Annotated in this window: 49 protein-coding genes, 1 tRNA gene, 1 pseudogene and 1 riboswitch (1 of these 52 running past the window's edge); of the genes and pseudogenes, 36 read left to right on the top strand and 15 right to left on the bottom strand. The window is 69.0% G+C overall.

Annotated features, from left to right (window positions below):
- Positions 1-166: 166 nt before the first annotated feature.
- Positions 167-1,447, bottom strand: coding sequence for an aminodeoxychorismate synthase component I (locus ACWCO2_RS02985; protein WP_450126019.1), 1,281 nt, complete (start codon positions 1,445-1,447; stop codon positions 167-169).
- 92 nt (positions 1,448-1,539) lie between these two features.
- On the opposite strand from ACWCO2_RS02985, the gene ACWCO2_RS02990 reads away from it, so the two are divergent.
- The 10 genes and pseudogenes from ACWCO2_RS02990 to ACWCO2_RS03035 all read left to right on the top strand — a co-directional run bounded on the left by ACWCO2_RS02990 (position 1,540) and on the right by ACWCO2_RS03035 (position 12,525).
- A complete protein-coding gene (locus ACWCO2_RS02990) occupies positions 1,540-2,562 on the top strand; it encodes a DUF4185 domain-containing protein (RefSeq protein WP_450126020.1) in 1,023 nt (340 codons plus the stop codon).
- A 227-nt stretch (positions 2,563-2,789) separates the two neighbouring features.
- Positions 2,790-4,583, top strand: a complete 1,794-nt coding sequence (metG, locus tag ACWCO2_RS02995; RefSeq protein ID WP_450126021.1) for a methionine--tRNA ligase — start codon at positions 2,790-2,792, stop codon at positions 4,581-4,583.
- 82 nt (positions 4,584-4,665) lie between these two features.
- Positions 4,666-5,505 carry a TatD family hydrolase gene (locus ACWCO2_RS03000; protein ID WP_450126022.1) on the top strand — a complete coding sequence of 280 codons (840 nt, stop codon included), beginning with the start codon at positions 4,666-4,668 and terminating at the stop codon, positions 5,503-5,505.
- Between the two features lie 282 nt (positions 5,506-5,787).
- A pseudogene (locus tag ACWCO2_RS03005) lies at positions 5,788-6,036 on the top strand (transglycosylase family protein); the annotation flags it as partial.
- A gap of 589 nt (positions 6,037-6,625) precedes the next feature.
- Positions 6,626-8,131 (top strand): transglycosylase family protein, encoded by a 1,506-nt coding sequence (locus ACWCO2_RS03010; RefSeq protein ID WP_450126023.1) that lies wholly within the window; start codon positions 6,626-6,628, stop codon positions 8,129-8,131.
- Positions 8,132-8,544: 413 nt separating this feature from the next.
- The gene (rsmA, locus tag ACWCO2_RS03015; protein WP_450126024.1) at positions 8,545-9,414 is read left to right on the top strand and encodes a 16S rRNA (adenine(1518)-N(6)/adenine(1519)-N(6))-dimethyltransferase RsmA; all 870 of its coding nucleotides are present in this window, start codon (positions 8,545-8,547) and stop codon (positions 9,412-9,414) included.
- Positions 9,415-9,587: 173 nt separating this feature from the next.
- Positions 9,588-9,675, top strand: a riboswitch (SAM riboswitch).
- A 4-nt stretch (positions 9,676-9,679) separates the two neighbouring features.
- The gene (locus ACWCO2_RS03020) at positions 9,680-9,835 is read left to right on the top strand and encodes a hypothetical protein (protein ID WP_450126025.1); all 156 of its coding nucleotides are present in this window, start codon (positions 9,680-9,682) and stop codon (positions 9,833-9,835) included.
- 87 nt (positions 9,836-9,922) lie between these two features.
- Positions 9,923-10,942: a methionine ABC transporter ATP-binding protein gene (locus tag ACWCO2_RS03025; protein ID WP_450126026.1), complete on the top strand. Its 1,020-nt coding sequence runs from the start codon at positions 9,923-9,925 to the stop codon at positions 10,940-10,942.
- Entirely contained in the window at positions 10,939-11,622 is a 684-nt protein-coding gene (locus ACWCO2_RS03030; protein ID WP_450126027.1) for an ABC transporter permease subunit, read from the top strand. Before ACWCO2_RS03025 ends, ACWCO2_RS03030 begins: the two co-directional genes overlap by 4 nt.
- 96 nt (positions 11,623-11,718) lie before the next feature.
- Positions 11,719-12,525: a MetQ/NlpA family ABC transporter substrate-binding protein gene (locus ACWCO2_RS03035; protein ID WP_450126028.1), complete on the top strand. Its 807-nt coding sequence runs from the start codon at positions 11,719-11,721 to the stop codon at positions 12,523-12,525.
- Here ACWCO2_RS03035 and ACWCO2_RS03040 read toward each other — a convergent pair.
- Positions 12,509-12,664, bottom strand: a complete 156-nt coding sequence (locus ACWCO2_RS03040; protein ID WP_450126029.1) for a hypothetical protein — start codon at positions 12,662-12,664, stop codon at positions 12,509-12,511. The genes ACWCO2_RS03035 and ACWCO2_RS03040 overlap by 17 nt on opposite strands.
- Positions 12,665-12,690: 26 nt before the next feature.
- Here ACWCO2_RS03040 and ACWCO2_RS03045 point away from each other — a divergent pair, with 26 nt between their 5' ends.
- The 3 genes from ACWCO2_RS03045 to ACWCO2_RS03055 all read left to right on the top strand — a co-directional run bounded on the left by ACWCO2_RS03045 (position 12,691) and on the right by ACWCO2_RS03055 (position 17,286).
- Positions 12,691-13,647 carry a 4-(cytidine 5'-diphospho)-2-C-methyl-D-erythritol kinase gene (locus ACWCO2_RS03045; protein WP_450126239.1) on the top strand — a complete coding sequence of 319 codons (957 nt, stop codon included), beginning with the start codon at positions 12,691-12,693 and terminating at the stop codon, positions 13,645-13,647.
- Positions 13,648-13,793: 146 nt separating this feature from the next.
- A complete protein-coding gene (locus ACWCO2_RS03050) occupies positions 13,794-15,575 on the top strand; it encodes an ABC-F family ATP-binding cassette domain-containing protein (protein WP_450126030.1) in 1,782 nt (593 codons plus the stop codon).
- Between the two features lie 52 nt (positions 15,576-15,627).
- Complete coding sequence (locus tag ACWCO2_RS03055; protein ID WP_450126031.1) at positions 15,628-17,286, top strand: fatty acyl-AMP ligase; 1,659 nt, start codon at positions 15,628-15,630, stop codon at positions 17,284-17,286.
- Between the two features lie 76 nt (positions 17,287-17,362).
- On the opposite strand, the gene pth is transcribed toward ACWCO2_RS03055, so the two are convergent.
- Both pth and ACWCO2_RS03065 read right to left on the bottom strand, forming a co-directional pair.
- A complete protein-coding gene (gene pth / locus ACWCO2_RS03060; RefSeq protein WP_450126032.1) occupies positions 17,363-17,938 on the bottom strand; it encodes an aminoacyl-tRNA hydrolase in 576 nt (191 codons plus the stop codon).
- A 325-nt stretch (positions 17,939-18,263) separates the two neighbouring features.
- On the bottom strand, positions 18,264-18,869 hold the full coding sequence (locus ACWCO2_RS03065; protein ID WP_450126033.1) for a 50S ribosomal protein L25/general stress protein Ctc: 606 nt from the start codon (positions 18,867-18,869) through the stop codon (positions 18,264-18,266).
- Positions 18,870-19,359: 490 nt separating this feature from the next.
- Here ACWCO2_RS03065 and ACWCO2_RS03070 point away from each other — a divergent pair, with 490 nt between their 5' ends.
- Positions 19,360-20,652, top strand: a complete 1,293-nt coding sequence (locus ACWCO2_RS03070; RefSeq protein WP_450126034.1) for an Nramp family divalent metal transporter — start codon at positions 19,360-19,362, stop codon at positions 20,650-20,652.
- A gap of 89 nt (positions 20,653-20,741) precedes the next feature.
- Positions 20,742-21,350 (top strand): malonic semialdehyde reductase, encoded by a 609-nt coding sequence (locus ACWCO2_RS03075; RefSeq protein ID WP_450126035.1) that lies wholly within the window; start codon positions 20,742-20,744, stop codon positions 21,348-21,350.
- Between the two features lie 57 nt (positions 21,351-21,407).
- Here the strand turns inward: ACWCO2_RS03075 and ACWCO2_RS03080 are convergent, their stop codons facing one another.
- The 4 genes from ACWCO2_RS03080 to ACWCO2_RS03095 form a co-directional block, all read right to left on the bottom strand.
- A complete protein-coding gene (locus ACWCO2_RS03080) occupies positions 21,408-22,379 on the bottom strand; it encodes a ribose-phosphate diphosphokinase (RefSeq protein ID WP_450126240.1) in 972 nt (323 codons plus the stop codon).
- An 11-nt stretch (positions 22,380-22,390) separates the two neighbouring features.
- Positions 22,391-23,935, bottom strand: a complete 1,545-nt coding sequence (glmU, locus tag ACWCO2_RS03085) for a bifunctional UDP-N-acetylglucosamine diphosphorylase/glucosamine-1-phosphate N-acetyltransferase GlmU (protein ID WP_450126036.1) — start codon at positions 23,933-23,935, stop codon at positions 22,391-22,393.
- Between the two features lie 311 nt (positions 23,936-24,246).
- Positions 24,247-25,950, bottom strand: a complete 1,704-nt coding sequence (locus ACWCO2_RS03090; protein WP_450126241.1) for a diguanylate cyclase — start codon at positions 25,948-25,950, stop codon at positions 24,247-24,249.
- A gap of 116 nt (positions 25,951-26,066) precedes the next feature.
- A tRNA-Gln gene (locus tag ACWCO2_RS03095) sits at positions 26,067-26,137 on the bottom strand.
- A gap of 417 nt (positions 26,138-26,554) precedes the next feature.
- On the opposite strand from ACWCO2_RS03095, the gene ACWCO2_RS03100 reads away from it, so the two are divergent.
- Both ACWCO2_RS03100 and ACWCO2_RS03105 read left to right on the top strand, forming a co-directional pair.
- On the top strand, positions 26,555-27,517 hold the full coding sequence (locus ACWCO2_RS03100; RefSeq protein WP_450126037.1) for an acyl-CoA desaturase: 963 nt from the start codon (positions 26,555-26,557) through the stop codon (positions 27,515-27,517).
- 174 nt (positions 27,518-27,691) lie between these two features.
- The gene (locus tag ACWCO2_RS03105) at positions 27,692-28,285 is read left to right on the top strand and encodes a TetR family transcriptional regulator (RefSeq protein ID WP_450126038.1); all 594 of its coding nucleotides are present in this window, start codon (positions 27,692-27,694) and stop codon (positions 28,283-28,285) included.
- A gap of 135 nt (positions 28,286-28,420) precedes the next feature.
- Here ACWCO2_RS03105 and ACWCO2_RS03110 read toward each other — a convergent pair whose 3' ends face one another.
- Positions 28,421-29,599, bottom strand: coding sequence for a PQQ-dependent sugar dehydrogenase (locus ACWCO2_RS03110; protein ID WP_450126242.1), 1,179 nt, complete (start codon positions 29,597-29,599; stop codon positions 28,421-28,423).
- A 177-nt stretch (positions 29,600-29,776) separates the two neighbouring features.
- Between ACWCO2_RS03110 and mfd the strand changes: the two genes are divergently transcribed.
- The gene (mfd, locus tag ACWCO2_RS03115; protein WP_450126039.1) at positions 29,777-33,385 is read left to right on the top strand and encodes a transcription-repair coupling factor; all 3,609 of its coding nucleotides are present in this window, start codon (positions 29,777-29,779) and stop codon (positions 33,383-33,385) included.
- Positions 33,386-33,555: 170 nt separating this feature from the next.
- The gene (locus ACWCO2_RS03120) at positions 33,556-35,241 is read left to right on the top strand and encodes a BCCT family transporter (RefSeq protein ID WP_450126040.1); all 1,686 of its coding nucleotides are present in this window, start codon (positions 33,556-33,558) and stop codon (positions 35,239-35,241) included.
- Positions 35,242-35,337: 96 nt separating this feature from the next.
- Here the strand turns inward: ACWCO2_RS03120 and ACWCO2_RS03125 are convergent, their stop codons facing one another.
- On the bottom strand, positions 35,338-35,532 hold the full coding sequence (locus ACWCO2_RS03125) for a ferredoxin (RefSeq protein ID WP_450126041.1): 195 nt from the start codon (positions 35,530-35,532) through the stop codon (positions 35,338-35,340).
- A gap of 23 nt (positions 35,533-35,555) precedes the next feature.
- On the bottom strand, positions 35,556-36,761 hold the full coding sequence (locus ACWCO2_RS03130) for a cytochrome P450 (protein ID WP_450126042.1): 1,206 nt from the start codon (positions 36,759-36,761) through the stop codon (positions 35,556-35,558).
- Between the two features lie 92 nt (positions 36,762-36,853).
- Between ACWCO2_RS03130 and ACWCO2_RS03135 the strand changes: the two genes are divergently transcribed.
- The 6 genes from ACWCO2_RS03135 to ACWCO2_RS03160 all read left to right on the top strand — a co-directional run bounded on the left by ACWCO2_RS03135 (position 36,854) and on the right by ACWCO2_RS03160 (position 42,253).
- A complete protein-coding gene (locus tag ACWCO2_RS03135) occupies positions 36,854-37,501 on the top strand; it encodes a TetR/AcrR family transcriptional regulator (RefSeq protein ID WP_450126043.1) in 648 nt (215 codons plus the stop codon).
- A 116-nt stretch (positions 37,502-37,617) separates the two neighbouring features.
- Complete coding sequence (locus ACWCO2_RS03140; RefSeq protein ID WP_450126044.1) at positions 37,618-38,199, top strand: AMIN-like domain-containing (lipo)protein; 582 nt, start codon at positions 37,618-37,620, stop codon at positions 38,197-38,199.
- Between the two features lie 155 nt (positions 38,200-38,354).
- Entirely contained in the window at positions 38,355-39,257 is a 903-nt protein-coding gene (locus ACWCO2_RS03145; protein ID WP_450126045.1) for a SurA N-terminal domain-containing protein, read from the top strand.
- A 115-nt stretch (positions 39,258-39,372) separates the two neighbouring features.
- Positions 39,373-40,383, top strand: coding sequence for a MazG family protein (locus tag ACWCO2_RS03150; protein ID WP_450126046.1), 1,011 nt, complete (start codon positions 39,373-39,375; stop codon positions 40,381-40,383).
- A gap of 118 nt (positions 40,384-40,501) precedes the next feature.
- Positions 40,502-41,290, top strand: a complete 789-nt coding sequence (locus tag ACWCO2_RS03155; RefSeq protein ID WP_450126047.1) for a lytic transglycosylase domain-containing protein — start codon at positions 40,502-40,504, stop codon at positions 41,288-41,290.
- A gap of 135 nt (positions 41,291-41,425) precedes the next feature.
- Positions 41,426-42,253: a lytic murein transglycosylase gene (locus ACWCO2_RS03160; protein ID WP_450126048.1), complete on the top strand. Its 828-nt coding sequence runs from the start codon at positions 41,426-41,428 to the stop codon at positions 42,251-42,253.
- Positions 42,254-42,258: 5 nt separating this feature from the next.
- On the opposite strand, the gene ACWCO2_RS03165 is transcribed toward ACWCO2_RS03160, so the two are convergent.
- The gene (locus ACWCO2_RS03165) at positions 42,259-42,636 is read right to left on the bottom strand and encodes a tetratricopeptide repeat protein (RefSeq protein ID WP_450126049.1); all 378 of its coding nucleotides are present in this window, start codon (positions 42,634-42,636) and stop codon (positions 42,259-42,261) included.
- Between the two features lie 283 nt (positions 42,637-42,919).
- Here ACWCO2_RS03165 and eno point away from each other — a divergent pair, with 283 nt between their 5' ends.
- From eno to ACWCO2_RS03180, 3 genes are read left to right on the top strand one after another with little or no spacing between them, the layout of a single operon-like run.
- Entirely contained in the window at positions 42,920-44,206 is a 1,287-nt protein-coding gene (eno, locus tag ACWCO2_RS03170; protein ID WP_450126050.1) for a phosphopyruvate hydratase, read from the top strand.
- A gap of 3 nt (positions 44,207-44,209) precedes the next feature.
- A complete protein-coding gene (locus ACWCO2_RS03175; RefSeq protein WP_450126051.1) occupies positions 44,210-44,749 on the top strand; it encodes an FtsB family cell division protein in 540 nt (179 codons plus the stop codon).
- Between the two features lie 2 nt (positions 44,750-44,751).
- Positions 44,752-45,252: a DUF501 domain-containing protein gene (locus tag ACWCO2_RS03180; protein WP_450126243.1), complete on the top strand. Its 501-nt coding sequence runs from the start codon at positions 44,752-44,754 to the stop codon at positions 45,250-45,252.
- Positions 45,253-45,400: 148 nt separating this feature from the next.
- On the opposite strand, the gene ACWCO2_RS03185 is transcribed toward ACWCO2_RS03180, so the two are convergent.
- Positions 45,401-47,014, bottom strand: a complete 1,614-nt coding sequence (locus ACWCO2_RS03185) for an acyl-CoA dehydrogenase family protein (RefSeq protein ID WP_450126052.1) — start codon at positions 47,012-47,014, stop codon at positions 45,401-45,403.
- A gap of 322 nt (positions 47,015-47,336) precedes the next feature.
- Here ACWCO2_RS03185 and ACWCO2_RS03190 point away from each other — a divergent pair, with 322 nt between their 5' ends.
- From ACWCO2_RS03190 to ACWCO2_RS03220, 7 genes are all read left to right on the top strand, one after another.
- Entirely contained in the window at positions 47,337-49,049 is a 1,713-nt protein-coding gene (locus ACWCO2_RS03190; RefSeq protein ID WP_450126053.1) for a lytic murein transglycosylase, read from the top strand.
- A 90-nt stretch (positions 49,050-49,139) separates the two neighbouring features.
- Positions 49,140-50,093, top strand: a complete 954-nt coding sequence (locus ACWCO2_RS03195) for a Ppx/GppA phosphatase family protein (protein ID WP_450126054.1) — start codon at positions 49,140-49,142, stop codon at positions 50,091-50,093.
- Between the two features lie 205 nt (positions 50,094-50,298).
- Positions 50,299-51,924 carry a peptide ABC transporter substrate-binding protein gene (locus tag ACWCO2_RS03200; RefSeq protein ID WP_450126055.1) on the top strand — a complete coding sequence of 542 codons (1,626 nt, stop codon included), beginning with the start codon at positions 50,299-50,301 and terminating at the stop codon, positions 51,922-51,924.
- A 68-nt stretch (positions 51,925-51,992) separates the two neighbouring features.
- Entirely contained in the window at positions 51,993-52,919 is a 927-nt protein-coding gene (locus ACWCO2_RS03205; RefSeq protein ID WP_450126056.1) for an ABC transporter permease, read from the top strand.
- Positions 52,912-53,871, top strand: coding sequence for an ABC transporter permease (locus ACWCO2_RS03210; protein ID WP_450126057.1), 960 nt, complete (start codon positions 52,912-52,914; stop codon positions 53,869-53,871). The genes ACWCO2_RS03205 and ACWCO2_RS03210 overlap by 8 nt, the downstream gene beginning before the upstream one ends.
- 11 nt (positions 53,872-53,882) lie before the next feature.
- On the top strand, positions 53,883-54,893 hold the full coding sequence (locus tag ACWCO2_RS03215; RefSeq protein ID WP_450126058.1) for an ABC transporter ATP-binding protein: 1,011 nt from the start codon (positions 53,883-53,885) through the stop codon (positions 54,891-54,893).
- Positions 54,886-55,887, top strand: a complete 1,002-nt coding sequence (locus tag ACWCO2_RS03220; protein ID WP_450126059.1) for an ABC transporter ATP-binding protein — start codon at positions 54,886-54,888, stop codon at positions 55,885-55,887. Before ACWCO2_RS03215 ends, ACWCO2_RS03220 begins: the two co-directional genes overlap by 8 nt.
- 61 nt (positions 55,888-55,948) lie before the next feature.
- Here the strand turns inward: ACWCO2_RS03220 and ACWCO2_RS03225 are convergent, their stop codons facing one another.
- Positions 55,949-56,182 (bottom strand): DUF397 domain-containing protein, encoded by a 234-nt coding sequence (locus tag ACWCO2_RS03225; protein ID WP_450126060.1) that lies wholly within the window; start codon positions 56,180-56,182, stop codon positions 55,949-55,951.
- Positions 56,183-56,199: 17 nt separating this feature from the next.
- Positions 56,200-57,186 (bottom strand): helix-turn-helix domain-containing protein, encoded by a 987-nt coding sequence (locus ACWCO2_RS03230; RefSeq protein WP_450126061.1) that lies wholly within the window; start codon positions 57,184-57,186, stop codon positions 56,200-56,202.
- 343 nt (positions 57,187-57,529) lie between these two features.
- Between ACWCO2_RS03230 and ACWCO2_RS03235 the strand changes: the two genes are divergently transcribed.
- Positions 57,530-57,671, top strand: the 5' portion of a protein-coding gene (locus tag ACWCO2_RS03235; protein WP_450126062.1) for a hypothetical protein. It continues 44 nt past the right edge of the window; only the first 142 of its 186 coding nucleotides appear in the window; the start codon lies at positions 57,530-57,532; the stop codon falls past the right edge of the window.

Raw genomic sequence — 57,671 nt, forward strand, 5'->3', positions numbered from 1 at the left:
GCCGCGGGTTCTCAGACGTCGCCTGGCGAGGACAGCCCGTTTGCCGTGTATTGGACATACATAAAAACGGGATCCCGCAGCCAGGCGGCGTCTGAGGTTCCGCCACCCGCACCGCCACGCAAAACGAGCCTGAAAAAACCTCATTGAAATCGCGGGGCCCGGACGTCTAGGGGTGGTCTTCCTGGGTGAGGAGAGCCAGGGCCGGGGCGGCCTTGGCGAGGACTTCTCGCCATTCGAGGTTCGGGTCCGAGTCCGCGGTGATTCCGCCTCCGACGCCCAGGTGGAACACCCCGTCGGCGTGTTCCAGGGTTCGGATGGCCACGTTGAGCTCCAGGCCCGCGACCGGCGAGAACATGCCGACCGCGCCGCAGTAGACGTCGCGCGGCTGCGACTCCAGTTCGGCGATGATCTCCAGCGCGCGCACCTTCGGCGCGCCGGTCACCGAGGCGGGCGGGAACGCCGCCTCCAGCAGCTCCGAGTTCGGCAGGTCTTCGGGGACTTCTGCCCGCACGTCCGAGACCAGGTGCCACACGCCCGGATGCGGTTGCACGTCCAGCAGCCGCGGCACGGTGACCCGTCCGACTTCGGCGACGCGGCCCAGGTCGTTGCGCGCCATGTCCACGATCATCACGTTCTCCGCGATGTCCTTCGCGGACGAACGCAGCAGGTCGGCGTTGCCGTCGTCCTGCGGGCCGCGGCGCGGCAGCGTGCCCTTGATCGGGCTGGAGTGCACCACGCGCCCGCGCCGGGTCAGGAACAGTTCGGGGGACAACGACGCGATCGCGCCCCACTGCCCGGCCACGTAGGCCGCCCGCGCCGGTTGGAAACGCGAGCTGCCCTCGGCGAACACCTCCAGCGGATCGCCCTCGAACGGCACCTCGAAGCGGCTGCAGATGTTGGCCTGGAAGATCTCGCCCGCGCCGATCTCCTCGACGCAGCCCAGAACCGCCTTGCTGTGCTCATCGGGGTCCGGACGCCGCACCGGCCCGGCCGTCCACTCGGCCCGCGGCGGGTCCTCCGTGCAGATCAGGTCGGCGAGCTCGATGATCAGCTCGGGCGAAACTTCGCCCAGCGCCTCGAACCACCACTGCCCGCTCGAGTCGCGCCGGAGCAGGTGATCGGCCCAACCCCACGCGGCCGTCGGCAACCGCCGAGGCCGCAGGTGCTGGCCGGGGTCGGTGAGCCCGTAACCGAGGTAGCCGATCCAGCCGCCGCCGACCGGGCCCGGCTCGGCGGACATCGCAGCGGTGTCCAACGTCGTGAAGGCGCGCTCGGGCGGGGTGGCGTCGATCCGCACCGACGGTGCGAGGACGGCGGAGCCGCCGAACCAGTCGCCGGTCAGCGCGGCGGGCGGAGGTAGTCCGCGGCGACGCGCGCGAACAGCGAGACGGCGCAGCACCTGTTCAGCGCTCGCCGTCCCGTCGATCGGCTGGGTCAGGACGGGCACGGCGCCAGTATGGCCCTGCCCGACATCCCCGCCCACCACTGCCAGCAGCCTTCTTGGCCTGCGGAAACATCGTTTCCGCGTACGGTGTCGGCATGGTGCGTGTGTTGGGTGCGACGAGGCTCACCCGGATCACCGGCGAGGATTCGGTCAACCGCACCGCCAGCCGGTTCGGGATCACCGCCACCGACCTGGGGATCTTGTGGGACGACGGGCGCGGCGGTGTGCTGGTCGCGTTCGGCGACACCTACGGCGAGGGCTGGGGCGGACACGGCGCCGGGCCCAAGCACGCCGACTGGCGGTTCAACGTCATCGCCCGGTCCACCAACACCGATCTCGACGCCGGGCTGAAGTTCGACCGGGTCTTCCCGCGCGACGACGGATCCGCTGGTCAGTGCCTGCCCGCCGACCGCAGCTGTCGCGAGCACACCGTCATCCCGACCTCCGGCATCGCCATCGGCGGCCGCAACTACCTGCACTACATGTCCGTGCGCCGCTGGGGGATGCCGGGCGTGTGGCACACCAACTACGGCGCGCTGGCCTACTCCGACGACGGCGGGCTGACCTGGACCAAGTCGACGACGGCGGTGTGGCCGAACCGCGGCCAGCGCTGGTGGAGCCGCTTGCGACGGCGGAACCCGGGCGGCCACCCGTTCCAGATGATCGGCTTCGCCGGGGTCGTGGACGGCCGGGTGCACCTCCTCGGGACGCCGAGCGGGCGGTTCGGCGCCGGGCACCTGGCCCGCGTCGATGCCGACGACCTGCTGGAACCGGCGGCGTACGAGTACTGGACCGGCACCGGCTGGAGCAGCGACGCGTACGCCGCAGAACCCGTGCTCAGCGCTCCGGTGGCGGAGCTGTCGGTGCAGTTCAACAGCCACTTCGGACAGTGGTTCGCGGTGCACCTGGATGAGCACCGCGCGGCGATCGTGCTGCGCACCGCCCCGGAGCTGACCGGCCCGTGGACCGACGGCGAGGTCCTCATCTCGGGCGCCCAGTACCCCGCCCTCTACGGCGGCTACCAGCACCCGTGGTCGGCGAACGGCCCGGCGATCCACTTCACCCTGACCCAATGGGGCCCCTACAACGTCGACTTCTTCCGAGCCGACCTCGCCTGACAGGGGCGCGTCCAGGTGAACTGATCGGTGTCGCGTCACCTCTGCTTTCCGAGTCCGTTGTGCCTTTCCGAACACCTCGCGGTCGCCTTCAACCCCCACGTCGCCCGCCTCGTCCTGAAAGCCCTCGATCCGGCCAACGCCCAACCGGTCCGCTGCAGACCTGATCGTGCGCGCCGAACCAGGAACCCGTTCGAGGTCACACCTGCTCGAACCGTAGGCTGGTCGCTATGAGTGCCTCTGTGTTGACCGCTGTGGCTTGGCCCTACGCCAACGGTCCGCGGCACATCGGCCACGTCTCCGGCTTCGGTGTGCCCTCGGACGTCTTCTCGCGCTACCAGCGAATGGCGGGCAACCAGGTCCTCATGGTGTCCGGCACGGATGAGCACGGCACCCCGATCTCGGTGCAGGCCGAGAACGAGGGCATGACCACCCGTCAGCTCGCGGACAAGTACAACCGGGTCATCGCCGAGGACCTGCAGGGCCTCGGGCTCTCCTACGACCTGTTCACCCGCACCACCACGGGCAACCACTACGAGGTCGTCCAGCAGATCTTCCTCGCGCTGCACCGCAACGGCTACGTGCTGCCCAAGACCACGACCGGCGCGATCAGCCCGTCCACCGGCCGCACTCTGCCCGACCGCTACATCGAGGGCACCTGCCCGATCTGCGGTTACGACGGCGCGCGCGGTGACCAGTGCGACAACTGCGGCAACCAGCTCGACCCGGCCGACCTGATCAACCCGGTGTCGCGGATCAACGGCGAGAAGCCGGAGTTCGTCGAGACCGAGCACCTGTTCCTGGACCTGCCCGCCTTCACCGAGTCGCTGGGAAAGTGGCTGTCGACCCGCACCGGCTGGCGGCCCAACGTGCTCAAGTTCGCGCAGAACCTGGTCGAGGACATGCGGCCGCGCGCGATCAGCCGCGACCTGGACTGGGGTGTGCCGATCCCGCTGGACGGCTGGCGCGACCAGCCGATGAAGCGGTTCTACGTGTGGTTCGACGCGGTGATCGGCTACTTGTCGGCCAGCGTCGAGTGGGCTCGCCGGACCGGTGACGCCGACGCCTGGAAGCAGTGGTGGACCGACCCGTCGGCCAAGGGCTACTACTTCATGGGCAAGGACAACATCACCTTCCACGCCCAGATCTGGCCGACGCTGCTGATGGGCCACAACGGTCAGGGCGACAAGGGTGGTTCGGCCGGCCCGTTCGGCGAGCTGAACCTGCCGGACGAGATCGTCTCCAGCGAGTTCCTCACCATGAGCGGGTCGAAGTTCTCCACCTCCCGCGGCACGGTGATCTACGTGCGGGACTTCCTGCGCGAGTTCGGCCCGGACACCCTGCGCTACTTCATCTCGGTGGCGGGTCCGGAGAACCAGGACACCGACTTCACCTGGGACGAGTTCGTCCGCCGCACCAACTTCGAGCTGGCCAACGAGTGGGGCAACCTGGTCAACCGCTCCGTCTCGATGGCCGCGAAGAACAACGGCGCGGTGCCGGCCCCGACCGCCCCGCAGGCGGCCGACCAGGAGCTGAAGACGTTGTCCCGCAACGCTTTCGAGACCGTCGGTCGGCACCTGGAGCAGTCCCGGTTCAAGGCCGCTTCGCAGGAAGCGATGCGCGTGGTCTCGGCCGCGAACAAGTACCTGTCCGACCAGGAGCCGTGGAAGCTCAAGGAGGACCCGGACCGGCGCGACGCCGTCCTGCACACTGCGCTGCAGGTGGTCTCCGACGCCAACACGCTGCTCACCCCGTTCCTGCCGCACTCGGCGCAGAAGGTGCACGAGCTGCTGGGCGGCACCGGGGTCTGGGCGGCGCAGCCGGAGATCCGCGAGGTGCAGGACCTCGACGACGCGAGCATCGAATACCCGGTGCTGATGGGCGAGTACGCGGCCGAGCAGGCGAAGTGGGAGTCCACCGACATCGAGGTGGGCCGACCGCTGAACAAGCCGACGCCGCTGTTCGCCAAGCTCGACCCGAAGCTCGGCGAGACCGGCCCCGAGTGGGCCCCGATCGAGAGCTGATCCGTCGTACCGAGGGGCATCCGCGGCCGGTTGGTCGCGGGTGCCCCTCACCCGTGTTGAACCCGAGTGCTGGAGGGGTGCGATGAGCAAGCGGGACCGGAAGCGGGAGCTGCCGCCGGTGCCGGAGGCGCTGCCGGCGCTTGCGGTGGACGCGCACACCCACCTGGACGCCTGCGGCGCGAAAACGCCTGACGAGGTGCGGGCCATCGTGGACCGCGCGGAGTCCGGGGGCGTCGGCCGGGTCGTCACGGTCGCTGATGACATCGCCTCCGCCCAGTGGGCGGTCGAGGCAGCCACCTGGGACGACCGGGTTTTCGCCGCGGTAGCGCTGCACCCGACCCGCACCAAGGACTTCGCCGAGGCGGAGCGCAGCGTGCTGGAGAAGCTCGTCGAGCACCCACGCGTGGTCGCGGTTGGCGAGACCGGGCTCGACTACTACTGGGACTACTCGCCGCCGGAGCCGCAGCAGGAGGCGTTCCGCTGGCACATCGACCTGGCCAAGCGCAGCGGCAAGCCGCTGATGATCCACGACCGCGACGCGCACCAGGACATCCTGCGGATCCTCGAGGAGGAGGGCGCGCCGGAGAAGGTGGTGTTCCACTGCTTCTCCGGGGACGCCGAGTTCGCGCGCGCGTGCGTGCACGCGGGGTACGTGCTGTCGTTTGCCGGGACCGCGACCTTCCGCAACGCCAACGCCAAGGGCCTGCGCGAGGCGGCTCAGCTGGTGCCGCTGGAGCAGATGGTGGTGGAGACCGACGCGCCGTTCCTGACCCCGCACCCCTTCCGGGGACAGCCGAACGAGCCCTACTGCGTCAATTACACCTTGCGAGATCTTGCAGAACTCCGTGGCATGACACTGGAAGAACTCGTCGTAGCAACGACCGCCACGGCCGAGCGGCTCTTCGGCCTCGATCCGGTGTAACCCGGGACTGCATTCGCTCACCGGCAGTTTCTTGATATCGGGCGTTCGATCACGCCCGCTTGCAGTCCGCTGCGGCCTCCCTACCGTCCACTTCGGAAGCCGGGATGGAGGGCATCCCCCGAACTCCGCCGCTGTCAGGCGGAGGTTCTCCTGCCCGGAGGCACAGCAGTCAGGATTGCGATGAAGTTCCGTATTTTCGCGAAAACGACCGCGGCTGCGGCCATCGTGCTCTCCGGCGCGGTGACGGGCGCGGCGGTGTCGCCGAGCACTGCGGAGGCCGCCGGCGTCTGGGACCGGCTGGCGCAGTGCGAGTCCGGTGGCAACTGGGCGATCAACACCGGCAACGGCTACTACGGCGGTCTGCAGTTCAACCGCTCGACCTGGCGGGCCTACGGCGGCGAGCAGTTCCAGCGCTTGCCGCATCTGGCGACGCGCGAGCAGCAGATCGCCATCGCCGAGTCGTTGCGCACGGCTCGAGGAGGTTTCTCGGCTTGGCCCGCATGCGCGCGCAAGTTGGGACTGCCGCGATGAGGGGAACGGCTCGCCCTGGGACGTAGAGATCCCACGGTGAGGGGAGGGGAGCCCGGCTCGAGCACGCAGCGCGCTCGAGCCGGGCTCGCGTCGTCTTCTCGCCAGAAGACCGGAAAACGGCCGTTTTGCTGCGCTAACGGTCGGCGTCGGGCCCGTGTGATATGTCACCAGGTCGCCCCGGAAACCAGTTAACACACCCGCTTGGGTACCTCCAAACGGGGCAAATTCGGGCGATGTTGCTAACTGATCGTGGTTGGTTGCCCGGCAAATCGGCGTAACCCAGATCACATCGGCGATCTGGGATCTTGGCTGCACCGATTGATCACGCTAGAGTCTCGGCCTCGTAACCGATGACAACCAGTCATGGGGAACGCCCGTTAGTCTCGCCGGTGTACGTCGGGGAAGCGGGCCGAGGCTCAGGACGCCCCGGCTGGCTGGACGGCAGTTGGCTGCGGGAGTCGGATACAGACACGAAGCACGAAGGTTGTGCGCCTGCCGGGAGTGAGGAGTTGAGCGAAGACATGGTCTCGCCCGACGCGATGCTCGTCCCGCACCAGCGCGACTTCCGCCTTCGGGAGGTAGCGACCCTGTGAACGGACGCGGCGAACCCAGCTATCCCGGTCATCGACGGACCGAGGGCTACTGGGCCGATTCCTTTGACTCTGCGACGGACTGGTTCACCCCGGTGGGCCCGGCCGAGCAGCACACCGCCGTCGGCCTGCTCGAGCGGCCCGACGAGGACTACCCGGCCTACCCGGCCGAGGACCACCCGAGCTTCCCGCCGGGTGCTCTGGACATCACCCCGGCGGACATCTTCGACGCCCTCGGCCCCGACGCCGAGAACATGCTCGCGACCGCCGAGATCGACGTCGACGAGGTCATCCGGCTGATCAACGCCGAGACCACCGTCCTGCCGCCCCTGGTCATCCCGGACGTGCTGCCGGAGGCCGAGGAGGGCGAGGCTCCGCCGGCGGAGGTCGTCGAAGCGGTCACCACCTGGAAGCGGCGCTTCCTCAAGGGTGCGGTGGCCGGCGTGCTGCTCACCCTCACCGGCACCGGCGGCGCGGCCGCCGCGATGGACAAGTCGGTGACCGTCGAGGTCGACGGGCACGAGCGCACCGTCAACACCTTCGACAGCACCGTCGGCGAGGTCCTCGAAGAAGAGGGCATCGCGGTCGGTCCGCACGACGCGCTGAGTCCGTCCCCGCAGGCCAAGGTCGGCCACGGCGACACCATCACCCTCGACCGCGGTCGCCTGCTCAAGCTCAACGTGGACGGCGAGATCCGCGAGGAGTGGGTCCGCTCGGTCACCGTCGGGCAGGCGCTGCAGCAGCTCGGCGTGCCCACCGACGGCGCTTGGCTGTCCGCCAACCGCGGCATGGCCGTGCCCTCCGACGGCATGGAGCTGGTCATCAAGACCAGCAAGGACATCACCGTCATCGACGGCGCCAACGAGCCGCGCAAGCTCACCACGACCGCCGTGAACATCGACGAGCTGGTCAAGGAGCAGAACCTCAAGCTCGGCGCCGAGGACACCATCACGCCCGGCGGCGACCAGCGACTGGTCAGCGGTGCCGAGATCAGCATCGTGCGCAACAGCAGCACGGTGATCAACGTGACGATGCCCGTCGAGCCGCCGGTCCGCGAGGTCGTCGACAACTCGATGTTCAAGGGCGAAGAGCGGGTCGAGTTCCCCGGCGTGCCCGGTGAGAAGATCGTGACCACCCGCGTGACCACTCGCAACGGCGAAGAGGTCAACCGCGAGACGGTCGGCGAGAAGGTCACCAAGGAAGCGCAGGAGAAGGTCGTGCGCATCGGCGGCAAGCAGCCGCCGAGCAGTGCCAGCGGTGTCTGGGACAAGCTCGCGCAGTGTGAGGCGACCGGCAACTGGGCCATTAACAGCGGCAACGGCTACTACGGCGGCCTGCAGTTCGACAAGTCCACCTGGGACGCCTACGGCGGCGACCAGTACGCCCCGTACCCGCACCAGGCCAGCCGCGAGCAGCAGATCGCGGTCGCGGAGAAGGTCCGCGCGGCCCGAGGCGGCAGCTACGGTGCCTGGCCCGGCTGCTCCGCCAAGCTCGGCCTGAGCTGATTTCTCGTTTTGCCGGCTCGTGCTGCGTGGCGGTGCGGGTAGCGGAACCTCAGAGGCTTTCTCGCTGCGGGATCCCGGACTTGAGTATGAAACCGATACGCGGCGTCCGGGCTGTCCTCGCGAGAAAGCCTCTGAGAACCCGCAGCGGTGCCAGTTGCTTGCTCGGGCTATGCGCCTGCGGCGCATGCGACTTCCGCCGCGCGGTGCCAGTTGAGCTTCGCAGTAGCTGTTCACCGCTGGAAGCGGCTTCGCCGCTTGCCTGACGACTGGGCCGTGCAGAGCTCGCCTCGCCGCTTTTCCCATCGTCGAGCCATGGGCTGGTCCGCCAGCTGATCTCGCTGCTCCTCCGTGCGCCCGCCGCTGGTGGTGCACCTGGTCGGGGGCTTTAGGTGGGGTGCGGGTACTTTTTGACTGTGGACGACCAGCAGGCGGCGCTGCTCGGCCCGGCCGATGTGCGTCGGCTGGCTGCGGAGTTGGGCATTCGGCCGACGAAGAAGCTCGGGCAGAACTTCGTGCACGACCCGAACACGGTGCGGCGCATCGTGTCCTCGGCGTCGGTCACTGCTGACGACGTCGCTCTGGAGATTGGGCCCGGGCTCGGCTCGCTGACGCTCGCGCTGCTGCCGGCCGCTGGTGCGGTGACGGTTGTTGAGATCGATCCGGTGCTCGCTGCGCGGTTGCCACGCACTGCTGAGGAGTTCGCGCCGGGGTTGGCCGATCGGCTCACCGTGATCGAGGCTGACGCACTGCGCGTGCGGGCTGAGGACTTCGCTGTGCCGCCGACTGCGCTCGTCGCGAATCTGCCCTACAACGTGGCCGTTCCGGTCGTGCTGCACCTGCTGGCGGAGCTGCCGAGCTTGCAGCACGGGCTGGTCATGGTGCAGGCCGAGGTTGCCGACCGGATGTCCGCGGAGCCCGGTAGTCGTGTTTACGGCGTGCCGAGCGTCAAGGCCGCTTGGTACGCCGATGTGCGGCGGGCGGGTCCGGTGCCGCGCAAGGTGTTCTGGCCGGTGCCCAATGTGGACTCCGGGCTGGTGTCGTTCCGGCGCGTCGATCCGCCGTCGAACGCGCGGCGCGAGGACGTCTTCCGCGTCGTGGACGCAGCGTTCGCCCAGCGGCGCAAGACCTTGCGCAGTGCACTGTCCGGCTGGGCCGGTTCCGCCGCGCGTGCGGAGGCTCTGCTGCGCGCTGCTGACGTCGAGCCGACGGCTCGCGGGGAGCAGCTGCAGATCGCTGATTTCGCGCGCATCGCGGAAGCTGCGGCTGCCGACAGCGTCAGCTGATCCACCCGTCTGGGCGCTTGCCAAGCGGAACTGGTTCGCTACTCCGGGTCACGCTCATCCCTTGACGTCCAGGGGTTTCCTGCTCGACCGAGTGTGTGATTTGGCGAACGATTCCAGAAAGTGACGGTTATCAACTTGCGCTGGAATCCGCCAGTGGGTTCTACTATTCGGGAAATCCATCCCGAGCGGCCGAGAGACCTGGCTCCGCGACGCCGCAGCAACCACCCGATGGGCAGGTGCTAACGCCAGGACCGATGGAGTAGTCGTGGATTCCAACGCGCTGTTAGCCAGTCCGCTCGCGGGTGACACCCCTGTGTTGCTGGCCCGATCGTCGCAAAGCCACATCCGGAGGCTGCTGACGCAGCGTCGCGTCATCGACCACGGGCGACGCACCACCACCGCCTGTCGTCGCGCGATGTGACCCAGCCCTTTCCTCCGTTTCCGAAGTTCCCTGGCCTGCTGCTCCCGTGATGGAGCGCGGCCGTCGCGAGCTGATGTGGAGTCGATCGTGATCACAGTCGAGAACCTGACCAAGTCCTTCCAGAGCAACAACGGATCCGTGCGCGCCCTCAACGGCGTCACCATGGAGGTTCCGGCCGGCGCGGTGTGCGGTGTGGTCGGCCCGAGCGGTGCCGGCAAGTCGACGTTGGCGCGGTGCATCGCGCTGCTGGAGAAGCCGGACTCGGGCGCCATCCGGGTGGACGGCACCGACCTGGTTTCCCTCGACGGCCGCGCCCTGCGCGCCGCGCGCCGACAGATCGGTGTTGTCCCGCAAGGGGATTCGCTGCTGCGGCAGCGCACCGCCGCGGGCAACGTCGCGCTGCCGCTGGAGGCGGCCGGCGTTTCCGGGCCGCAGCGGCGCACCCGCGTCGGTGAGCTGCTGGACCTCGTCGGCCTCGCGGACAAGGCCTCGGTCTACCCCGACCAGCTCTCCGGCGGGCAGCGGCAGCGGATCGCGGTCGCCCGGGCGCTGGCCGCCAAGCCGTCGGTGTTGCTGGCCGACGAACCGACTTCCGCGCTGGACCCCGGCACCACCGACTCGGTGCTGACCGTGCTGGACCGCGCCCGCGCCGAACTCGGCGTCACCGTCCTGGTGGTCACCCACGACATGGCCGTGGTGCGCAAGATCGCCGACGACGTCGCGGTGCTGGAGGACGGTCGCGTGGTGGAGCACGGCAAGGTGCTCGACCTCGTCTCCGAGCCCGGCAGCCGGGTCAGCTCCTCGCTGCTGCCCGACACCGACCAGGCCGAGCCCCTGCGCCCGTCCGACGGCCGCCACGACGTGGTCGCCGAGGTCGTGCTGGTCGGCTTCGCCGCGGTCGGGGCGCTGCTGCCGGAGGCGGCCAGCCGGTTCGGCGTGGAGCTGGCGATCCTCGGTGGCGGGCTGACCCGCCTCGGTGACACGCCGGTGGCCAAGTTCAAGGTCGGTCTGAGCGGCGAACGCGCCGAGGCCGCGCTCAAGTGGATGGTCGAGCGGGACGCGCACGTGCGCCGTGCCCCGGTTTGTGTTGACGGAGTTGCTGCGTGAGTGATGTGACCCCCTGGTCGGAGGTCTTCTCGGTTCTCGGTGAAGCAACGCTCGGCACGCTCTACATGGTGTTGATCTCGACCCTGCTGGCAGTGCTGGGAGGCCTGCCGCTCGGAGTTCTGCTGCACCTGAGCTCGCCGGTCGGGCTGAACCCGAAGCCAGTGCTGTACCGGGTGCTCGGCGTCGTCGTCGACGTCGTGCGCTCGGTGCCGTTCGTGGTGCTGCTGGTGGTGCTGGCCTCGTTCACCCGGCTGCTGATCGGCACGTCGATCGGCAGCACCGCAGTGATCGTGCCGCTGACCATCGGTGCGGTGCCGTTCTTCGCGCGGTTGACGCAGAACGCGTTGCGCGAGGTCAGCTTCACCGTCGTGGAAGCGGCGATCACCACCGGGTCCAGCCGCCTGCGGATCGTGTGGACGGTGCTGCTCGGCGAGGCGCGGGCCGCGTTGGTCGGCGCCGTCGGCGTCACCGCGGTGGCGCTGATCGGCTACGCCGCGATGGCGGGCGCGATCGGCGGCGGTGGCCTGGGCACGACGGCGATCCAGGACGGCTACCAGGGCTACGACGACCGGCTGCTCTACGGCTCCGTCGTGGTGCTCGCAGTGCTCGCCTTCGCGATGCAGCTGCTCACCGACATCACGGCCAAGCTGGTCGACCGCCGCCGCGTCGCGGCTGGCTGAACCTCGCCTGAACATCTCGACTTCGCGGGTCTGAGGACCCGATTCCCCTTCGTTCGGGAGCTTTCCCGTTCTGACGTCCAGAAAGGACAATTCCTGATGCGTTTGCGCTTCGCGGCCCTGGTGGTCGCCGCCGGTCTGGCGCTGACCGCGTGCGGCGGTACGTCGGCCGCTGAGGACCCCAACGCCCCGATCCGGGTCGCGGTCAGCCCGACCCCGCACGGCGAGATCCTGCAGTACGTCAAGGACAACCTGGCCGAGCAGGCCGGGATCGGCATCGAAATCGTCAAGTTCGACGACTACAACCGGCCCAACGAAGCGGTGGCGCACGGCGAGCTGGACGCGAACTTCTTCCAGCACCAGCCCTACCTGGACGAGTACCGCCAGCAGCGCGGTGGTGACTTCGAGTGGATCGCGCCGGTGCACTTGGAGCCGCTCGCGGTGTACTCCAAGCAGTTCAAGTCGCTGAACGACGTCCCGAACGGCGCGACCGTGACGCTGTCCAACGATCCGGCGAACCAGTTCCGCGGCCTGAAGCTGCTGGAGCAGGGCGGGCTGATCAAGCTCAAGCCGGAGGCCTCGGTCGGCACCCGGCTGGAGGCCGCGATCGCGGAGAACCCGAAGAACATCGACTTCAAGGACCTGTCGCCCGACCAGTTGCCGCGCTCGGTCGACGACGCGGCCGCTGCGGTGGTCAACGGCAACTACGCGGTCAAGGCCAAGCTGAAGGACCCGGTCATCGTGGAGAGCCCGGAGAACAACCCGTACGCCAACGGTCTGGTGACCACCCCGGCGCTGGCGAAGGACCCGCGGATCACGAAGCTGGCCGAGTTGCTGCGCTCCCAGCAGGTCAAGGACTTCATCAACCAGAAGTGGGGTGGCGTGGCCGTCATCCCGGCTTCCTGATCAGCAGCACAGCGGCGGCGGGCACCCTCCGGGCCACGGCCCGGGCGGTGCCCTCCTCGTCTTCCGCCACCGGCACCGCTGGGCAAGGCGAGTCGGGGGCAGCCTTCTGCGCAGGGAACTCGGCGGTGAGGTTCCTCATGCACGTAGGCTTTAGTTGTGCTCTCCGTGGTTCCTACCCCCATCACCGTTCGCGTTCCGGCGAAGGTGAACCTGCACCTGTCGGTCGGCGATGCGAGGCCGGACGGCTACCACGAGCTGGTCACCGTCTTCCAGGCGTTGTCGATGACCGACGAGGTCACCGTGCTGGCCGCCGACGAACCCGGCATCGACGTGCAGGGCGAGGGCGCCGACTCGGTGCCCACCGACGCCAGCAACCTGGCTTGGAAGGCGGTGCGGCTGCTCGCCGAGCACAGCGGTCGGGACCCGGAGGAACCCGGCGTGCGGGTGTCGATCAACAAGGGCATCCCGGTCGCCGGTGGCATGGCCGGGGGCAGCGCTGACGCGGCCGCGACGCTGCTGGCGCTCAATCAGCTCTGGCGGCTCGAACTGGGGCGCGACGAGCTCAGCGAGTTCGCCGCGAAGCTGGGCAGCGACGTCCCGTTCTCCCTGCAGGGCGGCACCGCGCTGGGCACGGGCCGCGGCGAGCGGCTGGTGCCGGTGCTGGCCCGGTACACCTTCCACTGGGTGATCGCGCTCGACAAGGAGGGGCTGAGCACTCCCGCTGCCTACGCCGAGCTGGACCGGCTGCGGGCGGAGTCCCGGCCGAACCGCGTCGGCGAGGTCGAGCCGCTGCTGGAGGCGCTGGCCTCCGGCGATCCCCGCCAGCTCGCGCTGCTGCTGGGCAACGACTTGCAGGCCGCCGCTGTGTCGCTGCGCCCGGGACTGCGCCGCACGCTGCGCGCGGGCGTGCAGGCGGGTGCCCTCGCGGGCATCATCTCGGGTTCCGGGCCGACCTGCGCCTTCCTGTGCACGGACGCGGACGCGGCGGTGCGCGTGGCCGCAGAGCTCTCCGGCGCGGGCGTGTGCCGCACGGTCCGCGTGGCCCACGGCCCGGTGCCGGGCGCGAAGCTCGTGTCCGAAGAGCCGGCCCACCGACCCACCCCACCCCAGGTCCACGCCTGACGGGTGTGTGCCAATTTCTCGCGAAATTGACCTTCACCCGGGTGACGGTCAATTTCGCGCGAAATTGACCACCCCACGCCTGGCCTGACATCCCCCGCACGGGGCCATGACCACGCAACGCAGTTGATGGAGTAGACGAGCACTCGATGGTGAACCTGGTCAATCTCGAATCAGTCCACAAGAGCTACGGCGTGCGCCCGCTGCTGGACGGCGTGTCCCTGGGCGTGTCCGCGGGTGAGCGGGTCGGGGTCGTCGGGCTCAACGGCGGCGGCAAGACGACGCTGCTCGAGGTGCTCGCCGGTCTCGCCGAACCGGACGACGGCCGGGTGAGCCAAACGCGCGACCTGCGGATGGCCGTGGTCACGCAGCGCACCGAGCTCCCCGAGGACGCCACCGTGCGCAACGCCGTGCTCGACCCGCACGGCTTCACCGCCGAGCACGAGTGGGCCGCCGACGCGAAGGTGCGCTCCGTGCTCAGCGGGCTCGGCATGACCAGGCTCGGGCTGGACACCCCGGTCAAGGACTTCTCCGGTGGCGAGCGCCGCCGCGTCGCGCTGGCCGCCGCGCTGATCCGCGACATCGACCTGCTGGTGCTGGACGAGCCGACCAACCACCTCGACGTCGAGGGCGTGCGCTGGTTGGCCGACCACCTGCTGGAGCGCAAGTGCGCGCTGGTGGTCGTCACCCACGACCGCTGGTTCCTGGACACCGTCTGCAACCGGACCTGGGAGGTCGTGGACGGCCGCGTCGAGCAGTACGAGGGCGGCTACGCGGACTGGATCTTCGCCCGCGCCGAGCGCGCCCGGATCGCGCAGGCCGTCGAGGAGAAGCGGCAGAACCTCGCGCGCAAGGAACTCGCGTGGCTGCAGCGCGGGGCCAAGGCCCGCACGTCCAAGCCGCGCTACCGGGTCGAGGCCGCCGAGGCGCTGATCTCCGACGTGCCGGACCCGCGCGACTCCGTCGAGCTGCTCGCCTTCGCCAAGCGGCGGCTGGGCAAGACCGTGCTGGAGCTGGAGGACGTCGACCTGCGGATCGCCGACCGGACCCTGCTGGACGGCGTGACCTGGCGGATCGGCCCTGGCGACCGGATCGGTCTGGTCGGTGTCAACGGTTCCGGCAAGACGACGCTGCTGAAGCTGCTCGCCGGTGAGCGCGAGCCGGACGCGGGCAAGCTCACCGAGGGCAAGACCGTCCGCCTGGCCCACCTCACCCAGGAGCTGCACGACCTGCCCGGCGACTGGCGCGTGCTGGAGGCGATCGAGGACGTCGCGGAGCGGGTCACCCTCGGCAAGTACGAGCTGTCCGCCTCGCAGCTGGGGGAGCGGTTCGGGTTCGGCAAGGGCCGCCAGTGGACGCCGGTCGGCGACCTCTCCGGTGGCGAGCGCCGCCGGCTGCAGCTGGCGCGACTGCTGATGGCCGAGCCGAACGTGCTGGTCCTGGACGAGCCGACCAACGACCTGGACATCGACACCCTCCAGCAGCTGGAGGACCTGCTCGACACCTGGCCGGGCACGCTGGTGGTCGTCTCGCACGACCGGTACCTGGTGGAGCGGGTGTGCGACAGCGTGCACGCGCTGTTCGGCGACGGCCGGTTGACGCATTTGCCGGGCGGCATCGACGAGTACCTGACGCGCCGCGAGTCGCTGCTGGAGGCGGAGGACAGCAGCGTCGGCAAGCAGGCCATCGACGCGGCGAAGCCGAGCGGGCTCTCGGGGGCTGAGGAACACGCGGCGCGCAAGGAGCTCTCGCGCTGCGAGCGGCAGCTCGACAAGCTCGCGGACAAGGAGCAGAAGCTGCACGAGAAGCTCGCGGAGGCCGCGACGGAGCCGGAGCGGCTGGCGAAGCTGAACGGCGAGCTGCGCGCGCTGCACCAGGAGAAGGACGACGTCGAAGCCCGCTGGATGGAACTCGCCGACCAGCTCGGCTGATCGCCGCTCTTGGTTTTGTGCCGCTGATCTCGCGGACAGTAAGCTGCGTCACATGAGTCGGTTTGTGGAGACACTGGTGGCGTCCGCGCAGCGCAACTCCGGCGAGAGTGGTCGCGGACTCACCACTGGTGAACCTGAGCAGCCCTGGTTCCGCACGTGGGGCCAGGTGCACGCCGACGCGCGACGGGTCGCCGGGGCGCTCGGCGACGAGCTCGCGCCTGGCGCCGCCGTTGCGATCCTCGCCGCTGATCCCGGGCTGATCGCGCCCGCCGTGCAGGCGGTGTGGCTCGGCGGTGGCAGCGTGACCATGCTGCACCAACCGACTCCGCGGACGGACCTCGCGCACTGGGCGGAGGACACCGTGCGGGTGCTGAAGATGATCGGTGCCCGGCTGGTGCTGCTGGGCCCGCCGTTCGAGCAGCTTTCCGGGCTGCTGGAGGAGAATTCGATCGCGCACCGGGAGCTGGCCGAGCTCGCCGAAGCCGAGGTCGCGCCGCTCGCCGAACCGGTGGAGACGACCGAGGACGCCACTGCGCTGTTGCAGTTGACCAGCGGCTCCACCGCCGATCCCAAGGCGGTTCGGATCACCCACGGCAACCTCCACGCCAACGTGCTGGCGATGGTCGAAGCCGCCGAGCTGGACGCCGAGCGGGACGTGGCGGTGTCGTGGCTGCCGCTGTTCCACGACATGGGCATGGTCGGCTGCTTGACGGTGCCGATGGCCATCGGCATGTCGGCGGTCAAGGTCACCCCGGCCGACTTCCTGGCCCGACCGCTGCTGTGGCCGGAGCTGATCACCAAGTACCGCGCCACCGTGACGGCGGCGCCGAACTTCGCCTACGCGATCGTCGGCCGCCGGATGGCCCGCGCCGACGACGGGGACTTCGACCTCACCAGCGTCCGCTTCACGCTCAACGGCGCGGAACCCATCGACCCAGCGGCGGTGCGGATCTTCACCGAGGCGGGCGCGCGGTTCGGGCTCAGCTCGACGAGCATGGTGTGCGCGTTCGGGATGGCGGAGGCGACGCTCGCGGTCTCCTTCGCGACGCTCGGGCGCGGGCTGGAGGTCGACGTCGTCGACGCCGACGCGCTGGAGCAGCAGCGACGGGCCGAGCCGGCGTCGGCGGACGCCCCGCGGGCGCGGCAGTTCGCGCTGCTCGGCCGTCCGCTGCCGGGCCTGGAGGTCGAAGTGGTGGACGACGACGGGCGACAGCTGGGGGAGCGTCAGGTCGGACGCCTGCGCATCCGCGGTGCCGCGGTGTCGCCGGGCTACCTGACCGTGGACGGGCCCTTGTCCACTCAGGACAGTGCGGGTTGGTTGGACACCGGGGACGAGGGTTACCTGATCGGCGGGCAGGTGGTGATCTGCGGTCGCCGCAAGGACGTGATCATCATGGGTGGCCGCAACATCTACCCGGTCGACATCGAGCGAGCGGCCTGCGAGGTCGACGGAGTGCGAGCGGGCAACGCCGCCGCGGTCCGGCAGGAGGCCGGAAGCCGTCGCGAGCGCTTCGCCGTGGTCCTGGAATCCCGCTTCGCGGGCGACGCGGAAGCGGAGAAGCAGCTGCGCAAGCAGGTCGCGGCCCGAGTCGTCGACGCAGTCGGCGTCCGGCCATCCGCAGTCGTGGTGCTCGCTCCGGGCTCGCTGCCGAAAACCCCGTCCGGCAAGCTCCAACGAGCCGCCACAGCCTCCCTGGTCCCATCCGACTGACCACAGTGGAGTCCACCGGTCGGGTGGCCGCCTCGCGTCGTCGATCAACTGGCGCCGGCGGAGGGCCGGGCTGGGATCAGTGGAACTGGTTTTGGGCGGCTTCTAGGCCCTTGGTGGCCACTGCTTCGACTGCGTCGGCGCAGACGTCGATGAAGTACGTCAGTTCCTTGCGCTCGATGGTGGAGAAGTCCTTGAGGACGTAGTCGGCCGGGTCCATCCGACCGGGCGGGCGGCCGATGCCGAAGCGGATCCGGATGTAGTCGCGGGTGCCGACGGACTTGCTGATCGAGCGCAGGCCGTTGTGGCCGTTCTCGCCGCCGCCGCGCTTGAGCCGGATGGTGCCGAACGGCAGGTCCAGCTCGTCGTGGATCACGATCAGGGACTCCGGCGGGGTTTTGTAGAACTTCACCGCGCCGGCCACCGGGCCACCGGAGAGGTTCATGAACGAGCGCGGCTTCACGAGCACCGCGCGAGCTCCGGACAGCCGTCCTTCGACGACCTCGGCGCCGGACTTGTGCGCCTTGAACTTCCCGCCGACCCGATCCGCGAGCTCATCGGCGACCAGGAAACCGATGTTGTGCCGGTTGCCGACGTAGCGCGGGCCGGGGTTGCCGAGCCCGACGATCAGCGAAACCGCGTCCGGGGAAGTCACGGTGGGAAGTCTCCTGCTCTAGCTGGGTGTGCGGGGATGCATCCCATTCTGCTCGACCCTCTTTTGCCTTGAAACGCCGAAGGCGCTTAGCCCACCCTCGGCGCTTGCGCCGCCGCGGGTTCTCAGCGTCCGCCTGGCGAGGGCAGCCCGCACGCCGTGTATTGGTCATGCACAAGTCCGGGATTCCGGAGCTCGGGCGGGCGCTGAGGTTCCGCTACCGGCCCGCCACGCAAAAGAGTTCGGAGACAAGTTCCCAGATGGCAGGTCGCGCGCTGCCCCACGGAGAAGTGGGACAGCGCGCGGTGCGCCAGACGTCGGGGGAGGATCAGGCCTCCGCGGACTCGCCCTCGGCAGCCGCGCCCGCGGCGGCTTCCTCGGCCATCGCGGCAGCGGCCTCGGTGACGTTGACGATCAGCAGCTCCGGGTCGGCCTGCAGGGTGACACCCTGCGGCAGCTCGATGTCGGAGGCGTGGAACTGGGTGCCGACCTCGGCGCCCGCGATGGACAGCTCGAGCTGCTCCGGGATGTGCAGGGCCTCGGCCTCGATCTCGATCTCGGTGGTGGCCTGGCTGACCAGGCCGCCCGGGCCCGCCTCGCCGGCGAGCACGACCGGAACCGCGACGGTGACCTTCTCACCGCGCTTGACCAGCAGCAGGTCGACGTGCTCGATGTAGCCCTTGATCGAGTGGCTGGTGATGGTCTTGGTCAGCGCGAGCTCGCTGCCGCTGCCGGCCACGTCGAGAGTCAGGACCGCGTTGTTCCCGTTCTCGCGGATGGCGCGGGCGAACTCGACGGACGGCAGCGACAGGTGCTTCGGGTCGGAGCCGTGGCCGTAGAGGACCGCGGGGATCTTGCCGGCACGACGGGTGCGGCGGGCCGCACCCTTGCCGAACTCGGTGCGCTGTTCGACGGCGATACGAACCTCGGACACGGTGGTGCACTCCTCATGACGTCGGGCGAACGTGAATAGGTCGCTGGCCTGCGGCGGTGGGACGCGCTGCTGGAGCGAATCGACGCGGTGCCGCAAACGGGCACCCGGGGTATGAGCGACATCAGTGCACCAACCGAATGAGTCGGCGGTCACCGTGCCACCGCGCCGATCACGCCGGGCGAACGTCCCGACCTCGCCGAGGCAACCTAAATAGTCTAAACGGTGCTCGCATAGATGTTTTCGCGTGGGTGACCCCTGGTGCGGGGCGCTGCGCTGCGGTTGATCAACTCGAAGATCACTTCGGGCGCCCAGAACACGTAGAAGCCACTGGTGGCGGCTGGTCGGTGTCGCTAGCCGGGACTCGCAAGGGGCGCTGCGCTGGTCCGGTTCGACGTCGCTGGTCACCAGATCGTGTTCGGTGAACGCGGTGAAGTCACGGTTCGGTCGACGTGATCGATTTCGTCCGAAATTTCGGGCTAGCTTCCGCGGCATGGCTGCAGACGCGAACACCTGGGACGCCACCGCGCCCGAGCCGACTTGGCGGGCCAAGATCAAACAGGTCGGTCCCGGCATCATGGCCGCGGCGACTGGCGTCGGGGCGGGCGATCTGGTCGCCACCCTCGTCGCCGGTTCCCGCTTCGGCTACACCCTGTTCTGGGCGGTGGTGCTGGGCACGATCTTCAAGCTGGCGCTCGGCGAAGCCGTGGGGCGCTGGCACCTGGCGTCTGGGCGGACCATGTTGTCCGGCTGGCGCACCCTGGGGCGCTGGGCGGTCGGCTACTTCGGCGCCTACGCGGTGGTCTGGGGCTTCATCTACGGCGCCACCGCGATGTCGGCCTCGGCGCTGCCGCTGAACGCGCTGTTCCCGGTGCTGCCGGTCAGCGGCTGGGCGATCATCTGCGGCCTGCTCGGGTTGGCGCTGGTCTGGTTCGGCCGGTACGCGCTGCTCGAGAAGCTCATGACCGCTCTGGTCGGCGTCATGTTCGTGACGGTGGTCGGCACCGCGGTGCTGGTCGGCCCGAACCTGTTGGAGCTGGGCGAGGGGCTGGTGCCGACGCTGCCGGACGGTTCGGTCGCCTACGTCCTCGGGCTGATGGGCGGCGTCGGCGGCACGATCACCATGGCCGCCTACGGCTACTGGACCTTCGCCAAGGGCTGGCGGACCCCGCGCTGGATGCCGTTCATGCGCGCGGACAATGCCGTCGGCTACCTCACCACCGGGATCTTCGTGGTCGCGATGCTGGTGGTCGGTGCGGAGATCCTGGCCGGGCATGATCTGACCAGCGGCGACAAGGGCCTGCTGCAGTTGGGTGACACGCTGGCCGCGGACTACGGGCAGTGGGCGCGGATCCCGTTCCTGGTGGGCTTCTTCGCGGTCGCGTTCAGCTCGGTGATCGGCGTGTGGAACGGCGTCAGCCTGCTGTTCGCCGACTGGTGGCGCACCTGGCGGCTGCCCAAGGACGCGCCGCCGGAGAGTGCGGGCGACTACGACCACAAGGCGGGCATGAACAGCACCGCCTACCGCGTCTACCTGCTGTGGTTGACCTTCCCGCCGATGCTGCTGCTGTTCCTGGGCAAGCCGTTCCAGCTGACCGTGGTGTACGGCGTGCTGGGCGCGCTGTTCATGCCCTTCCTGGCGGGGACCTTGCTGGTGTTGCTGAACTCGAAGACGATGATGCCCGCCGAGCACCGGTCCCGGTGGCTGTCGAACGCGATGATGGTGCTGTGCCTGGCGCTGTTCGTCGGTGTGGCGTTCAACGAACTCATCGGGCTCTTCGACTGATCGGGAATACTTGAAAGTTCAATGAGGTTGTGGTGGGTGGGTTCGCCCGAAGGGGCGGGCCCACCGCGAACTCATTTGGGAGGACCACCATGACCGCTGTCGACCAGGCGCAGCTCGTGCTCGGCGCTGAGGCGCAGGACCTGCTGTTCCGCGAGGCCCGCACCGCGAACGCGTTCACCGGCGAACCGGTGTCCGACGAGCAGGTCCAGGCCGTCTACGACTTGGTCAAGTGGGCCCCGACGTCGATGAACCAGCAGCCGCTGCGGATCGTGCTGGTGCGTTCCGACGAGGGCAAGCAGCGTCTGCTGCCGCACCTGATGGAAGGCAACCGGAGCAAGACCGAGAACGCCCCGCTGGTGGCGCTGCTGGCCGCCGACACCGACTTCCACGAGAACCTGCCGCGGGTGTTCCCGCCGAACCCGAACGCGAAGGACATCTTCGCCGACGACACCTTCCGCGAGCAGAACGCGAAGCTCAACGCGTCCCTGCAGGTCGCCTACTTCATCCTGGGCGTCCGCGCGGCCGGTCTGGCGGCGGGCCCGATGACCGGCTTCAACGCGGCGGGCATCAACGAGGAGTTCTTCCCCGGCGGCAAGCAGCAGGTCCTGGTCGCGGTGAACCTCGGCAAGCCGGCCGAGAACGCCTGGTTCGACCGCCTCCCCCGCCTCGGCTACGACGAGGTCGTCACCACCGTCTGAGCGAACGACGAACGGCCCCGGTCCGCGTGGACCGGGGCCGTTTCGCGCTTGAAAGGATCAGGCGCGGCCGTCGAAGAGGCTGGTGACCGAGCCGTCCTCGAAGACCTGGTGGATCGCCTCGGCGACGAGTGGGGCGATCGACAGGACCGTGAGGTTGTCGAAGCGGCGCTCCTCCGGGATCGGCAGCGTGTTGGTCAGGACGACCTCCTTCGCGCCGCAGGAGGACAGGCGCTCCACCGCCGGGCCGGACAGCACCGCGTGCGTCGCCGCGATGATGACGTCCTTGGCGCCCGAGGCCAGCAGCTGCTCGGTGGCCTTGGTGATCGTGCCGCCGGTGTCGATCATGTCGTCGACCAGCACGCACAGCCGGCCCTCGACGTCACCGACGACGCGGTTGGCGACCACCTGGTTCGGCTTGCTGGGGTCGCGGGTCTTGTGGATGAACGCCAGCGGGGTACCGCCCAGGTCGTCCGCCCACTTCTCCGCCACCCGGACGCGGCCGGAGTCGGGGGAGACCACGGTGATCTGCTCGTCCGAGTAGGTGTCCCGGATGTAGCTGGCCAGCAGCTTCTGCGCCATCAGGTGGTCCACCGGACCGTCGAAGAAGCCCTGGATCTGGTCGGTGTGCAGGTCGATCGCCATGATGCGGTCGGCACCCGCGGTCTTGAACAGATCAGCGATCAGGCGCGCCGAGATCGGCTCGCGGCCCTTGTGCTTCTTGTCCTGCCGGGCGTAGCCGTAGAAAGGCATGACCACGGTGATGCGCTTGGCGCTGGCCCGCTTGAGCGCGTCCACCATGATCAGCTGTTCCATGATGGCGTCGTTGAGCGGGTTGCAGTGCGACTGGATGACGAAGGCGTCGCAGCCGCGCACCGACTCGTCGTAGCGCACGAAGATCTCGCCGTTGGCGAACTTGTAGGCAGCCTGGGGCGTGACCGTTACGTCGAGCTGCTTGGCCACCTCCTCGGCAAGTTCCGGGTGGCTGCTACCGGAGAAGAGTTTGAGGCTCTTCTTCGGGGTCGCAGACATGGCACTCACGGTCATCGTCCCTCCCCGTTCGACGTCCGTCGTTGGGCGTCTTCCGTCGGATTGGTGGTCGGTTCCTTCGCCAAGGCCTGTTGTGCGGCCTCGTCCGCCGGGGTGCCGGAGCGGCGCTTGGCCACCCAGCCCTCGACGTTGCGTTGCCTGCCGCGGGCGACGGCCATCGCCCCCGGCGGGACATCCTGGGTGATCGTCGAGCCGGCGGCGGTGTAGGCGCCGTCGCCGATCTCGACCGGGGCGACGAAGGTGTTGTCCGCACCGGTCCGGGCGTGCGACCCGATCACGGTGTGGTGCTTGTTCACCCCGTCGTAGTTGACGAAGATCGTGGCCGCGCCGATGTTGGTGTGCGCACCGATCGTCGCGTCGCCCACGTAGGTCAGGTGCGGCACCTTGGTGCCCTCGCCGATCTCGGCGTTCTTGGTCTCGACGAAGGTGCCGATCTTGCCCTTCGCGGAGAGCCGGGTACCGGGGCGCAGGAACGCGAACGGACCGACGCTGGCGTTCGCGCCGACCTCAGCGCCTTCGCCGTGGGTGCGCACCACGGACGCGCCGGGGTGCACGGTGCAGCCGGTCAGCGTGGTGTCCGGACCGATGGTGGCGCCTTCGCCGACGGTGGTCCCGGCGCGCAGCTGCACGCCCGGCTCGACCAGCACGTCGCGGTCCAGCTCCACGTCGCAGTCCAGCTGCACCGAGTTCGGGTCGGTGATCGTGACGCCGGCGCGCATCCACTTCAGCAGCAGACGGCGGTTGAGCTCGGCACCGAGCCGGGCCAGCTGCACCCGGTCGTTGATGCCCTCCACCAGCCACTGGTCGGAGCAGACCAGCGCACCCACCGGGCGGCCGTCGGCGCGCGCGATGGACAGCACGTCGGTCAGGTAGAGCTCGCCCTGGGCGTTGTCGGTGGACAGCCGCTTGAGCGCGTCGGTGAGGACTTCCGCGTCGAAGGCGTAGACACCGGAGTTGATCTCGGTGATGTCCGCCTGCTCCGGGGTGGCGTCCTTCTGCTCGACGATCCCGGTGACGTTGCCGTCGGCGTCGCGCAGCATCCGGCCGTAGCCGGTGGGCTCGTCGACCACGGCGGTCAGCACGGTGACTGCGTTGCCGGAAAGGGTGTGCTCGGCGAGCAGTCCGCGCAGCGTTTCGCTGTCGAGCAGCGGTACGTCGCCGTAGCTGACCAGGACAGTGCCGGTGAGCTCGGACGGCAGGGCGCTGAGCCCGCAGGACACCGCGTGCCCGGTTCCCAGCTGTTGCTCCTGGACCGCGGTGTTGATCGGCAGGTCGAGTGCCTTGGCCACGCCGTCGAGGTGCTCGGCGACGGCCTCGCGGCCGTGCCCCAGCACGACCACCAGCGAATCGGGCTCGACTCCGGCCGCCGCTCGCACCGCGTGCTCGACGAGCGGTCTGCCCGCGAGCCGGTGCAGCACCTTCGGGGTGGCCGACCGCATCCTGGTTCCCTCACCGGCGGCGAGCACGACGGTGCTGACCGGTTCCGGATGTGCGGCAGCGCGGTGGGAGGGGGCCGGGGCGGTGTCGCCCTGGAGCATCTGCGCTCTCCCTTGATCTCTGTGCGGCGTGGTGGCCGGCAGTGCCTGTTGCGTCCAAGCGGGTGAAGGGTAACCGGACTGGTTCGGCTGCTGGTCCAGCGCCCCTGCACGACTTCCGGCGCGAGTGATGGTACCGCCGAACGGCCCAGCGATGAGTTCCCGACATGCGTCGCGAGCTGCGCAAATGTGATCTTCCGTGCGGCGATCGTGCGGCGGAGGGGTGACGGATCGCACCATCGGCGGGGCTAGCGGTGGTCACCGCCGAGTGATCGTGGCAGCCGGGGGTGATCTCCGTTTAGGGCTCGATCGGGTTAGAGAGCGTCCGGCGGGACCCACACGGAGTGATCTTCGACCGGTTGGTGGTTCGGCGGTGGGATCGCACCGCCTGCGAGTGCTGCCACGCGGTTTCCGCCGCCGCGCTTGGCCTGGTACATCGCGGCGTCCGCGCGGGCCAGTACCTGCGCTGCCGATTCCTGCGGTCGCATTGCGACGACGCCGATCGACAGCGTCACCCCGTGGATCTCCTCGGCGGGCAACTGGTCGACCGCCTCGACCGTGCGCTGCAGCGCGGCTTCTGCGGCGCCGAGCGTCGCGCCCGGCAGCAGCACGACGAACTCGTCACCGCCGTAGCGCGCGACGAAGTCGTCGGTGCGCAACGTGTCGCGCAAGGTCACCGCGACGATGCGCAGCACGTCGTCGCCTTCGGCGTGCGAGCAGCGGTCGTTGACGCCCTTGAAGCCGTCGAGGTCGACCAGCGCCACTGCCAGCGGGGCGGCGTCGGGCTCGGTGAGCAGGGTTTCCAGGCGGTCGTCCAGGGCTCGCCGGTTGGACAGGCCGGTCAGCGGGTCCTGCAGGGCCTGCCGGGTGATCGCGTCGTGCTTGTGGTTCAGCCGCGAGTTCTCCAGCCTGGTGACCAAAGTGGACAGCCGCGCCTGACGCATGGTCCACAGCTCGGTCTCCAGCTCCAGCGCGTACTCGCGCAGCGCATCGTGCACGTCGACGCTGTCCAGGTCGGTCAGCTGCGCGTACTCGCGGGCCAGCGAGATGCGCAGCGTCGGCTCCGAGGTGTCCGAGTCCAGCTCGGCCCTGGTCTCCGAGAGCACCTGCACCGCGCGCTCGCCCTGATCGGCTTGGGTCAGGCAGCGGGACAGCGCGATCGCCACGATGATCTTCTCGCGCGGGTGGATCGCGCGGTCGAGATCACGCAGTACTTCCAGGCGCTCGATGTGCTCGGCGTGCGGCTTCGCGAGCGCGTGCGCGGCGCCGAGCACCGGCATCTGCTCAGAGGCCGGGCGATCGGACACGCGGGGGAACAGCGACTCGCGCCACGGTCCTTCGACCGCCACCGCGATGGCCGACGCGGTGGCGAAGCGGCCGGTGGCTTCGCTCTGCTGCCCTATGCGCTCCAGCCGCAGTCCCCAGCCGAGCAGCATCCGGCACCGGTTGATCATGTGCACCGCGATCTCGTGCGGCCCGCCGCTCTCGCGAATCCGCTGGTGAGCGCGGGTCATCACCTCGTCGGCCATCTCGTAGACGCCGAGCTGGGTGAGCACCAGACCGATGTCGATCAGCGCGGTCGCCAGCAGTCGCTCCCACGACCGGCGGCCCAGCGTGCGGTCGGGCACCAGTTCCTCGTCGAGCATCGCCAGTCCGTAGGCGATCTCGGTCAGCGCGATGTCCTCGCTACCGCCCAGCAGCGCGCGGCGACCGCGCAGAGCACGGGCATCGGCCTGCAGCACGGCGAGGCCGTGTCGGCGGGTGTGCAGGAGCAGCTCGTCGAGCAGCGGATCGGCGCTGGCCACCAGACCGGGCGAGGCCATCCGCATCGATGCGCAGTGCCGGAGGAGTTGGGCGACGATCCGGGGCTCGCCGCGGCGCTGGGCCTCGGTGAGCAGGTTGTCCGCCTCGCGGATCGTGCTGCGCTGGCCGGCCGGGTCGCTGTGCTGGCCGACTGCGTTGAGTTCGCGAGCGCGTCCCACCAACCACGCGTCGGACACCTCGCTCAGCGTGGTCATCGGGTGATCGCGCACGGTGGTCGTGTCGTCGCGCAGCGGCGCGCACCCCCTGTTCACCCTGCCTCCCGGATGAAGCGCGTCGCCGCGCGCCGCGCCGGATCCGGGAGGATCGCTCGCTCCGCCGCCAGGATTCGAACCTGGACCATCGGAACCAAAATCCGAGGTGCTGCCTTTACACCACGGCGGATCGGGCGTTGTCGCCCCTCGGTACCGGCTTGTGACGCCCGGCACCGCTGCCCGAGCCTACCGGCCCGGGGCGACAGGCGGTGTTGCCCGGCCGACATCGTGACACGAGGGCTGGAGCGGGATGGCGTCGGGCTTGCCGAGCGGCGGGGTTCGGGGCGCGCTTGCACGTAGATGAGACGTGATGAAGCGCCTCCGGGTTGCGTAGTTGATCAGTCTGTTCGGGCGAACATGGGCGAACCGGACACGCCCGAACGCGTGCGACACGCCGCAAATTTGCCGCCCGGGGGTGACGATTCGGCATCGAATAACTTACGCTAGCGTAGGTTACGGTCCCGTAGGGTGGAGGTGTTGCGGGACCGTAATGCGCGGCGCCGATCGCTGTTTTCCCACCTCCCCGACGCCATTCGAGGTATTGAGCATGACCGCAGCAACAGAGGGTGTTGCTCCTCCGAAGGCCGAATCCGGGCCCAAGCCGCTGACCACGGGGCCCCAGTCCGCTGGGCGTTCGTCCCTCGTGTACGCGTTCCTCCTGATTCCGATGGCTGCGCTGATCGCTTCGATCCCAGTGCTCTGGGGATGGGGTGTGGGGCCGGTGGACATCGGCCTGGCCGTGGCCTTCTGGATGATCAGCGGCCTCGGGGTCACGGTCGGCTTCCACCGGTACTTCACGCACGGGGCCTTCAAGGCCAACCGCGGCGTGAAGATCGCCTTGGCCATCGCCGGGATGATGGCGGTCCAGGGCCCGGTCATCACCTGGGTCGCCGACCACCGAAGGCACCACGCCTTCTCCGACCGCGAGGGCGACCCGCACTCGCCCTGGCTGTTCGGCACCTCCGCGGTGGCGTTGACCAAGGGCTTCTGGCACTCCCACATGGGCTGGATGTTCAGCCGGGAGATGACCAACGAGGACCGGTTCGCCCCCGACCTCCTCAAGGACCGCGAGCTCGTCGCGCTGAACCGGTTGTTCCCGCTGTGGACGGCCCTCAGCCTCCTGCTGCCCGGCGTGCTCGGCGGCCTGATCACCTGGTCCTGGTGGGGTGCGCTCACCGCGTTCTTCTGGGCCGGGCTGGTGCGCGTGTCGTTCCTGCACCACATCACCTGGTCGGTGAACTCGATCTGCCACATGATCGGCGAGCGCCCGTTCAAGAGCCGGGACAAGGCGTCCAACTTCTGGCCGCTGGCGATCCTGTCCTTCGGCGAGTCCTGGCACAACTCCCACCACGCCGACCCGACCTGCGCCCGGCACGGCGTGCTGCGCGGCCAGCTGGACATCTCGGCGCGGGTGATCTGGTTCTTCGAGAAGGTCGGCTGGGCCTGGAAGGTCCGCTGGCCCAACGAGAAGCGCCTCGCGCGGATCGCGGTCACCGAGTACAAGGGCTGATGGTTCGAGTCCTGGAGTGCCCGTGCGGCGGTTGCCGTGCGGGCACTCGTCACGCGGGTCGGCACACGGGTGTCGGTTCTGCCGCCTAGGGTGGTGCGAGTGGTTTCACGGCGACGCGGGCGCAGCACGTCCGAATCGGGAGCGCAGACTTCGGGGCGCACCGCACGAGTCCGGATGACGGGGAAGGAACGTCGGCAGCAGCTGCTCGACGTGGCCCGGGCGTTGTTCGCGGAGAAGGGCTTCGACGGCACCTCCATCGAGGAGATCGCGCACCGCGCCGGGGTGTCCAAGCCCGTGGTGTACGAGCATTTCGGCGGGAAGGAAGGCGTGTACGCGGTCGTGGTGGACCGCGAGATGCGCAACCTGCTGGACCTGGTCGTCTCCGCGCTGTCGGCGGGGCACCCGCGGGACCTGCTGGAGCAGGCGGCGCGGGCACTGCTGGACTACATCGACAACAACACCGCCGGTTTCCGCGTGCTGGTCCGGGATTCGCCGGTGGCCAGCAACAGCGGCACCTTCTCCAGCCTGCTCAACGACATCGCCAGCCAGGTCGAGCACATCCTCGCGCTGCAGTTCAGCGCCCGCGGCTACGACGCGAAGCTGGCCCCGCTCTACAGCCAGGCGCTGGTGGGCATGGTCGCGCTGACCGGCCAGTGGTGGCTGGAGGCGCACAAGCCGAAGAAGGAAGAGGTGGCCGCGCACCTGGTCAACCTCGCCTGGAACGGCCTGTCCCACCTCGAGCACAAGCCCAAGCTCTCCACGAAGTGATCGCCTCGTCGCGGCCCGGTTCGGGCGTCGGTGGTGTGCAGTTTCAATTGAAACTGTAAAACCCACCCACGGTGAATCACAGTTTCAATTGAAACTGTGATTCACGTTCCGTGCGGCGTGTGGTGGGGTTGGCGGTCAGCTGGTGGTGATTCGGAGGAGTTCGTCGTCCTCGCCGTTGGACGTTGAGAGGTAGAGGGCTCCGTCGGGGCCTTGGTGGGCTGCTCGGAGGCGACCGAAGGTTTCGTTCAGCTCTGGTGGGATCACCACTTCGCGGACTGCGCCGTCGAGGGTGGTGCGGAGCAGGAGGAGCTTGCTGCCGCGGAGGGTGGCCACCGCCAGCACGCCGTTGAGGTGTCCCCACTGCGGGCCGGTCAGGAACGTCGCGCCGCTCGGGGCCAGGCGCTCGTCGCCGGAGGACCACACCGCCTTGATCGCGTCCGGGAAGCGGTGGAGGTCAGTCATCGGCACCGATTCGTCGTAGGTGCTGGTGGTGCCACCTTGCAACGGGTCCCAGCCGTAGTTGCCGCCAGGCCGCAGCAGGTTGACCTCGTCGTCGTAGGCCGGGCCGTGCTCGGTGGTGAACACCTTCCCGTCGGGACGCAGTGCGATGCCCTGCACGTTGCGGTGCCCGAACGTGTAGATCAGCCGTTCGCGCGGGTCGGGCGAGTTGATGAACGGGTTGTCCGGCAGCGGCGCACCGGTGTCGATGTTCATCCGCAGCACCTTGCCGCCCAGCGACGTGCGGTCCTGCGGCACAGCGGGGCGGGCGGAGTCGCCGGTGCCCACCAGCAGTGCGCCGTCCGGGGCGAGCGCGAGGCGGCAGCCGGAGTGCCGACCGCTGGGGTTCACCGGGATCCCGGTGAGCAGGTCGCCGACGCGGTTCGCGCGCGAGCCGTCCTCGGAGAGCCGCCAGGTGACCACCCGGACGTCCACCGGCTTGCCGCCGACCTGGTGGGTCTGGCAGGTGATGAAGCGCCGGTCGGCCGCGAAGTCCGGATGCACCAGCAGCCCCAGCAGGCCGCCTTCGCCCTTCACCAGCAGGTCGCCGAAGTCGGCTTGGACCGGGTGCACCAGGGCACCGGGGCGGTGGTCGGCGAGCAGTGCCAGTCGGCCGGGGCGTTGGCTGACCAGGGCCGTGCCGTCCGGCAGGAAGCCGATGTCCCATGGATCCTGCAGGCCGTCGGCGATCACCTCGACGCGCAGCTGCGCGCCGGGTTCCGGTGGTGCGGTGGCGGCCGGGGCCGGGCGGCTCGCGCTGTTCCCGCCACAGCCCGCGAGCGCGAGGAGCAGGACCAGCGCGACGAATCGGCACACGAGCACGGGGTCAGTGTGACACCGGACACCAAGCCGCGGTGGATGCGTCGTGCGTCGGGCCGTCGTGTTGGTGTCGGGGCCGAGTCGTAGTCTGGAACTCCTCGCCCCGTCCGGCGTGGCATTCGTCCCGGGCAGGGGTGTGTCCGCATTTCGCGATCTCTGCTGCGAGGTAGCTCCATGAGCCAGGCCGGTCCCCTGCGCGGACTGCTCCAATTCGTGCTGCGCGATCCCGCTTTCCAGCAGGTCGTCGGGGCAGCGGGCCGACCACGCCTGGTGCTGGAGGGCCCGGTCGCGGCGCGCTCGCTGGCCGCCGCGTCGCTGGCCGCCGAGGACGGCGCCGCGCGCCCAGTGCTGCTGGTCACCGCCACCGGCCGGGAGGCCGAAGAAGCCGCCGCCGCAGTCTCCGACCTGCTCGGGTCCAGCGGTGTCGCGGTGTTCCCGTCGTGGGAAACCCTGCCGCACGAACGACTTTCCCCGCGCGCGGACACCGTCGGCCGCCGGCTGGCCGTGCTGCGCCGCCTCGCGCACCCCGAAGAGCACGCGGCCGGTCCGATCCAAGTCCTGGTGACCACCGTGCGCAGCCTGATCCAGCCGATCGCGCCGGGCCTGGGAGAGCTGCGCCCGGTGCGGCTGTCGGTCGGCGTCGAGCACGATTTCGAGGACCTGGTGGCGCATCTGGCCGCGCTGGCCTACGACCGGGTCGACATGGTGGAGAAGCGCGGCGAGTTCGCGGTGCGCGGCGGCATCGTCGACGTGTTCCCGCCGACCGAGGAGCACCCGCTGCGGGTGGAGTTCTGGGGCGACGAGGTCACCGAGATCCGCCCGTTCGCGGTCTCCGACCAGCGCTCGCTGCCGGACGCGAAGGACACCGAGCTGTTCGCCCCGGCCTGCCGGGAGCTGCTGATCAACGACCAGGTCGCGGAGCGGGCCGGCAAGCTCGCCGAGCAGCACCAGGCCGACACCCACCTCGCCGAGATGCTCGGCAAGATCGCTGGCGGCGCCCCGGTGGAGGGTATGGAGGCCCTGATCCCGGCGCTGTGCGAAGGCGAGATGCAGCTGCTGACGGATCTGCTGCCGACCGGTGCGCACGTGCTGCTGGCCGATCCGGAGAAGATCCACGCCCGAGCCGCGGACCTCGTGCGCACCGGTCAGGAGTTCCTCGAGGCGTCCTGGATGGTCGCCGCGGACGGCGGCAAGGCGCCGATCGACCTGGGCGCGTCGGCCTACCGCAGCCTGGCCGAGGTCGCCGAGCACACCGTGTCCATCGGCCTGCCCTGGTGGCCGCTGACGCAGCTGACCAGCGAAGAAGGCGAGGACGATGACGAGGTCATCCGCCTGGTCCTCAAGCAGGTCGACGCCTACCGCGGCGAGATCGAGCGGGCCTTCGCCGACCTGCGCGCGCACACCACATCGGGCGGAGCGGCGCTGCTGGTGGTGGCCGGTGCGGGCACCGCGCAGCGAGCGGTGCAGCAGCTGCGCGAGGCCGAACTGCCCGCGCGGCTGGCCGAGGACGGGCTGGCCGACGAGCCCGAGGCCGGAGTCGTCACGGTGGTGCGCGGCGGTCTCGAGGACGGCTTCGCCGCTCCCGGCATCTCGCTGGTGGTGCTCACCGAAGCGGACCTGACCGGCGGTCGCGGCGGAACGTCCACCCGGGACATGCGGCGGATGCCGTCGCGACGGCGCAACGCGGTCGACCCGCTGGCGCTCAAGACCGGTGACTTCGTGGTGCACGAGCAGCACGGCATCGGCAAGTACGTGGAGATGGTGCAGCGCACCGTCGGCGGTGCTACCCGCGAGTACCTGGTGCTGGAGTACGCGTCGAGCAAGCGCGGGCAGCCCGGCGACCGGCTGTTCGTGCCGACCGACCAGCTCGACGAGGTCAGCCGCTACGTCGGCGGCGAGACCCCGACGCTGAACAAGCTCGGCGGCTCGGACTGGAAGAACACCAAGGCCAAGGCCCGCAAGGCGGTCAAGGAGATCGCCGCGGAGCTGGTGCAGCTCTACGCCGCCCGCCAGTCCTCGCCGGGGCACGCTTTCGGCGCGGACACCCCGTGGCAGCGGGAGCTGGAGGACGCCTTTCCCTACACCGAGACCGGCGACCAGCTGGCCGCCATCGACGAGGTCAAGGCGGACATGCAGCGCGCGGTCCCGATGGACCGGGTGATCTGCGGTGACGTCGGCTACGGCAAGACCGAGATCGCGGTGCGCGCGGCGTTCAAGGCGGTGCAGGACGGCAAGCAGGTCGCCGTGCTGGTGCCGACCACGCTGCTCGCCCAGCAGCACCTGAACACCTTCGCCGACCGGATGCGCTCGTTCCCGGTGAACGTCAAGGGCCTGTCCCGGTTCACCGACCCGATGGAGTCCGAGCAGACCACCAAGGGCCTGGCCGACGGCGAGGTCGACATCGTGATCGGCACGCACCGGCTGCTGCAGACCGGCATCCGCTACAAGGACCTGGGCCTGGTGATCGTCGACGAGGAGCAGCGCTTCGGCGTCGAGCACAAGGAGCACATCAAGGCCCTGCGCACCCACGTGGACGTGCTGACCATGTCCGCGACGCCGATCCCGCGAACGCTGGAGATGAGCATGGCGGGCATCCGCGAGATGTCGACCATCCTCACCCCGCCCGAGGAGCGGCACCCGATCCTGACCTACGTCGGCGCCTACGACCAGAAGCAGGTCGGCGCCGCGATCCGCCGCGAACTGCTGCGCGACGGCCAGGTGTTCTTCGTGCACAACCGGGTGCACGACATCGAGAAGGTCGCGCGGCAGCTGCGCGAGCTGGTGCCGGAGGCGCGGATCGTCACCGCGCACGGGCAGATGAACGAGGAGCGGCTGGAGAAGATCATCCAGGGCTTCTGGGAGCGCGAGCACGACGTGCTGGTGTGCACCACGATCGTCGAGACTGGCCTGGACATCTCCAACGCCAACACGCTGATCGTGGACCGCTCCGACCTGCTCGGCCTCGCCCAGCTGCACCAGCTGCGCGGTCGCGTTGGACGCGCGCGGGAGCGGGGTTACGCCTACTTCCTGTACCCGCCGGAGAAGCCGCTGACCGACACCGCGCACGACCGCCTGGCGACCATCGCGCAGAACTCCGAGCTGGGCGCGGGCATGGCGGTGGCCATGAAGGACCTGGAGATCCGCGGCGCGGGCAACATCCTCGGTGCCGAGCAGTCCGGGCACATCGCGGGCGTGGGCTTCGACCTGTACGTGCGGCTGGTCGGCGAGGCCGTGGAGAATTACAGAGCTGCCTTCTCGAAAGACTCCCGAGCTGAGCCCGGCGAGGTGGAGGAGGAGCTCACCGAGGTCCGGGTGGACCTGCCGATCGACGCGCACATCCCGCACGACTACGTGCCGGGGGAGCGGCTGCGCCTGGAGGCCTACCGCAAGCTCGCCGCGGCGGTCGACGAGGACGCGCTGGACGCGGTGCGCGCCGAGCTGGTCGACCGGTACGGGCCGCTGCCCGAGCCGGTGGAGCGGCTGCTGAAGGTGGCGCGGTTCCGGCAGCTCTGCCGGGAGCAGGGCGTCCGCGAGGTGACGCTGCAGGGCACGTCGCTGCGGTTGGCGCCGCTGGAACTGCCGGACTCCAAGCAGGTGCGGCTCAAGCGCCTGTACCCGAAGGCGGTCTACAAGCCGGCGGTCCGCACGGTCTCGGTCCCGCGCCCGACGGAAGGCGCGGCCGGTGGCCGCATGGGCGCCCCACCGCTCCGTGACGACGCCCTCCTGGAGTGGTGCGCGAAGTTCCTCGTGGACCTGACCACAGCCCCAGCTCCAGTCGCCTGATCGAGCAGCGGCGGGGTCGTCCCAAATTTCCCTAAATTTGGAATCCCGTCTCCTCGTGCGGCGGAGCTCGAGTGCTTCGTGCCTGGTGGTGGGGGCTCTTGAGTTGCCGCGGGGTTCTGGTGGCGTGACCGTTGATCCTGCTCCACGTCTGTCAGGAGGAGGCGCTGGTCATGGGTGGTAAGTCCGCTGGACCGGACAACGCTCGCTCGGGAATTCCGCAGTCCCCGGAAGCCTTCACCGCGAGCCGCACCGATGCGCTGGTCTTCGGGATCACCGCGATCATCACGTTGGTCTTCGTCGGGTGGGGCGTGGCCTCCACCGAGTCGCTAGCCGTGGTGTCCAGTTCGCTGCTGTCCTGGCTGGTCACCAACATCGGCTGGGCCTTCGTGCTCGCCTCCACCGGGTTCGTGGTGTTCGCGCTGTGGCTGGCGTTCAGCCGCTACGGCGCGATCCCGCTCGGCCAGGACGACGAGCAGCCGGAGTTCCGCACGGTGTCGTGGGTCGCGATGATGTTCAGCGCGGGCATGGGCATCGGGCTGATGTTCTTCGGCGTCGCCGAGCCGCTGGCGCACTTCGTCGAGCCGCCGCCGGGCACCGTGGCGCCGCTCAGCGACGCGGCAGTGGAGACGGCGATGGCCACCTCGCTGTTCCACTGGACGCTGCACCCGTGGTCGATCTATGCCGTGGTCGGCCTGTCCATCGCCTACTGCAGCTTCCGCCGCGGCCGGAAGCAGCTGATCAGCGCTGTGTTCACGCCGTTGATCGGCAAGCGCGGCGCCGAGGGACCGATCGGCAAGCTGATCGACATCCTCGCCCTGTTCGCGACGCTGTTCGGGTCGGCCGCCTCGCTTGGGTTGGGCACGCTGCAGATCCGCAGCGGTATGCAGGCGGCTGGCTGGATCGGCGCGGTCGGCAACACCGTGCTGGTGCTGATCATCGTGGTGTTGACGATCTGCTTCATCGCTTCGGCGGTGTCGGGCGTGGCCAAGGGCATCCAGTGGCTGTCCAACATCAACATGGTGCTGGCCGCTCTGCTGGCGATCTTCATCTTCGTGGTCGGCCCGACGGTCTTCATCCTCGACTTGCTGCCCACTTCGGTCGGCGTCTACCTGCGCGACTTCGGGTCGATGGCCTCGCGATCCGGTGCCACCGGCGGCGCGGCGATGAACAACTGGCTGTCCAGCTGGACGATCTTCTACTGGGCCTGGTGGATCTCCTGGACGCCGTTCGTCGGCATGTTCATCGCCCGAATCAGCCGCGGCCGCACCATCCGCCAGTTCGTCGGCGGCGTGATCCTGGTGCCGAGCGTGGTGAGCCTCGTGTGGTTCGCGATCTTCGGCGGTAGCTCGATCGCCGTGCAGCAGAGCGGAGTGGACGTCTACCGCAGCGGTGGCGAGGAAGCCCAGACGTTCCGGGTGCTGGAGACGTTGCCACTGGCGTCGATCACCACGGTGCTGGTCATAACCCTGGTGGCGATCTTCTTCGTCTCCGGCGCGGACGCGGCCTCGGTGGTCATGGGCACCCTGTCCCAGCGCGGTTCCATCGAGCCGCAGCGCTGGATCGTCGTGTTCTGGGGTGCCGCAACGGGTGCGGTGGCCGCGATCATGCTCATCGCCGGCGGCGAGAACGCCCTCAGCGGCATCCAAAACCTGACGTTCCTGGCCTCAGCCCCGTTCGCGGTGGTGATGATCCTGCTCTGCGTCGCGTTGATGAAGGACCTCCGCGAGGACCCGATGATGCAACGCGGTCTGAAGGGCGCTCAAGTACTGGAGCAAGCGGTCATAGCCGGAACCGAACGCCACGGCGGCGAATTCCAACTGGAGGTCGGTCCGGTCGAAGAGGAACCCGAACCCTGAGCGAAGGACACCTTCCCACCCGTCGCCCGACCGCCACCCCCAAGGAGGCGCTTCGCGCCACGGTGTTGAACGGGGCGAAGGTGCCCTTCGCCGGGGTCAGTCCTCGACGGTGATGGCCCCGGACGGGCACATCGCGGCCGCCTGGTGGACGGCTTCGGAGAGGTCCTCGCGTGGCGTGGCGTCGAGGAGGACGACGATTCCGTCCTCGTCCCGCTGGTCGAAGACCTCCTCAACGGTCAGGACGCATTGGCCGGCGCCGATGCACTTGTCCTGGTCGACTGTCACCTTCATGTCGTTCTCCTCGAGTTGGGGTTTCACCAGGTCACCGGGAGTTCCGAGACTCCTCCGGTGATGGTGGACCGCACTGGCAGCTCGTCGGCGTCCTTGGCCAGGCGCAGGCCGGGCAGGCGGCGGGCGAGGGTGGCGAAGACGATCCGCAGCTCGGTGCGGGCGAGGCTGGCGCCGATGCAGAAGTGCGCGCCGTGCCCGAAGCCGAGGTGGGTGCGCTCGGCGCGATCGGGGTCGAAGGTCTCGGCGTCGGCGTAAGCGGACTGGTCGCGGTTGGCGGAGTTGATCGACAGGATCACCGCGTCCCCGGTGCGGATCGTGGTGCCGCTGACCTCGACATCGGTGTGCGCGTAGCGCAGCAGTCCGAGGTCGCCGGGCGCGCCCAGCCGCATGATCTCCTCGACGGTGGCATCGACCCGGCCGTCGGGGTCGGCGGTCAGCGCGTCCCACTGCTCGGGGCGGGTCATCAGGAACAGCACGCCCAGGCCGATGCGGTTGACCGTGGTCTCGTGCCCGGCGAAGAGCAGCCCGACGCAGAGCCGGACCATCTCGGCGTAGTCGAACGTCTCGTCGGCGCTCTGGGCGCGCACGAGGTCGGAGATCACGTCTTCGCCCAGCTGCCCGCGCTTGGTCTCGGCGAGCCCGGCCATGTAGCGGCTGAACTCCTCGCGCGCCTGGTGCGCCTCGCCGCCGTCGGACGGACTGGCCATGCGCTCCGACAGCGCGTGGAAGTACTCGCGGTCGTTCTCGGGCACGCCGAGCAGCTGGCAGATGACTGCGACCGGCAGCGGGAAGGCCAGCCCGGTGTGCAGGTCGACGACGTCCGAGGTCTCGCGCTCGGCGATCAGCTGGTCGACGTAGCCGTTGACGAGGTCCTGGACGTGCTGGGAGAGCATCCGCATCCGCTTGGCGGAGAACGCCGGGGTGAGCAGTCGGCGCATCCGCTTGTGATCGGCTTCTTCGGATTCGTAGCTGCCCGAAGGGCCGTCCTGCACAGCGGCCGTAGTGATGCGCGAGGCGCGTTCGGGTTCGGGGTGGGAGCGCCCGAGCCGCTTGTCGCCGAGCAGGTCGCGGACCTCGTCGTAGCGCGTGACCAGCCATGCCGGGTCGCCTGCAGGGGTGGTGACCGGGGCGACCGGTGCTTCGCGGCGCAGCACCTCGTACAGCGGGGCGAGGTCGAGCACGTTCGGCCTGTCGAAGGGCAGCTGCGGGCGTTCGGCAGCAATGCTCATGGGTCTCCTCCAACTTATTTATTGGCGCTCGCTGTCAATAATGTTTGGGTCGGTTAAGGTGTGTCAACGTCTGTCCGCCGATGGAGGTGCCGATGGTCGAGCGGACTGCCCGCCGCGGACGCCCACCGGTGAGCGAGGAGCAGCGCCAGCGGCAGCGGCTCGAGATCTCCCGCCATGCGGTTCGGCTGTTCCGCGAGCAGGGTGTGGCGGCGACGTCGGGCGAGCAGATCGCGAAGGCCGCGGGGGTTTCCGAGCGCACGCTGTGGCGCTACTTCCGCAGCAAGGAGAGCTGCGTCGAACCGCTGCTGACCAAGACGATCGAGGCCTTCCAGCGAGTCCTGCGCAGCTGGCCGCCCGAGCTGGGACTGGCCGAGCACCTGCGTGCGGCCTACACGCTCGTGCCCGAGGAGTCCTGGTCCGAGATCGAAGCGGTCCTGGCGGTCATCCGCATGACCCACGACGAACCGGCGTTGCGCGCGGCCTACCTCGTGCTGCGGGAGCGCGCTGAGCCGACGTTCGTCGAGGTTCTCGCCGCGCGCCAGGGAGTTCCGAGTGACGCGCTCGAGGTCCGTATGCAGGCGGCGGCCGTGAGCGCGGCGCTGCGCGAGGCGACCGACGAGCTCGTGATGATCACGGCTGAGGGTGTTGATGCGGAAGTCCTGAACGAGCACCGCGAACGGCTCGCCGACGCGCTTCACTTCATCGCGCGCCCACCGGGAGCGTCCACAGAGGACGTCTGAGCTCCGGATCATCGCGGCTGGAAATGTGCTGAAGATCAGTTCTGCTCGGGTTGGAACCTCGTGCGCTGCGGATCGTCTGAACGGGAAAGCCCCCGTACGCGAAAGGTGCGACCGAGATGTCTTTGCGCAGCAAGCTGATCCTGGCAGTCGGCACGATGGCGGTGTCCGCACTGGCGGTGACCGGGTGCTCGGCTGGCGCGCAGCCGGTGTCCCCGGAGTCCGCGACGGCCCCGCAGCAGGTGCAGTCGTTGCAGTCCGGGGCTGCCGGGACTTCCTCGCTGGCGAGCAGCTTCGAGGCGCCGGTTTCCACCGACAAGCCGGGCATGCGCGCGGGCGTGCACGGCAACGAAGAGCGCGTGGTGTTCGACTTCAGCGGCCTGTCGGACGTCAACGGCATCAAGGTGATGAACCACGAGCTCAACGAGAAGTCCCCGGTCTGGGGTGGTTCCGGCGAACCGGTCGAGGGCATGACCGGCACGAAGTTCCTGCACATCTACGTCGAGGTGGCGGACCCGGAGCGCCGCACGGCGAGCCCGGAGACCTTCGACCAGCCGCTGGCCAAGAGCGCGGTGGTGAACGACAACTCCCACGGCACCGGCGAACTCACGATCGGCCTGTCCGAGGGTGTGGACTACGAAGTCCTGGTCGAGGGCGAGAAGGTCATCGTCAACATGTCCGCCGGCCCCCTCGGCCGCTGACCCGAAGGCCCGTGAGTCTTTTGGGCTCCTATGGCGACCCAACGGACTCACGGGCCACGACCTGCGGAACCAGTCCGACCGACGCATCAAGATCAGCCGATGGGACTCCGGAAACCACCTTCACCGGACGTTGATCTCGTGAGAAGGTGCGGGGTGTGAGCTTCCGCACGCGCCACGGGCGCCTTCTCGCTTCGATCGCCGCGGCCGGATTTCTGCTCGCCGGTTGTGGTTCCGGGCCCAGCCAGGTCGGTGCCGCCGCGATCGTCGGGGACACCCGCATCCCCGTCTCCGATGTGCAGTCCTGGTTCAACGAGCTGCTCGAGCGGCAGCCGGACATCAAGTCGCAGCTGAAGCAGCAGGGCTCGCTCGACGACCTCGGTCGACAGCTGGCTTCGCAGCTGGTGCGGCAGGAGCTGGCCGAGAAGGCCGCGCGCGACGAGCGGCTGAACGTCACCGATCAGCAGGTCGCGGAGCGCGTCGGCCAGCTGGGCGGCCCGCAGGAAGCCGACGAGATGGTCCGCACCCAGATGCTGACCGCGGAGCTGGGGCGCAAGTACATCGACCAGTTGTCGGTCACCTTCGACCTGACCCAGGCGAGCAATCGCAGGCAGGCCGAGCAGAAGGCCCGGCGCATGGCGCTCGGCCCGCAGCAGGCCGCAGATCTGGTCGCCCAGGACAAGGCGGCCGGGCTGCTGACCGCGACCGATCAGAAGCTGCGCCCGGCGGAGAGCCTGAAGCTGGCGGCCAACACGCCGCTCTTCGGCGCCGAGCCGGGCACCGTGCTGGCCTTCGAGCAGTCGCCGAACAGCGGTCAGTGGCTGGTCGTTCGGGTCAAGGACCGGCAGGTCGATCCGAAGGCTCCGGCGCAGCTGGCCAACGGCGTGGGCGACGATGTGCTGCAGCAGTTCGGGACGTTCCTGCTCGGGGCGACGGCCGACCGCACCGGGGTGCAGCTCAGCCCGCGGTACGGGGTGTGGGACCCGGTGAACCTGACGGCGGCGCCGAACGAGGGCGAGACCACCGGTTTCCGCTTCCCCGCGCAGGCCCAGCAGACCTGACGAGAGCACTGATCATTGCAGGGGCAACCGCTTTCGCGCGTCTGGTCTACGGATGGTGACCAACGACTCGGGGGAAGTGGTCACGTGCCCTTCGCGGACTTGGGACAATCGCCGTATGAACGAGGTTCGGATGGCCGAAGGTTCGGCGGTGGTCGTGGTCGACGACCGGCTCGGTGAGGTCGTGCCCGCCGCGGCTGTACCGCTGCTGCGCAACGCCGCCGTCTACGCCGAGCCCGGCCTCGCGCCCGCTGCGCGGGAGGCGCTCGCCGCGCCGGAACCGCCCGCGGACCTGCTGGCGCAGGCCGCTCGCGAGCCCGTCGTGCTGTTCGTCGGCGACCTCGGCTGCGTCGACGCCGAAGCACTGCGCTCCGCTGGCGCCCGCGTGATCGGCGCGCCCGCTCCTACCGGGGTGGAGCTGCTGGACGCCGTGACCGTGATGGACCGGCTGCGCTCACCGGGCGGATGCCCGTGGGACGCCGATCAGGACCACGACACGCTGCGCAAATACCTCGTCGAGGAGGCCTACGAGCTGCTCGACGCCATCGCCGATGGCGATCGGGAGGCGCTGCGCGAAGAGCTCGGCGACGTGCTGCTGCAGGTGCTGTTCCACGCGCGGGTGGCTGCCGAGGACGTGGCCGATCCGTTCGACATCGACGCCGTCGCCGCCGGTCTGGTCAGCAAGCTCGTGTCGCGGCATCCGAACGTGTTCGCCGATGACCCGGACGTGCTGGACGCCGAGTCGCAGCACGCCCGCTGGGAAGAGCTCAAGCAGCAGGAGAAGCAGCGCGAGTCCATTGTGGACGGCGTGGCGCTGGGGCAGCCCGCGGTGGCGCTCGCCGCGAAGCTGGTGCAGCGCGCCAACCGCGCCGGGATTCCGGCGGAGGCGCTGCCGCGAGACGAATCCGTCGGAGAGGCGCTGTTCGACATCGCGGCGCGGGCTCGGCTCGCCGGTGCTGACCCGGAGGACGAGCTGCGCGCGGTGGCCGTGGCCTTCGCCGAGCGGATCCGCGAAGCCGAGCGGCGAGCCCGGGAATCCGGGCGGGAGCCGTCGGAGCTCACGACTGACGAGTGGCGCGAGTTGATGTCGGATTTGTCTGCCCCAGTCGCCATGCGCTCCGAGTCGTGACGCACACTGACCGCGGGCGCTTCGGCTGACGAACGCGAAAGTTAGGCAATATCCCCAGGTGGGCGGTGCGCTGGGTTCGACGCCCCGAAGTGTTCTGGTGTGCGAGGGAGGATCTTTGGTGCCGCGTCGGCTCTGGCTGTTGTTGTGCCCTGCGCTCACCCTGGTCGCGTCGTGCGCGACCCCCGCGCCCCCGCAGGTGGCCGAGGTGCCCTTCTCGCCGCCTCCGGCGACTGCCCCGCCGGACCGCGGCATCGACCCTCCCGAAGTGCAGCTGCTCCAACCGGGCGGCCCGCCGCTGCCCCCGTCGCAACGACCGCAAAGCCAGCTCGCGAACTGGTCCGAGTCGATGGCCGACGAGCTCAACATCCCGCGCGCCGCTCTGCAGGCCTACGGCTACGCGCAGCGCTTCATCGAGGACAGCATCCCCGGCTGCGGGATCAGCTGGACGCTGCTGGCCGGGATCGGCTCGGTCGAATCCAGCCACGGCCGGCACGGTGGGGCACGGCTCGACGAGACCGGCCGTCCCAGCACGCCGATCATCGGGCTGCCGCTGGACGGCAGCGACGGCGTCAAGAGGATCCCGGACACCGACGGCGGCGCGCTCGACGGCGACCGGGAGTGGGACCGGGCGGTCGGCCCGCTGCAGTTCATCCCGACCACCTGGAACGACTGGAAGGTAGACGCTGACGGCGACGGAGTGGCCGACCCGCAGGACATCGACGACGCAGCCCTCGCCGCGGGCCGCTACCTCTGCAGCGCGGGCGGCGACCTGACCAACGTCGACGGCTTCTGGAAGGCGCTGCTGACCTACAACCAGAGCCGCGACTACGGCCAGGAAGTCCTGGACTGGGCCGACTACTACGGCAGGTCCAGCCACCAGATCCCCGCCGTCGCCAGCGGCCGGTAGCCGCAGTTTCAATTGAAACTGCAATTTCCAGCCACGGCGGATCACAGTTTCAATTGAAACTGTAAGTCTCAGCGCGTGGACCATCCGCCGGGCGGAGGCTGGAAACCCGGGCCTACTGCCGAGTAGCCTGTCCCGGTGATCAGGAACACTTCCGGCGTCGTCGCCGCACTCGGGCGGTTGGCCACCGCGTTCGGGGTGCTGGCCGCGATGGTCGTCGGAGTCGGTCTGATCAACGTCCTCGGCGCGCCGTCGTCGGCACCGTGGGCGGGACCACCGGTGGAGCGAGAACCCGAGCCCGCGCCGGTGGAACCGGGCTCGACCGCGCCCCCGGTGGAAGAACCGCTGCCGCAGTCCATCCCCGGCGTCGACCCAGGTCAGCTCGAACCGGGTGCGGACCCGGTGCGCAAGTGGGCGGACGAGGTTGCGGCCGTCGTGGACATCCCGGCGCGCGCGATCGTCTCCTACGTCAACGCGGACCTGGCGATGCGCCAGCACCAGCCCGATTGCCGGATCTCCTGGGCGACGCTCGCCGGCATCGGACGGATCGAGTCCAACCACGGCCGCTTCGCCGGGCGGATCCTGCGCGAGGACGGCCGACCGTCCAGTCCGATCATCGGGGTGCCGCTCAACGGCGGGCCCGGCGTCCGCGATATCCCGGACACCGACGGCGGCTTGCTCGACGGCGACGTGGTGCACGACCGGGCGGTCGGGCCGATGCAGTTCATCCCGGGGACCTGGCGGAAGTGGGCCACCGACGGCAACGGCGACGGCATCGGCGACCCGCAGAACCTGGACGACGTCGCGGTGTCGGCAGCCCGGTACCTCTGCGCCAACGGTCGCGACATGACGACCGGAACGGGCTGGTGGGCAGGCGTGATGAGCTACAACAACTCGGTCGAGTACGCCCAGAAGGTCTTCGCCCTCGCCGAAACCTATGCAGAAGCCGGCAACCGCCGCCGCTGAGCTGGTCAGAGGCCTTTGGTGGCGATGTGGGCGTTGATCTCGCCGAGGGCTTCCTGGTAGGCGGGGTCCGGGTACATCATCGCGGCCAGCCTGATCTGGGCTCGGGCTTCGTGGAGACGGCCCTGGCGTTGCAGGGTTCGGCCCAGGACCAGCCGGGCGTAGTGGTCGGACGGGTCGAAGTCCAGGACCCGGAGGAACGCCCGTTCCGCGCGGCGCAGTTGGGCGGAGAAGTAGTACGCGCGGCCCAGCAGCAGCTGGACGCTGGGCTTGTCGGGGTCGACGTCGAGCACCGGTTCGAGGACGCGCAGGGCCTCGAGCGGGCGGCGTTGGCCGAGCAGCTCCTCTGCTCGGCGGAACGCTTCGACAGTGCCTTCGGTCGTCATGGCGGCGACAACGTTACGTGCCGAGCCGGTGTTCCGAGACGTCCGTCCGGATGGTCTTGGGCGTCGAATCCAGGCCTCCCGGCACGAATTTCGGCCGAACGGCGGGTTGCCGGACGGGGGCGAATCGGACGGCTCGATCGCGAGGCGTGCGAGTCTCCGGCGGCCGTGCTACCGGCCCGGTTAGGCTCGTAGGCGGTCGTCGGGCGTTCGGCCGGTTCGCCGCGCGCGGGAACGCCGCGGCGGTCCGCTTCGTCCATAGTTCAAAGGCTGGTTAGGAGCACACGTGGCGATCATCGAGCAGGTCGGTGCCCGCGAGATCCTGGACTCCCGCGGTAACCCCACCGTCGAGGTCGAGGTGGCATTGGAGGACGGCACGCTCAGCCGCGCAGCGGTCCCGTCGGGCGCTTCGACCGGTGAGCACGAGGCCGTCGAGCTGCGCGACGGCGACGCCGGTCGCTACGGCGGCAAGGGCGTGGAGAACGCGGTCGCCCTGGTGCTGGACGAGATCGGGCCGGAACTGGTCGGGTTGGACGCCACCGAGCAGCGCGTCGTCGACCAGAAGCTGGTCGACCTGGACGGCACGCCGGACAAGTCCCGGCTGGGTGCCAACGCGATCCTGGGCGTCTCGCTGGCGGTGGCCAAGGCCGCCGCGGAGACCTCCGGACTGGAGCTGTTCCGCTACGTCGGCGGGCCGAACGCGCACGTGCTGCCGGTGCCGATGATGAACATCCTCAACGGTGGCGCGCACGCCGACACCGGCGTCGACGTCCAGGAGTTCATGATCGCGCCGATCGGTGCGGACACCTTCTCGGAGGCGCTGCGCTGGGGCGCGGAGACCTACCACGCGCTGAAGTCGGTGCTCAAGGCCAAGGGCCTGGCCACCGGCCTGGGCGACGAGGGCGGTTTCGCCCCCGACCTGCCGAACAACCGCGAGGCGCTGGACCTGATCGCCTCCGCGGTGGAGAAGGCCGGTTACAAGCTGGGCCGCGACATCGTGCTGGCGCTCGACGTCGCCGCCACCGAGTTCTACTCCGACGGCGCCTACAACTTCGAGGGTGCCAAGCGCACCGCGGACCAGATGGCGGCGTATTACCAGGAGCTCATCGGCGCCTACCCGCTGGTCTCCATCGAGGACCCGCTGTCCGAGGACGACTGGGACGGCTGGACCAGCCTGACCGAGCAGGTCGGCGACCGGGTTCAGCTGGTCGGCGACGACCTGTTCGTGACCAACCCGGAGCGCCTGGACGAGGGCATCTCGCGGGGCGCGGCGAACGCGCTGCTGGTCAAGGTCAACCAGATCGGCACTCTGTCGGAGACCCTGGACGCGGTCGCCCTGGCCACCTCCTGCGGCTACAAGAGCATGATGAGCCACCGCTCCGGCGAGACCGAGGACACCACGATCGCCGACCTGGCGGTGGCCACCGGCTGCGGCCAGATCAAGACCGGTGCCCCCGCCCGCAGCGAGCGGGTCGCCAAGTACAACCAGCTGCTGCGCATCGAGGAAGCCCTCGGCGAGGCAGCCCGGTACGCCGGCGAGCTGGCCTTCCCGCGGTTCACCCCGGAGAGCTGAGCCATGCCGGTCGGGCGCGCATCGGATCCGCGAAGGCGCAGCCAGGGGGAGACCCCGGCTCAGCGCCGGGCCGAGCGCGCCCGCCGCAATGCCAGCCGGGGCAAGAGCACCGGTAAGCGGCCGGGGCGGCAGACGTCGTCCCGGCCGCGCTCCCGGCCCGGCACCGGGGGTGCTTTCAAGCTCTCCTCGACGCGTCGGGCGGCGGGTCTGGCCATGCTGTTCTGCATGATGGCGCTGAGCGTTTCGGTGCCGCTGCGCACGTACATGAGCCAGCACGCCGACCTGAGCGCGCAGGAGCAGCAGATCGCTGAACTGCAGCAGCAGGTCAGCGATCTGGAGAAGCGCAAGGAAGAGCTCTCCGACCCGGCCCAGCTGGAGGCCGAGGCGCGGGCCAGGCTCGGATACGTCCGGCCCGGCGAGACGCCCTACATCGTGGAGGCGCCCATCTCGCCGGCTCTGCCACCGCCTCCCGCGGAATCCGCCGACAGCGGACTGTCGTGGTACGAAGAGCTCTGGAATTCTGTTGTGGGGAAGGGATTTTGACGTTGAACTCGGGTGCGCCGGTGATCAGCGACGCCGACCGGGAGTGCATCCGGCGACAGCTGGGGCGTCCGCCGCGCGGACTGCACGCCATCGCGGCGCGCGACACTGCGGGTGAGCCGACCGTGGTGCAGACCTGGCCGCGGCTGGAGGACGGCACCCCCTTCCCGACGCTGTACTACTTGACCGCTCCGCAGCTCACCGCGCACGCCTCGACCTTCGAGGCCGAAGGCCTGATGCGCGAGATGCAGGACCGCCTGGCCACCGACGCGGACCTGGCGGAGCAGTACAGCCGGGCCCACGACTCCTACCTGGCGGAGCGCAACGCGCTGGAGTCCCTGGGCACCGAGGTCAGCGCGGGCGGCATGCCGGACCGCGTGAAGTGCCTCCACGTGCACATCGCCCACGCCCTGGCCAAGGGCCCCGGCGTGAACCCCTTCGGCGACGAGGCGGTCGACCTCATCGCCGAACGCTGGCCCGAACACCGCTACTTGCTCAACCGCTGACCTCCCGGCCCAGCGGCCTCACCGTCCTACTCGGATCCCGACTCCGACGGTGCGCTGTGCGCGGTGGAATTTACAGTTTCAATTGAAACTGTAAATCCCAGCCACGGCGGATCACAGTTTCAATTGAAACTGTGGTCTTCGGCGGGCCTCAGCGGGTTGGGGCGACTCGGTCCACGAGGGTTCTCGGGTTGGGGATCGGGGTTGCGCCGAAGGTCCGGGTTGTTGGGCCTAGGCGGGTTGTTGCGAAGGACTCCGCGACGTGGGTTGGTGCGTGGCGGAGGAGGAGCGAGGCTTGGAGCGTGAGGGCCAGGAGCTCTGCCAGGGCTCGGGCTCGTTCTGGAGCTGGGGTGTCCAGTTCGGTCCGGAGGCGCTGCAGGGCCGCGTCGTAGTGGGAGTTCGCGCCGGACGCCGCGTTCAGCTCCGCCTCGAGAGCGTCCCTTGTGGACGGTTGTTTCGTCAGGGCGCGGATGAGGTCCAGGGCCGTCACGTTGCCCGAGCCTTCCCAGATCGACATCAGCGGCGCTTCGCGGTAGAGGCGGGGCATACCGGATTCCTCGACGTATCCGTTGCCGCCCAGGCATTCCAGCGCTTCCGCGACCACTGAGGGCGCGCGCTTGCAGACGTAGAACTTCGCCGCGGGCAGCGCCAGGCGCAGCAGGTCGTGCTCGCCCTGCTCCACCGCCGCGGCCAGGCGCATCGCCAGCGTCGTCGCCGCTTCGGACTCCAGCGCCAGGTCGGCCAGCACGTTCTGCATCAGCGGGAGGTCCACCAGGCGCTCGCCGAAGGCGCTGCGGTGCTGGACGTGGTGGGCCGCTTCGGACAGCGCGATGCGGATGTTGGCCGCCGAGCCCAGCACGCAGTCCAGCCTGGTCATCGACACCATCTCGATGATGCAGCGGACGCCGCGGCCCTCCTCGCCGATCAGGTGGCCGATCGCGCCGGTGTACTCGATCTCCGACGAGGCGTTGGACTTGTTGCCCAGCTTGTCCTTCAGCCGCTGCAACCGGATCCCGTTGCGGCTGCCGTCCGGCAGCACCCGAGGCACCAGGAAGCAGCTCAACCCGCCCGGAGTCTGCGCCAAGGTCAGGAACACGTCGTTCATCGGCGCCGAGGTGAACCACTTGTGCCCGACGAGCCGGTAGGTGCCGTCGGCGAGCCGTTCGGCGGTCGTGGTGTTGGCGCGCACGTCCGAGCCGCCCTGCTTCTCGGTCATCGACATGCCCGCCAGCAGCGCCGACTTCTCCGCGGGCGGCCGCAATCCGAACTCGTAGCCCGTCGCGGCGAGCTTCGGCACGTACTCGGCGGCCAGCTCGGGGTTGTAGCGCAGCGCGGGCACCGCCGAGTAGGTCATCGAGATCGGACAGCTGTGCCCGGGCTCGACCTGCGACCACAGGTAGAAACCGGCCGCGCGGCGCAGGTGCGCGCCGGGTCCCTGCGTCCACGGCGCGGCGTGCAGCCCGTGCGCGACGGCGCGCGACATCAGCCAGTGCCAGGACGGGTGGAACTCGACCTCGTCGATCCGGTTCCCGTAGCGGTCGTGGGTGCGCAGCTGCGGAGGGTGTTCGTTGGCGAGCCGACCGTGCTCCCGCGCCTCCTCCGAACCGGCCTCCCTGGCCAGCCCGGTGAGGTCGCCGACGGCGTAGCGGGTCAGCGCCGAGCCCAGCGCGGGATCGCAGGCCAACGGGTCGAATCCGGACAGCGGTGGTGGCTGGTTCTCCACCTGGTGAGTGCCGAGCGCGGCCGGCTCGTGGATGAGCGTCATGTTCGGAGAGTAGGCAGATCCGGTCCGGTCGGCGGGAAATCGGCGGATCGCACCGCCCAGTCGGAGCAGTCGGAACAGTGCCGACCCCTCGCCCGACCACCACCCCCGAGGTGGCGCTTCGCGCCGCTGTCACTGGTCGAGCCGCGGCCGAACGGACGGGTGACGTCCTGGCCCGCCATCCGGCGATCGTCCACCTGGTGGTGTATCCAGGAGGCCATCCGAATTTCGGGGTGAACGGTCCAGGTCGGGGGATGGACTAGTGACGGCTCGCAAAAAGCGCCACGGCAGGCACATGTGGAAAACTGCTCCGCTCATCAGCGGAGTGTCCAGGAACCGGGCGCGAAGGTGGGTCGCGGTCACCGCGCTGACCCCTACGTTGCTGCTCCCGGTGACGCTGTTCGGAGCGTCGAGCTCCTTCCAGGCGGCGCCGCAGGCCCCGCAGGGGAAGACCGATTTGCGGGAGCTGGGCGTCACCGGGAACCTGCCGCGGGCCCGGAAACCCAGCCAGGACCTGCTGAGACAGGCGGGCGATCCGAACGAGCTGGCCAGCGGTTCCGGACGGAGTCTGGACCTGCCCAGCGGGAAGCTCGGCATCCCGGACACCGTGCTCAACGCCTATCACCGGGCCGCCGATCTGACCGACGAGCGCAACCCGGGCTGCGGGCTGCACTGGTCGGTGCTGGCGTCGATCGGCCGCATCGAATCGGGCCACGCCCGCTCCGGCAGCGTCGACGTGCTGGGCACGACCTCGCGCGCGATCCTCGGGCCTCGGCTCTCCGGTGGTCCCGGCGTCGCGGCGATCCCGGACACCGACGGCGGCGCGCTCGACGGCGACCCGGTGTGGGACCGCGCGGTCGGACCGATGCAGTTCATCCCGTCGACCTGGCGGAAGTTCGCGGTGGACGGCAAGGGCGACGGAGTCGCCAGCCCGCACAACGTCTACGACGCCACTGCGGCAGCAGGGCAGTACCTGTGCAGCGGTGGCGGGGACCTGCGCAATCCGCGCGACCTGGCGGCGGCGGTGTTCCGCTACAACCACTCCGAGCGCTACGTGCGCACGGTGCTGATCTGGGCGACGGCCTACGCGAACGGCGCGCTGCCGACGCCGTCGGAGCTGTCGCCGGCGGTCGATGACGTGCTCGCGGGCGAGCGCCTTCCCGAAGGCCCCGCAGTGCTGGCCATGCCCGAGGAACCGGCGCCGGAAACACCACCGGCGCCGTCTGCTGAACAACCGCCGCCGACGGAATCCGCAGCGCCCTCGACCCAGCCCGGGGAGTTGCCGCCGATCGCCGGTGGAGCACTGCCGCACGAGCCCGGCGAGGCGAGCGTCCCGGAACCGACGCCGCCGAACCTGACCCCGTCGCCGAGCCCGACCGAGCCGGGGCCGACTCAACCTGGCCCGACGCAGCCGGGCGCGTCTGAGCCGCCGCCGTCCGACGCGAAGCCGGGAACACCGACGGAGACCCGGCCGCCCGAGTCGAAGCCGGAAACTCAGGCGCCTAGCACGCAACCTGCGGAGCCTGCACCTGGCGCACCGTCCTCGGAAGCTCCACCGCCTGAAGCGAGCCCCGCACCGGCGCCCGAGCCGAAGCCGGAGACCCCAGCGCCCGCCGCACCGCCGTCGGAAAACCGGCCGCCGGAGGCGAAGCCGGCCCCTCCGCAGCCGGAGAATCCGGCCTCCGAGGCCAAGCCGGGAACCCCTCCGGCGGGGTCTCCCGCGCCGCCGGCACCGGAGACCCCGCCGGAGCCCGCCAGCGGTGCCCGGCCGACGCCACCGTCCGTCACCGAGCCTCCGACGACGCTGCCCGAAACGGGTGACCCCGCTCCGGCGCGGATCGAGTCGCTCGGCACCTGCGATCCGGCCGTGCTTGGCCGCGGCGAGTTCTCCCCTTCGCAGCCGCCGCAGGGCACCGAGATCCAGCCGGGAACCACCGATCCCACGACCCTCGCACCGGGCCAGGAGGTCTACGTCTCGACCGGCACACCGGGCGTCATCGGGACCTGCACAACGGGAATTCCCACTTCTCCGCGCTGAGTTTCACAGCCCCGCGGGCGGGGCTCGGAGCGCTTGCTCCGGGCAAGTAGCGTTGACCGTGAGGGCTGCGCGAAGCGGAGGAGGACGCAGATGTCACGGGTGGCGGCGATCGACTGCGGGACGAACTCGATCCGCTTGCTGGTAGCCGATGTAACGGTGCACGAAGACGGTCGGCGCGACCTGCGCGACGTGCACCGCGAGATGCGGATCGTCCGCCTCGGGCAGGGCGTGGACTCCACCGGGCGGCTCGCCGACGAGGCGCTGGCGCGGACCAAGGCGGCGCTGGAGGTCTACGCCCGGATCTCCGTGCGCAAGGGCGTCGAGCGCATCCGCATGGTCGCGACCTCGGCGACGCGCGATGCGTCCAACCGCGAGGACTTCTTCTCCATGGTCCGGGAGACCCTGGGCGTCGACGCCGAGGTGATCAGCGGCGACGAGGAGGCCCGGCTGTCGTTCACCGGCGCGGTCGGTGACCTCGATCCGCTGGATGGCCCGTTCGTGGTCACCGATGTGGGTGGTGGCTCCAGTGAGGTCGTGGTGGGCACCTGGGACGGTGCGAGCGCTGACATCGCGGCCGCGTACTCGGCGGACGTGGGGTGCGTGCGGCTGACCGAGCGCTGCCTGCACAGCGACCCGCCCACCGACGAGGAGGTGCGGGAGGCCGAGAAGGTGGCCCGGCAGGTGCTCGACGAGGCCTTCGCGGCGGTGGACTGCTCGGGCGTCAAGACGTGGGTCGGCGTGGCGGGAACGGCCACCACGTTGTCCGCGATCGCGCAAGAACTCCCGGAATACGATCCGGCCGCCATTCACCTTTCCCATATTTCCCACAATAGGATTGAGCGAATCACCGAGGAACTGCTCGGGATGTCGCACGATGAACGCTCCGCAATCGGTTCTATGCACCCCGGCCGAGTGGATGTGATCGGCGGCGGTGCGCTGGTGATCAAGGTTCTCGCGGAGGAATTGGCGGAGCGGGCGGGGATTACCGGCGTTACTGTCAGTGAGCACGACATTCTGGATGGCATAGCACTGTCTATCAGCTAGTTCTCACATTGTGGAAGATTGATTCCAACCTTTGGGTGAAAGAACTGCTGTATCGAATCAGAAAGTGACGGCTTTGTGACAGGGCATCGCCGTGATGTAGTTCTCCTTTATGTTTACGCTCGTCTGACGCGGCGGTGAATGTTCCGCCGCGCGTGATGTCTGGGAAGGCGACTTCCGAGCACGCGTGGAAACAGGAGGACGGTAAATGCGGAAACGACGCTTGGTCGCCTGGGTCGCGGCCCCGCTGGCGGTGGGGTTGCTTGCCAGCGGGTGCGGCGGCGGTGGCGGCGGTGGTGGTGCCGAAGACGGCATCGTGTCGGTCAACCACACCGAGCCTGAGAACCCGCTGGTGCCGAGCAACACCACCGAGACCGGTGGCGGCAACGTGCTGAAGATGATGTTCAGCGGCCTGGTCGGGTACGACGAGAAGACCACCGAGCCGTACTACGAGGTCGCCGAGTCGATCGACACGACCGACAACAAGGTCTACCAGATCAAGCTCAAGCCGGGCTGGACCTTCCACGACGGCAGCCCGGTCACCTCGGAGAGCTTCGTCAAGGCCTGGAACTACGCCGCCTACGCGCCGAACGGCCAGTCCGCTGCGTCCTTCTTCGACCACATCCAGGGCTTCCGGGAGGTCAACCCAAGCGGGGGAGAGGACGACGGCAGCGGGCCGCCGCCCACCGCGAAGGAGATGTCCGGCCTGAAGGTGATCGACCCGCTGAGCTTCGAAGTCACCCTCGACGCGCCGTTCACCACCTTCCGGACGATGCTCGGCTACACCGCGTTCTCGCCGCTGCCGGAGAGCTTCTTCAAGGACCCGAAGGCCTTCGAGGAGCGCCCGGTCGGCAACGGGGCGTTCAAGTTCGACTCGCGGCAGCCGAACACCTTCATCAAGCTCGTCAAGAACGACAACTACCCGGGCCGCGACAAGCCGCAGATCAACGGCATCGAGTTCCGCATCTACAACGAGCTGGAGACCGCCTACCAGGACGTGGTCTCGGGCAACCTCGACTTCATCGACCAGCTGCCGCCGTCGGCGATGGTCGGTGACAAGTGGAAGACCGACCTGCAGGACCGCGGTGAGGCCAAGCCGATCCTGAGCAACAACGCGCTCCAGGTTCCGCTGTACGACCCGCAGTACAAGGACCCGAAGGTCCGGCAGGCCCTGTCGATGGCGATCGACCGCAAGCAGATCACCTCGACGGTCTTCCAGAACAGCTACGAGCCGGCCAAGGGCTGGGTCGTGGACGGTGCCATCCCGGACTACCCGTCCGGTGGCTGCGGTGAGTTCTGCGAGTTCAACCCGGAGAAGGCCAAGCAGCTGCTGGCCGAGACCGGCTTCAAGGGCCCGGTGACCATCACCTCGAACTCCGACGGCGGTCACAAGGAGTGGATCGAGGCGATCTGCGGCCAGTTCAAGAACAACCTGGGCTTGGACTGCACCTTCAACCCGGTGCCGACGTTCTCCGAGTTCCTGAAGATGCACGACGAGAACGCGCACAAGGGGCCGTTCCGCTTCGGCTGGCTGGGTGACTACCCGGCGGCCGAGACCTTCCTGGGCAAGGTCTACCGCACCAACGCGTCGTCGAACTACATGCGCTACTCGAGCCCCGAGTTCGACGAGGCGATGAACCGCGCCGACCAGGCCCCGACCGAGGACGAGGCGAACAAGCTGTACGCCGAGGCGGAGAAGATCCTGGCCAAGGACATGCCGTCCATCCCGCTTTGGGACCAGAAGGCTTCCGTCGGCTGGTCCGACCGGCTCGAAGGTGCGACGGTGACCTTTGACCGCATGCTGAACTTCAAGACCGTCAAGCTGAAGTCCTGATCGGGTAAGCCCGGGTCCGGCCCGACCAGTTCGGGCCGGGCCCGGCTTGCGTCCTGGAGGAGGTTCACGTGGGACGCTATGTGCTGCGGCGGTTGCTGCAGCTGATCCCGGTATTCATCGGGACCACATTCATCATCTACGCCCTCATCTGGGCACTGCCCGGTGATCCGTTCGCCGGCCGCTGCGGGGACCGGCCGTGCCCGCCCGCTTACATCGCGGAGATGACCGAGAAGTACAACCTGAACGACCCCGTGATCGTTCAGTACTTCAAGTACCTGGGGCAGATCTTCCAAGGTGACTTCGGTGAGACCTTCTCGGGCATCCCGGTCAACCAGCTGGTGGCCGACGCGTACCCGATCACCCTGCGCCTGGCGATCGTGGCGCTGGCCTTTGCCGCGCTGATCGGCATCAGCGCCGGCATCCTGACCGGTCTGCGCGGGCGCGGGTTCCTGGACAGCCTCGTGCTGATGTCGACCCTGTTCCTGATTTCGCTGCCGGTGTTCGTCACCGGGTTCATCCTGCAGGTCGTGCTGGGCACCGAGCTCGGCATCATCAAGCCGAGCGTGAGCGCTCAGGCCACCTGGGGCGAGCTGATCGTGCCGGGCTTCGTGCTGGGCAGCACGTCGATGGCCTACGTCGCCCGGTTGACCCGCACCAGCCTCATGGAGAACAAGCGCGCCGACTACGTGCGCACCGCGGTGTCCAAGGGCCTCGAGCCCAAGCGGGTCGTCGGCGTGCACCTGCTGCGCAACTCGCTGATCCCGGTGATCACCTTCCTGGGCACCGAGCTCGGCGCGCTGATGGGCGGCGCCATCGTCACCGAGGGCATCTTCAACATCCGGGGCATCGGCGGCCTGGTCTACAAGGCCATCCTCACCAAAGAAGGCACCACGGTGGTCGGCATCGTGACCCTGCTGGTCCTGGTGTACCTGCTGATGAACCTGCTCGTGGACTTGCTCTACGCGGTTCTCGACCCGAGGATCCGATATGACTGAACAAAGCACTTCCAGTCTGGCTTCGGATCCGGCTCCGTCCGGCTCCGCGGCCGAAGCGGCCAAGGCCGCCGCCAAGCTCGAGAAGCCGCGCGGTCTGTGGGGCGACGCCTGGCGCGACCTGCGCAAGCGGCCGACCTTCCTGATCTCGATGGGGATCATCTTCGTGCTGCTGGTGATGGCCGTCTTCCCGCAGCTGTTCACCTCGGTGGACCCGAACCACGGGGACCTGTCCCGAGCTTGGCAGAAGCCGTCGGCGGAGGCCTGGTTCGGCTACGACACGCAGGGTCGCGACATCTACGCCCGCGCCATCTACGGTGCGCGCGCGTCGATCGTCGTCGGTGTGCTGTCGACCGCGGTGACGGTGCTGATCGGTTCGGTGTTCGGCCTGATCGCCGGGTACTTCGGCGGCTGGCTGGACAGCCTGCTGTCCCGGTTCGGCGAGATCTTCCTGGGCCTGCCGTTCGTGCTCGGCGCGATCGTCATCCTGACTACGCTGAACCCGGCCACCGAGGCGCCCGACGCCGTCAAGATCACCTCGCTGGTGATCCTGTCGATCTCGCTGCTGTCCTGGCCGATCTCGATGCGGATCATGCGGTCCGCGGCGATCTCGGCGCGCAACCAGGACTACGTCAAGGCGGCGCGCGCCCTGGGCGCGGGGTCGGGACGGATCATCCTGCGGCACCTGCTGCCGAACTGCCTGGCGCCGGTCCTGGTGTACGCCACGATCGCGCTCGGTGCGTTCATCGCCGTCGAGGCGACGCTGTCGTTCCTCGGGCTGGGGCTGCGATCCCCGGTGGTGTCGTGGGGCGTGATGATCGCCGACTCCCGTCAGTACATCCAGACCTCCCCGCACCTGCTGGTCTTCCCGGCGGCGTTCCTGGTGGTTACCGTGCTGGCGTTCGTGATGCTCGGTGATGCCGTGCGCGACGCGCTCGACCCGAAGCAGAAGTAGGAGAAACCGCTTTGTCTACTGTGGACGAAAAGGACTCGGCGGAGCGCCTGCTGGAGGTCGAGGACCTGCACGTGGAGTTCCGCACCCGGGACGGGGTGGCCAAGGTCCTCAACGGGGTCAACTACCACGTCGATGCCGGTGAGACGCTTGCGGTGCTGGGTGAATCCGGCTCCGGCAAGAGCGTCACCGCCCAGACCATCATGGGCATCCTGGACATGCCGCCGGGCGTGATCACCGGCGGCGCGATCCGCTACCGCGGGGAAGACGTGCTCACGGCGACCGACCGCCGGCGGCGCGAGCTGCGCGGCGAGTCGATGTCGATGATCTTCCAGGACGCGCTGTCGGCGCTGAACCCGGTCTACACGGTCGGGTTCCAGATCGCCGAGCAGCTGCGGATGCGCCGGGGCATGTCCCGCAAGGAGGCCACGAAGCAGGCCGTCGAGCTGCTGGACCAGGTGAAGATCCCGAACGCCAAGCAGCGCGTGAAGGAGTACCCGCACCAGTTCTCCGGCGGCATGCGGCAGCGCGCGATGATCGCGATGTCGCTGGCGCTGGACCCGGACCTGCTCATCGCCGACGAGCCGACCACCGCGCTGGACGTCACGGTGCAGGCGCAGATCATGGACCTGCTCGACGAGCTGCGCCGCGAGCGCGGCATGGGCCTGATCCTGATCACCCACGACCTGGGCGTGGTCGCCGAGGTCGCGGACCGGATCGTGGTGATGTACGCGGGGCGGATCGTGGAGTCCTCCGACGCGTACTCGCTGTACAAGAAGCCGGGGCACCCCTACACCGAGGGCCTGATGCGGTCCATCCCGCGGCTGGACCTCAAGGGGCAGGAGCTGGAGACGATCAAGGGTCTGCCGCCGAACCTGCTGAAGGTGCCGTCGGGCTGCCCGTTCCACCCGCGCTGCCCGCGCGCCGAGGATCGCTGCAGCGCCGAGGTCCCGGCGCATCACAACCTGGGCTTGGGCCGGACCAGTGCCTGCCACTTCGCGGAGGAGTTGATGAGCCGTGGCTGAGCCGATCCTCCAGGTGAAGGACCTGGTCAAGCACTTCCCGGTGACGCGCGGCGTGCTGTTCAAGCGCACCATCGGCCAGGTGCGGGCCGTCGACGGCGTGTCGTTCGACCTCAACAAGGGCGAAACCCTCGGCGTGGTCGGCGAATCCGGCTGCGGCAAGTCGACCCTGGCGCAGGTGCTGATGCGGCTGGAGAAGCCGACCAGCGGCAGCGCGCTGTTCGAGGGCCGAGACATGTTCAAGATGCGCGGGTCCGAGCTGCGCAAGCTGCGGCGTGACATGCAGATCGTGCTGCAGGACCCGTACACCTCGCTGAACCCGCGCCGCACCGTCGGCGACATCGTCGGCGAGCCGTTCGAGATCCACCCCGAGGTGGCTCCGAAGGGCGAGCGGCGGCGCAAGGTGCAGGAGCTGCTGGAGGTCGTGGGGCTCAACCCCGAGCACATCCAGCGCTACCCGCACCAGTTCTCGGGTGGTCAGCGGCAGCGCATCGGCATCGCCCGGGCGCTGGCGCTGAAGCCGAAGGTGATCGTCTGCGACGAGCCGGTGTCCGCGCTGGACGTCTCCATCCAGGCGCAGGTGATGAACCTGCTCGGAGACCTCCAGCAGGAGTTCGGCCTGTCGTACGTGTTCATCGCCCACGACCTCGGGGTGGTCCGCCACCTGTCGGACCGGGTGGCGGTGATGTACCTGGGCAAGATGGTCGAGGTCGGCACGGACGAGCAGATCTACGAGCACCCGCAGCACCCGTACACGCAGGCGCTGCTGTCCTCGGTGCCGGTCCCGGACCCGACCCTGCGCGGCAAGCGCGAGGTCATCCGCCTGACCGGTGACGTCCCGAGCCCGGCGAACCCGCCCTCGGGCTGCCGCTTCCGCACCCGCTGCTGGAAGGCCCAGGACCGCTGCGCGGAGGAGATCCCGCAGCTGGAGGTCCGCCTCGGCGACCACCCCTCGGCCTGCCACTTCGCAGAAGAACGCCCCCACGTGGTGTCCTGACGGCGAACTGAACGAGGTGAAGGGCCCTTCCGGCCGCTGGTCGGAGGGGCCCTTCAGTCATTTACTGGTCGAGCGCGCCGTCCTTGATGGCACGCAGGAACGCGTGCCACCGCGAAGGATCGACGGCTAACTGCCCGCCATCGCGATCCTTGGTGTCCCTAATCCCAACTGCGTCGAAGCCGAGTCCGACCTCGACGCAGTTGTCGTTGTGCGGGCTGTAGCTGGACTTGCGCCACTGGATCTCGACGCAGGTGCCCTGTCCTTGGGAATAGCTGGACTTCCGCCAGTTCGTCATCGCTGGCCTCCACGACTTCATCGAGCGAACTCGTCCGCGACGCGCAGGATGAACTTCTCGGATTCAACCGGATCTAGCGCAGCCGCAACGAGTTGTTGCCACAGCAGAGTGTAGGCGTGGACGTCCTCGTGTCCGTCCAGGTAGCGGCCGTCTGTGAAGTCCTCGACGTAGACGAATTCGAGAGGTCCGGCGTTGCCAGGTGACGGTACGCGGAACAGCTTGAAGTCATGCGTCGCACGTGGGGCTGTTGCTGCGTCGAAAGGGAGAACCTGGATTTGGATGTTCTTGAGTCGTGCGATCTCGGCTACGTTGCGGAGTTGTTCTTCCATCAGCTTCCGGTCGCCCACGTGGCGGCGAAGCGAGGACTCGGATAGGACGAAGCTGACCTGTGGTGCATTGGATTTGGTCAGGACGGCCTGTCGTTCCAAGCGTGCTTCTACGGCATCCTCAGTGGACTGATCGCTGAGTTGCAGCTGGGCCGTGGTGAACAGCGCGCGGATGTACTCCTCTGTTTGAAGCAAGCCGGGCACGATCTCGGTCTGGTACTGGAAGATCGCGGAAGCGTCCGCTTCGAGGTCCACGGCCATCCGGAAGTACTTGGAGTACACGGATCGATAGCCGGACCACCGACCGCGGTCCTGGCTTCCTCGTGCCAGATCGAGGAGTTCGTCCAGGTCGACAGCGTTCGGCACGTGTTGTTCGTAGCCGTTCGCGAGCTTCTTCAGCAGATGCTGCGGCAACGCGGTGTGGCCGCGTTCGATCCTGCTCATCGTGCTGTTGGTCTTCCCGATGAGCTTGCCAGCAGCGTCGAGGTCGAGACCGGTCTGCTCCCGCGCGTGACGCAGGAGGTGGCCTACGAGGAGTCGCCGGACGGTCGGTGTTGGCATGCCGTAGAGCATCGCACTCGGTCTGCCCACGAGGGTTACACCCTTTCGCGTGGCAGTTGATCGTTTCCCTTGCGCCTCAACAGTACCTTCAATCACATTAAAGTGGGATTGCAACAAGTTGGGAGAGGGCGATGGCTGGGGACTTCTTCGGGGTGGACTGGTTCTGGCGGCCGATTGGCGTTGGGCGGCATGCCTTTGGCGTTGCTGCGAAGCGGGCTGAGCCTCATGACTCGGTGGCGTCGTTCTGCGGGGTTGAGGTTGAGGCGTGGCAGGTGCAGCGGCTTCCGCCGGAGTCGGAGTGGATCGACCAGGACACCTGCATGGATTGCTGGGTGCGGATCAGCGCCAGGTGGTCGTGAGTGCGTGGCAGTGCTCCAGCACGGCTGCGCACTCACGACATCTGACCTGCACAAACGCGACTTTTGGCGAAGGAATGGGGACGGGGATGTTCTGGCTTCAGGTGACCACGCTCGTGCTCGTCAACGTGCTGATCGCGAGCATGTTGTTCATTCGGCCGGCGCGGGCGCAGCACAGTGGTGCTGGGGATGGGGCGCTGAACGTGTGGCAGTTGATCGATGAGGTCGAGGCGGAGAGACGGCGAC

Source organism: Saccharopolyspora sp. NPDC002376, assembly GCF_053593195.1.

Excerpts from the sequence above, each read along its gene's own strand:
- mfd (WP_450126039.1), top strand. The coding sequence starts at position 29,777 with ATGAGCCAGGCCGGTCCCCTGCGCGGACTGCTCCAATTCGTGCTGCGC.
- ACWCO2_RS03105 (WP_450126038.1), top strand. The coding sequence starts at position 27,692 with ATGACGGGGAAGGAACGTCGGCAGCAGCTGCTCGACGTGGCCCGGGCG.
- ACWCO2_RS03200 (WP_450126055.1), top strand. The coding sequence starts at position 50,299 with ATGCGGAAACGACGCTTGGTCGCCTGGGTCGCGGCCCCGCTGGCGGTG.
- ACWCO2_RS03080 (WP_450126240.1), bottom strand. The coding sequence starts at position 22,379 with ATGTCTGCGACCCCGAAGAAGAGCCTCAAACTCTTCTCCGGTAGCAGC.
- ACWCO2_RS03000 (WP_450126022.1), top strand. The coding sequence starts at position 4,666 with ATGAGCAAGCGGGACCGGAAGCGGGAGCTGCCGCCGGTGCCGGAGGCG.
- ACWCO2_RS03130 (WP_450126042.1), bottom strand. The coding sequence starts at position 36,761 with ATGAGCATTGCTGCCGAACGCCCGCAGCTGCCCTTCGACAGGCCGAAC.
- metG (WP_450126021.1), top strand. The coding sequence starts at position 2,790 with ATGAGTGCCTCTGTGTTGACCGCTGTGGCTTGGCCCTACGCCAACGGT.
- ACWCO2_RS03185 (WP_450126052.1), bottom strand. The coding sequence starts at position 47,014 with ATGACGCTCATCCACGAGCCGGCCGCGCTCGGCACTCACCAGGTGGAG.
- ACWCO2_RS03050 (WP_450126030.1), top strand. The coding sequence starts at position 13,794 with ATGGTGAACCTGGTCAATCTCGAATCAGTCCACAAGAGCTACGGCGTG.
- ACWCO2_RS03040 (WP_450126029.1), bottom strand. The coding sequence starts at position 12,664 with ATGAGGAACCTCACCGCCGAGTTCCCTGCGCAGAAGGCTGCCCCCGAC.
- ACWCO2_RS03035 (WP_450126028.1), top strand. The coding sequence starts at position 11,719 with ATGCGTTTGCGCTTCGCGGCCCTGGTGGTCGCCGCCGGTCTGGCGCTG.
- ACWCO2_RS03135 (WP_450126043.1), top strand. The coding sequence starts at position 36,854 with ATGGTCGAGCGGACTGCCCGCCGCGGACGCCCACCGGTGAGCGAGGAG.
- glmU (WP_450126036.1), bottom strand. The coding sequence starts at position 23,935 with ATGCTCCAGGGCGACACCGCCCCGGCCCCCTCCCACCGCGCTGCCGCA.
- ACWCO2_RS03210 (WP_450126057.1), top strand. The coding sequence starts at position 52,912 with ATGACTGAACAAAGCACTTCCAGTCTGGCTTCGGATCCGGCTCCGTCC.
- ACWCO2_RS02990 (WP_450126020.1), top strand. The coding sequence starts at position 1,540 with ATGGTGCGTGTGTTGGGTGCGACGAGGCTCACCCGGATCACCGGCGAG.
- ACWCO2_RS03100 (WP_450126037.1), top strand. The coding sequence starts at position 26,555 with ATGACCGCAGCAACAGAGGGTGTTGCTCCTCCGAAGGCCGAATCCGGG.
- ACWCO2_RS03125 (WP_450126041.1), bottom strand. The coding sequence starts at position 35,532 with ATGAAGGTGACAGTCGACCAGGACAAGTGCATCGGCGCCGGCCAATGC.
- ACWCO2_RS03075 (WP_450126035.1), top strand. The coding sequence starts at position 20,742 with ATGACCGCTGTCGACCAGGCGCAGCTCGTGCTCGGCGCTGAGGCGCAG.
- ACWCO2_RS03120 (WP_450126040.1), top strand. The coding sequence starts at position 33,556 with ATGGGTGGTAAGTCCGCTGGACCGGACAACGCTCGCTCGGGAATTCCG.
- ACWCO2_RS03070 (WP_450126034.1), top strand. The coding sequence starts at position 19,360 with ATGGCTGCAGACGCGAACACCTGGGACGCCACCGCGCCCGAGCCGACT.
- ACWCO2_RS03055 (WP_450126031.1), top strand. The coding sequence starts at position 15,628 with ATGAGTCGGTTTGTGGAGACACTGGTGGCGTCCGCGCAGCGCAACTCC.
- ACWCO2_RS03165 (WP_450126049.1), bottom strand. The coding sequence starts at position 42,636 with ATGACGACCGAAGGCACTGTCGAAGCGTTCCGCCGAGCAGAGGAGCTG.
- ACWCO2_RS03195 (WP_450126054.1), top strand. The coding sequence starts at position 49,140 with ATGTCACGGGTGGCGGCGATCGACTGCGGGACGAACTCGATCCGCTTG.
- ACWCO2_RS03090 (WP_450126241.1), bottom strand. The coding sequence starts at position 25,950 with ATGACCACGCTGAGCGAGGTGTCCGACGCGTGGTTGGTGGGACGCGCT.
- ACWCO2_RS03175 (WP_450126051.1), top strand. The coding sequence starts at position 44,210 with ATGCCGGTCGGGCGCGCATCGGATCCGCGAAGGCGCAGCCAGGGGGAG.
- ACWCO2_RS03150 (WP_450126046.1), top strand. The coding sequence starts at position 39,373 with ATGAACGAGGTTCGGATGGCCGAAGGTTCGGCGGTGGTCGTGGTCGAC.
- ACWCO2_RS03225 (WP_450126060.1), bottom strand. The coding sequence starts at position 56,182 with ATGACGAACTGGCGGAAGTCCAGCTATTCCCAAGGACAGGGCACCTGC.
- ACWCO2_RS03140 (WP_450126044.1), top strand. The coding sequence starts at position 37,618 with ATGTCTTTGCGCAGCAAGCTGATCCTGGCAGTCGGCACGATGGCGGTG.